The sequence below is a fragment of the Acidovorax sp. T1 genome (assembly GCF_002176815.1).
Classification (GTDB): Bacteria; Pseudomonadota; Gammaproteobacteria; order Burkholderiales; family Burkholderiaceae_C; genus Acidovorax.
Genome location: NZ_CP021648.1, coordinates 1,184,316 through 1,240,321, shown reverse-complemented (window position 1 = coordinate 1,240,321; position 56,006 = coordinate 1,184,316). Strand labels below are relative to the sequence as shown.

General features: G+C 65.3%; 51 protein-coding genes and 2 pseudogenes (2 of these 53 cut by a window edge). 28 read left to right on the top strand and 25 right to left on the bottom strand.

Features of this window, described 5'->3' with window-relative positions:
* The 4 genes from CCX87_RS05965 to CCX87_RS05950 form a co-directional block, all read right to left on the bottom strand.
* Positions 1 to 1,414: the 5' portion of a methyl-accepting chemotaxis protein gene (locus tag CCX87_RS05965; protein WP_198314766.1), read on the bottom strand. Its footprint begins 383 nt before the window's first position; 1,414 of the gene's 1,797 nt are visible here — the first part of the coding sequence; the start codon lies at positions 1,412 to 1,414; its stop codon lies beyond the left edge, outside the window.
* Between the two features lie 140 nt (positions 1,415 to 1,554).
* Positions 1,555 to 3,909, bottom strand: a complete 2,355-nt coding sequence (gene parC / locus CCX87_RS05960) for a DNA topoisomerase IV subunit A (protein WP_087744587.1) — start codon at positions 3,907 to 3,909, stop codon at positions 1,555 to 1,557.
* A gap of 15 nt (positions 3,910 to 3,924) precedes the next feature.
* Positions 3,925 to 4,731 carry a lytic transglycosylase domain-containing protein gene (locus tag CCX87_RS05955; RefSeq protein ID WP_087744585.1) on the bottom strand — a complete coding sequence of 269 codons (807 nt, stop codon included), beginning with the start codon at positions 4,729 to 4,731 and terminating at the stop codon, positions 3,925 to 3,927.
* 37 nt (positions 4,732 to 4,768) lie between these two features.
* The gene (locus tag CCX87_RS05950) at positions 4,769 to 6,751 is read right to left on the bottom strand and encodes a DNA topoisomerase IV subunit B (RefSeq protein ID WP_087748200.1); all 1,983 of its coding nucleotides are present in this window, start codon (positions 6,749 to 6,751) and stop codon (positions 4,769 to 4,771) included.
* A 122-nt stretch (positions 6,752 to 6,873) separates the two neighbouring features.
* Here CCX87_RS05950 and CCX87_RS05945 point away from each other — a divergent pair, with 122 nt between their 5' ends.
* From CCX87_RS05945 to bamC, 5 genes are all read left to right on the top strand, one after another.
* On the top strand, positions 6,874 to 8,091 hold the full coding sequence (locus CCX87_RS05945; protein WP_087744583.1) for an MFS transporter: 1,218 nt from the start codon (positions 6,874 to 6,876) through the stop codon (positions 8,089 to 8,091).
* A 29-nt stretch (positions 8,092 to 8,120) separates the two neighbouring features.
* A complete protein-coding gene (locus tag CCX87_RS21070) occupies positions 8,121 to 8,270 on the top strand; it encodes a hypothetical protein (RefSeq protein WP_198314765.1) in 150 nt (49 codons plus the stop codon).
* A gap of 76 nt (positions 8,271 to 8,346) precedes the next feature.
* Positions 8,347 to 8,898 (top strand): class I SAM-dependent methyltransferase, encoded by a 552-nt coding sequence (locus CCX87_RS05940; RefSeq protein WP_087744581.1) that lies wholly within the window; start codon positions 8,347 to 8,349, stop codon positions 8,896 to 8,898.
* A 34-nt stretch (positions 8,899 to 8,932) separates the two neighbouring features.
* A complete protein-coding gene (dapA, locus tag CCX87_RS05935; RefSeq protein ID WP_087744579.1) occupies positions 8,933 to 9,829 on the top strand; it encodes a 4-hydroxy-tetrahydrodipicolinate synthase in 897 nt (298 codons plus the stop codon).
* Between the two features lie 44 nt (positions 9,830 to 9,873).
* Positions 9,874 to 10,965 carry an outer membrane protein assembly factor BamC gene (gene bamC, locus CCX87_RS05930; protein WP_087744577.1) on the top strand — a complete coding sequence of 364 codons (1,092 nt, stop codon included), beginning with the start codon at positions 9,874 to 9,876 and terminating at the stop codon, positions 10,963 to 10,965.
* Between the two features lie 534 nt (positions 10,966 to 11,499).
* Here bamC and CCX87_RS05920 read toward each other — a convergent pair.
* From CCX87_RS05920 to CCX87_RS05910, 3 genes are all read right to left on the bottom strand, one after another.
* Positions 11,500 to 11,787: a hypothetical protein gene (locus CCX87_RS05920; RefSeq protein WP_087744575.1), complete on the bottom strand. Its 288-nt coding sequence runs from the start codon at positions 11,785 to 11,787 to the stop codon at positions 11,500 to 11,502.
* Positions 11,788 to 11,986: 199 nt separating this feature from the next.
* Positions 11,987 to 12,505 (bottom strand): hypothetical protein, encoded by a 519-nt coding sequence (locus CCX87_RS05915; RefSeq protein ID WP_087744573.1) that lies wholly within the window; start codon positions 12,503 to 12,505, stop codon positions 11,987 to 11,989.
* Positions 12,502 to 13,641 (bottom strand): cupin domain-containing protein, encoded by a 1,140-nt coding sequence (locus tag CCX87_RS05910; RefSeq protein WP_087748199.1) that lies wholly within the window; start codon positions 13,639 to 13,641, stop codon positions 12,502 to 12,504. The genes CCX87_RS05915 and CCX87_RS05910 overlap by 4 nt, the downstream gene beginning before the upstream one ends.
* A gap of 54 nt (positions 13,642 to 13,695) precedes the next feature.
* On the opposite strand from CCX87_RS05910, the gene CCX87_RS05905 reads away from it, so the two are divergent.
* Complete coding sequence (locus CCX87_RS05905) at positions 13,696 to 14,220, top strand: FKBP-type peptidyl-prolyl cis-trans isomerase (RefSeq protein ID WP_087744571.1); 525 nt, start codon at positions 13,696 to 13,698, stop codon at positions 14,218 to 14,220.
* A gap of 39 nt (positions 14,221 to 14,259) precedes the next feature.
* Here CCX87_RS05905 and CCX87_RS05900 read toward each other — a convergent pair whose 3' ends face one another.
* The 3 genes from CCX87_RS05900 to coaBC all read right to left on the bottom strand — a co-directional run bounded on the left by CCX87_RS05900 (position 14,260) and on the right by coaBC (position 16,793).
* On the bottom strand, positions 14,260 to 14,811 hold the full coding sequence (locus tag CCX87_RS05900) for a glycine zipper 2TM domain-containing protein (protein ID WP_087744570.1): 552 nt from the start codon (positions 14,809 to 14,811) through the stop codon (positions 14,260 to 14,262).
* Positions 14,812 to 15,015: 204 nt separating this feature from the next.
* Positions 15,016 to 15,462, bottom strand: coding sequence for a dUTP diphosphatase (dut, locus tag CCX87_RS05895; protein WP_087748198.1), 447 nt, complete (start codon positions 15,460 to 15,462; stop codon positions 15,016 to 15,018).
* Positions 15,463 to 15,569: 107 nt separating this feature from the next.
* Entirely contained in the window at positions 15,570 to 16,793 is a 1,224-nt protein-coding gene (coaBC, locus tag CCX87_RS05890) for a bifunctional phosphopantothenoylcysteine decarboxylase/phosphopantothenate--cysteine ligase CoaBC (RefSeq protein ID WP_087744568.1), read from the bottom strand.
* 92 nt (positions 16,794 to 16,885) lie between these two features.
* Between coaBC and CCX87_RS05885 the strand changes: the two genes are divergently transcribed.
* The 5 genes from CCX87_RS05885 (at position 16,886) to CCX87_RS05865 (ending at position 21,795) form a co-directional block, all read left to right on the top strand.
* Positions 16,886 to 18,544 carry a CTP synthase gene (locus tag CCX87_RS05885; protein ID WP_087744566.1) on the top strand — a complete coding sequence of 553 codons (1,659 nt, stop codon included), beginning with the start codon at positions 16,886 to 16,888 and terminating at the stop codon, positions 18,542 to 18,544.
* A 12-nt stretch (positions 18,545 to 18,556) separates the two neighbouring features.
* Positions 18,557 to 19,414: a 3-deoxy-8-phosphooctulonate synthase gene (kdsA, locus tag CCX87_RS05880; RefSeq protein ID WP_087744564.1), complete on the top strand. Its 858-nt coding sequence runs from the start codon at positions 18,557 to 18,559 to the stop codon at positions 19,412 to 19,414.
* Positions 19,415 to 19,511: 97 nt separating this feature from the next.
* Positions 19,512 to 20,798 carry a phosphopyruvate hydratase gene (gene eno, locus CCX87_RS05875; RefSeq protein WP_087744563.1) on the top strand — a complete coding sequence of 429 codons (1,287 nt, stop codon included), beginning with the start codon at positions 19,512 to 19,514 and terminating at the stop codon, positions 20,796 to 20,798.
* A 132-nt stretch (positions 20,799 to 20,930) separates the two neighbouring features.
* Positions 20,931 to 21,209 (top strand): septum formation initiator family protein, encoded by a 279-nt coding sequence (locus CCX87_RS05870; RefSeq protein ID WP_087744560.1) that lies wholly within the window; start codon positions 20,931 to 20,933, stop codon positions 21,207 to 21,209.
* 43 nt (positions 21,210 to 21,252) lie between these two features.
* Positions 21,253 to 21,795 (top strand): hypothetical protein, encoded by a 543-nt coding sequence (locus tag CCX87_RS05865; RefSeq protein WP_087744558.1) that lies wholly within the window; start codon positions 21,253 to 21,255, stop codon positions 21,793 to 21,795.
* On the opposite strand, the gene hslO is transcribed toward CCX87_RS05865, so the two are convergent.
* The gene (gene hslO, locus CCX87_RS05860; protein ID WP_087744556.1) at positions 21,785 to 22,777 is read right to left on the bottom strand and encodes an Hsp33 family molecular chaperone HslO; all 993 of its coding nucleotides are present in this window, start codon (positions 22,775 to 22,777) and stop codon (positions 21,785 to 21,787) included. The genes CCX87_RS05865 and hslO overlap by 11 nt on opposite strands.
* Before the next feature lie 38 nt (positions 22,778 to 22,815).
* Positions 22,816 to 23,340: a gamma carbonic anhydrase family protein gene (locus tag CCX87_RS05855; RefSeq protein ID WP_087744554.1), complete on the bottom strand. Its 525-nt coding sequence runs from the start codon at positions 23,338 to 23,340 to the stop codon at positions 22,816 to 22,818.
* Between the two features lie 95 nt (positions 23,341 to 23,435).
* Between CCX87_RS05855 and CCX87_RS05850 the strand changes: the two genes are divergently transcribed.
* The 3 genes from CCX87_RS05850 to CCX87_RS05840 all read left to right on the top strand — a co-directional run bounded on the left by CCX87_RS05850 (position 23,436) and on the right by CCX87_RS05840 (position 27,001).
* Positions 23,436 to 24,239, top strand: a complete 804-nt coding sequence (locus CCX87_RS05850; RefSeq protein WP_087744552.1) for a ferritin-like domain-containing protein — start codon at positions 23,436 to 23,438, stop codon at positions 24,237 to 24,239.
* A gap of 104 nt (positions 24,240 to 24,343) precedes the next feature.
* Entirely contained in the window at positions 24,344 to 25,609 is a 1,266-nt protein-coding gene (locus tag CCX87_RS05845) for an EAL and HDOD domain-containing protein (protein ID WP_087744550.1), read from the top strand.
* Positions 25,610 to 25,717: 108 nt separating this feature from the next.
* Complete coding sequence (locus CCX87_RS05840) at positions 25,718 to 27,001, top strand: EAL and HDOD domain-containing protein (RefSeq protein ID WP_087744548.1); 1,284 nt, start codon at positions 25,718 to 25,720, stop codon at positions 26,999 to 27,001.
* 11 nt (positions 27,002 to 27,012) lie between these two features.
* Here the strand turns inward: CCX87_RS05840 and xerD are convergent, their stop codons facing one another.
* Together xerD and CCX87_RS05830 are read right to left on the bottom strand one after the other, a co-directional pair.
* Positions 27,013 to 27,912, bottom strand: a complete 900-nt coding sequence (gene xerD / locus CCX87_RS05835; RefSeq protein WP_087744546.1) for a site-specific tyrosine recombinase XerD — start codon at positions 27,910 to 27,912, stop codon at positions 27,013 to 27,015.
* A gap of 65 nt (positions 27,913 to 27,977) precedes the next feature.
* Positions 27,978 to 28,940, bottom strand: a complete 963-nt coding sequence (locus CCX87_RS05830; protein WP_087744544.1) for a tripartite tricarboxylate transporter substrate binding protein BugE — start codon at positions 28,938 to 28,940, stop codon at positions 27,978 to 27,980.
* Between the two features lie 122 nt (positions 28,941 to 29,062).
* On the opposite strand from CCX87_RS05830, the gene CCX87_RS05825 reads away from it, so the two are divergent.
* Complete coding sequence (locus CCX87_RS05825; RefSeq protein WP_087744542.1) at positions 29,063 to 29,968, top strand: AEC family transporter; 906 nt, start codon at positions 29,063 to 29,065, stop codon at positions 29,966 to 29,968.
* A gap of 76 nt (positions 29,969 to 30,044) precedes the next feature.
* Here CCX87_RS05825 and queG read toward each other — a convergent pair whose 3' ends face one another.
* On the bottom strand, positions 30,045 to 31,106 hold the full coding sequence (gene queG / locus CCX87_RS05820) for a tRNA epoxyqueuosine(34) reductase QueG (protein ID WP_087744540.1): 1,062 nt from the start codon (positions 31,104 to 31,106) through the stop codon (positions 30,045 to 30,047).
* 12 nt (positions 31,107 to 31,118) lie between these two features.
* Between queG and tsaE the strand changes: the two genes are divergently transcribed.
* The 4 genes from tsaE (at position 31,119) to CCX87_RS05800 (ending at position 34,140) form a co-directional block, all read left to right on the top strand.
* Positions 31,119 to 31,661 (top strand): tRNA (adenosine(37)-N6)-threonylcarbamoyltransferase complex ATPase subunit type 1 TsaE, encoded by a 543-nt coding sequence (tsaE, locus tag CCX87_RS05815; RefSeq protein ID WP_087744538.1) that lies wholly within the window; start codon positions 31,119 to 31,121, stop codon positions 31,659 to 31,661.
* Positions 31,658 to 33,172, top strand: a complete 1,515-nt coding sequence (locus CCX87_RS05810; protein WP_087744536.1) for an N-acetylmuramoyl-L-alanine amidase — start codon at positions 31,658 to 31,660, stop codon at positions 33,170 to 33,172. Before tsaE ends, CCX87_RS05810 begins: the two co-directional genes overlap by 4 nt.
* A 35-nt stretch (positions 33,173 to 33,207) precedes the next feature.
* Positions 33,208 to 33,540 carry a cupin domain-containing protein gene (locus CCX87_RS05805; RefSeq protein ID WP_087744532.1) on the top strand — a complete coding sequence of 111 codons (333 nt, stop codon included), beginning with the start codon at positions 33,208 to 33,210 and terminating at the stop codon, positions 33,538 to 33,540.
* A gap of 360 nt (positions 33,541 to 33,900) precedes the next feature.
* Entirely contained in the window at positions 33,901 to 34,140 is a 240-nt protein-coding gene (locus tag CCX87_RS05800) for a glycine zipper 2TM domain-containing protein (RefSeq protein ID WP_087744530.1), read from the top strand.
* A gap of 73 nt (positions 34,141 to 34,213) precedes the next feature.
* On the opposite strand, the gene CCX87_RS05795 is transcribed toward CCX87_RS05800, so the two are convergent.
* Complete coding sequence (locus CCX87_RS05795) at positions 34,214 to 34,861, bottom strand: DedA family protein (RefSeq protein ID WP_087744527.1); 648 nt, start codon at positions 34,859 to 34,861, stop codon at positions 34,214 to 34,216.
* Between the two features lie 99 nt (positions 34,862 to 34,960).
* Between CCX87_RS05795 and mutL the strand changes: the two genes are divergently transcribed.
* The gene (gene mutL / locus CCX87_RS05790) at positions 34,961 to 37,033 is read left to right on the top strand and encodes a DNA mismatch repair endonuclease MutL (protein ID WP_087744525.1); all 2,073 of its coding nucleotides are present in this window, start codon (positions 34,961 to 34,963) and stop codon (positions 37,031 to 37,033) included.
* Positions 37,034 to 37,100: 67 nt separating this feature from the next.
* Here mutL and CCX87_RS05785 read toward each other — a convergent pair.
* A pseudogene (locus CCX87_RS05785) lies at positions 37,101 to 37,301 on the bottom strand (glycerophosphodiester phosphodiesterase family protein); the annotation flags it as partial.
* 174 nt (positions 37,302 to 37,475) lie between these two features.
* Here CCX87_RS05785 and gdhA point away from each other — a divergent pair.
* The 5 genes from gdhA (at position 37,476) to CCX87_RS05760 (ending at position 43,022) form a co-directional block, all read left to right on the top strand.
* Entirely contained in the window at positions 37,476 to 38,819 is a 1,344-nt protein-coding gene (gdhA, locus tag CCX87_RS05780) for an NADP-specific glutamate dehydrogenase (RefSeq protein WP_087744523.1), read from the top strand.
* A gap of 120 nt (positions 38,820 to 38,939) precedes the next feature.
* A complete protein-coding gene (locus CCX87_RS05775; RefSeq protein ID WP_143218432.1) occupies positions 38,940 to 40,073 on the top strand; it encodes a PilT/PilU family type 4a pilus ATPase in 1,134 nt (377 codons plus the stop codon).
* A 74-nt stretch (positions 40,074 to 40,147) separates the two neighbouring features.
* Entirely contained in the window at positions 40,148 to 41,383 is a 1,236-nt protein-coding gene (locus tag CCX87_RS05770) for a multidrug effflux MFS transporter (RefSeq protein ID WP_232476492.1), read from the top strand.
* Positions 41,380 to 42,372, top strand: coding sequence for a tRNA (adenosine(37)-N6)-dimethylallyltransferase MiaA (miaA, locus tag CCX87_RS05765; protein WP_087744519.1), 993 nt, complete (start codon positions 41,380 to 41,382; stop codon positions 42,370 to 42,372). The genes CCX87_RS05770 and miaA overlap by 4 nt, the downstream gene beginning before the upstream one ends.
* Positions 42,369 to 43,022 (top strand): ABC transporter ATP-binding protein, encoded by a 654-nt coding sequence (locus tag CCX87_RS05760; protein WP_087744517.1) that lies wholly within the window; start codon positions 42,369 to 42,371, stop codon positions 43,020 to 43,022. The genes miaA and CCX87_RS05760 overlap by 4 nt, the downstream gene beginning before the upstream one ends.
* Positions 43,023 to 43,049: 27 nt before the next feature.
* Here the strand turns inward: CCX87_RS05760 and CCX87_RS05755 are convergent, their stop codons facing one another.
* Positions 43,050 to 43,478, bottom strand: a complete 429-nt coding sequence (locus CCX87_RS05755; protein ID WP_087744515.1) for an Hsp20/alpha crystallin family protein — start codon at positions 43,476 to 43,478, stop codon at positions 43,050 to 43,052.
* A 165-nt stretch (positions 43,479 to 43,643) separates the two neighbouring features.
* Between CCX87_RS05755 and CCX87_RS05750 the strand changes: the two genes are divergently transcribed.
* Positions 43,644 to 46,286: an FtsX-like permease family protein gene (locus CCX87_RS05750; RefSeq protein ID WP_087744513.1), complete on the top strand. Its 2,643-nt coding sequence runs from the start codon at positions 43,644 to 43,646 to the stop codon at positions 46,284 to 46,286.
* Positions 46,287 to 46,360: 74 nt separating this feature from the next.
* The gene (locus CCX87_RS05745) at positions 46,361 to 47,560 is read left to right on the top strand and encodes a lipocalin-like domain-containing protein (protein WP_087744511.1); all 1,200 of its coding nucleotides are present in this window, start codon (positions 46,361 to 46,363) and stop codon (positions 47,558 to 47,560) included.
* Between the two features lie 39 nt (positions 47,561 to 47,599).
* Here CCX87_RS05745 and CCX87_RS05740 read toward each other — a convergent pair whose 3' ends face one another.
* From CCX87_RS05740 to istA, 7 genes and pseudogenes are all read right to left on the bottom strand, one after another.
* Complete coding sequence (locus CCX87_RS05740; RefSeq protein ID WP_087744509.1) at positions 47,600 to 48,595, bottom strand: branched-chain amino acid ABC transporter permease; 996 nt, start codon at positions 48,593 to 48,595, stop codon at positions 47,600 to 47,602.
* A gap of 12 nt (positions 48,596 to 48,607) precedes the next feature.
* On the bottom strand, positions 48,608 to 49,492 hold the full coding sequence (locus CCX87_RS05735) for a branched-chain amino acid ABC transporter permease (RefSeq protein ID WP_087744507.1): 885 nt from the start codon (positions 49,490 to 49,492) through the stop codon (positions 48,608 to 48,610).
* A gap of 35 nt (positions 49,493 to 49,527) precedes the next feature.
* The gene (locus CCX87_RS05730; protein WP_087744506.1) at positions 49,528 to 50,724 is read right to left on the bottom strand and encodes an ABC transporter substrate-binding protein; all 1,197 of its coding nucleotides are present in this window, start codon (positions 50,722 to 50,724) and stop codon (positions 49,528 to 49,530) included.
* A 60-nt stretch (positions 50,725 to 50,784) separates the two neighbouring features.
* Positions 50,785 to 51,510 (bottom strand): ABC transporter ATP-binding protein, encoded by a 726-nt coding sequence (locus CCX87_RS05725; protein ID WP_087744504.1) that lies wholly within the window; start codon positions 51,508 to 51,510, stop codon positions 50,785 to 50,787.
* 1 nt (position 51,511) lies between these two features.
* Complete coding sequence (locus CCX87_RS05720) at positions 51,512 to 52,282, bottom strand: ABC transporter ATP-binding protein (RefSeq protein ID WP_086912966.1); 771 nt, start codon at positions 52,280 to 52,282, stop codon at positions 51,512 to 51,514.
* A gap of 338 nt (positions 52,283 to 52,620) precedes the next feature.
* A pseudogene (gene istB, locus CCX87_RS21275) lies at positions 52,621 to 53,387 on the bottom strand (IS21-like element helper ATPase IstB).
* Positions 53,384 to 55,012 (bottom strand): IS21 family transposase, encoded by a 1,629-nt coding sequence (istA, locus tag CCX87_RS05710; protein WP_087744503.1) that lies wholly within the window; start codon positions 55,010 to 55,012, stop codon positions 53,384 to 53,386. The pseudogene istB and the gene istA overlap by 4 nt, the downstream one beginning before the upstream one ends.
* 32 nt (positions 55,013 to 55,044) lie before the next feature.
* Between istA and CCX87_RS05705 the strand changes: the two genes are divergently transcribed.
* Positions 55,045 to 56,006, top strand: the 5' portion of a protein-coding gene (locus CCX87_RS05705) for an ABC transporter transmembrane domain-containing protein (RefSeq protein WP_087744501.1). 940 nt of this gene lie beyond the right edge of the window; only the first 962 of its 1,902 coding nucleotides appear in the window; its start codon is at positions 55,045 to 55,047; the stop codon falls past the right edge of the window.

The following is a 56,006-nucleotide window of genomic DNA, read 5'->3' as shown; positions in this document are numbered from 1 at the left end:
CCGCCTGGTTGACCTGGGCAACACCCACACTTTGCTCGGTGGATGCGGCGGTGATCTCGCCAATCATGTCGGTCACGCGCTGGACGGACTGCACGATGTCGGCCATGGTGCCGCCGGCATCCGCCACGAGCCGGGAGCCGGTGTCCACCTTTTCCACCGAGGCATTGATCAGCTGCTTGATCTCCTTGGCGGCCTCGGCGCTGCGCTGCGCCAGGCTGCGCACTTCGCTGGCCACCACGGCAAAACCGCGCCCCTGCTCACCAGCGCGCGCGGCCTCCACTGCGGCATTGAGCGCCAAGATGTTGGTCTGGAAGGCAATGCCATCGATCACGCCGATGATGTCGGCGATTTTCTTGCTGCTGTGGTTGATCTCGTCCATGGTGGCGACCACTTGCGTCACCACCTCGCCGCCCCGGCGCGCCACGCCGGTGGCGCCCACGGCCAGGCTGCTGGCCTGCTGGGCGCTGCTGGCGCTTTGTTGGATGGTGCTGGTGAACTGCTCCATGGCGGCCGCGGTTTCCTGCAGGTTGCTCGACGTCTGCTCGGTGCGGGCAGACAGGTCGTGGTTACCGGTGGCGATTTCGGCGCTGGCCGTGGCAATGCTGTCGGTGCTTTGGCGCACCTGGTGCACCACACGGCCCAGGGCGTCGCTCATGGCGTATTGCGACCGCAGCAAGTCACCGAATTCATCGCCACGCGTGATGGTGGCCTGCATGCTCAGGTCGCCCGCGGCAATGCGGGCGGCGAGCTCATTGGCCTGGGCCAGGGGCTGCTGAATGCTGCGGATCAAAAAATAAGCCCCGCCAATGATGGCCAGCAGCAAGACGGCCACCGCCGTGGCGCCGATCTTCACGGTCAACATGCGAGAGGCGGCCATCTCAGCCAGGTTCGTTTGCGCTGTCTGCTGCTGCATTTGCACAAAGTCGCGCAATGTCTGCAGATAGGCGGTGACCGCAGGGTTGTAGGCTTGCTTGACCAGGGCCACCGCCTGCTCGGCCTGCCCATCGGCCTTGAGTTGACGGGCCTGCACCCGCAGGTCAGTCATGGTTTTTCGCGCCGCCGCAATCTTGGCCATCTGTGCCTTGTCCTGCTCCGACAAAGCCATGCCTTCCAGGGACTTCTGCACTTCGCTGATCTGCGCCGACGTGGCCGCGATGACGTCCTTGAACTCCAACTCCACCGCCGGATCGCTGCTGACGATCAGCGCCTGCGTGCGCGCAGCATTGGTCTCGGTCAGGCCCGCCCAGCGGATGGCCGAAGAGACCCGGGCCCCCATTTCCTTCGCCGCCGCGTCGGCCTGCACCTGCACCTTGGCGGAGCGGTACCCCGAAAAAACCACCACCGCGATCAGCATGACCACGATAAAGGCAACCGCCAGCCACAGCTTGTGGGCAATGCGAAGTTGGTTCAGCATCATTTGTCTCCCGTACTCAGATTGTTTGTCACCGATAGTGCGTGATATTTCATTTTTCTACAAATCCCGAGCATCCCCCAGGGACGCCCCACCTGCGCAGAGAATGCCGGCGAACGGCAGCGCGGATGCCGACACAGCAACTATTCGACGCGCGCCACGGATGACGGCTTGAACCCCAGGTCTGCGACCTTGCCCTTGCGGCCCCGGGCTGCACGGGCATTGTTGAGCGAGCGGATCTCCAGCGTTTCTTCGCGCGCCTTGCCGCCCCGGCCCACGCCCTCGATACGGATGCTGCGCGTGTAGGCGGCGGCACCCGCGAGCTGGTCCTTGGGCTCCAGGTCGATCAGCACCAGGCCGCGACCGCCGTTGGCCAGGGTCTTGAGCTCACTGATCTCGAACGTCAGGATGCGACCACCCGCCGAGGCACAGGCCACATGCGTGGCGGCAGGCAGCGGTTGCCCGCCGGTGCTGCCCGCCGCATGGGAAGGCGGGCACACGGTCTCGCCCTCGCCCAGGGTCAGGAAGGACTTGCCGCCCTTCTGGCGCGAGACCAGGTTGTCCACGCTGGCCAAAAAGCCATAGCCGCCCGAATTCGACAGCAGCAAGGTGGCGCTGGCCGGGCCCGCAAAGTAGTGCAGCAGCTGCGTGCCCGATTCCAGTTCGATCAAGGTGGTCACCGGCTGGCCGTCGCCGCGCCCGCCGGGCAGCAGCGCCACCGGCACCGAATAAACGCGGCCATTGCTGCCAAACGCGATGAGCTGGTCCACGGTGCGGCATTCAAACGTGGCATAGAGCCCATCGCCCGCCTTGAAGGCGAAGCTGGCCGCCTCGTGGCCGTGGCCGTTGCGGGCACGCACCCAGCCTTTTTGCGAAACCACCACCGTGACGGGCTCGTCCACCACCTTGACCTCGGCCACGGCCTTCTTTTCGGCCTGGATCAGCGTGCGGCGCGGGTCGGCAAAGGTCTTGGCGTCTGCCTCGATTTCCTTGACCATGGTGCGGCGCAGCGAGCCGGGGTTGTTCAGGATGTCTTCGAGCTTGCCCTGGCTTTCGCGCAGTTCTTTCAGTTCCTGCTCGATTTTGATGGCCTCCAACCGCGCCAATTGGCGCAGGCGGATTTCCAGAATGTCTTCGGCCTGCCGGTCGCTCAGCGCAAAGCGCGCAATCAGCGCCGCCTTGGGCTCGTCGGCCTGGCGGATGATGGCAATCACCTCGTCGATGTTGAGCAGCACGGTCTGCCGCCCTTCAAGGATGTGGATGCGATCGAGCACCTTGGCCAGGCGGTGCTGCGTGCGGCGCGTGATGGTGGTCTGGCGGAAGGCAATCCACTCTTCCAGCATCAGCCGCATGGATTTCTGCACCGGCTTGCCATCGAGCCCGACCATGGTGAGGTTGATGGGCGCGGACGTTTCCAGGCTGGTGTGCGCCAGCAGCGCGGTGATCAGCTCTTGTTGCGGCGTTTTGCCCGTCTTGGGCTCGAACACCAGGCGCACCGGGGCGTCTTTGCTGGATTCGTCGCGCACCACATCGAGCACGGCCAGCATGCTGGCCTTCAGTTGTGTCTGGTCCTGGCTCAACGCCTTTTTGCCGGCCTTGACCTTGGGGTTGGTGATTTCTTCGATTTCTTCGAGCACGCGCTGCGTGCTCACACCGGGCGGGAGCTCGTTGACCACCAGTTGCCACTGGCCGCGCGCCAGCTCTTCGATCTTCCAGCGCGCCCGCACCTTGAGGCTGCCACGGCCGGTGCGGTAGGCGTCGGCAATGTCGCCGGGGCTGCTGATGATCTGGCCGCCGCCGGGGTAGTCGGGCCCGGGCACCAGCGCGAGCAACTCCTCCTGGCTCAGCGACGGCGTCTTGATCAGCGCGATGCAGGCGTCGGCGATCTCGCGCAGGTTGTGGCTGGGGATTTCGGTGGCCAGGCCCACGGCAATGCCGCTGGCGCCATTGAGCAGCGCAAACGGCAGGCGCGCGGGCAGCTGGCGGGGCTCTTCGGTACTGCCGTCGTAGTTGGGCATGAAATCGACCGTGCCTTCGTCGATTTCGTCGAGCAGCAGGCTGGTGATGCGCGACAGGCGCGCCTCGGTGTAGCGCATGGCCGCAGCGCCGTCGCCGTCGCGGCTGCCGAAGTTGCCCTGGCCGTCGATCAGCGGGTAGCGCTGGGCAAAGTCTTGCGCCATGCGCACCAGCGCGTCGTAGGCCGACTGGTCACCGTGCGGGTGAAAGCGGCCCAGCACATCGCCCACCACGCGGGCGCTTTTGACGGGCTTGGCCGCCGTGCTGCGCGTGGGGCCGCTGTAGCCCAGGCCCATGCGGTCCATCGAATACAGAATGCGCCGCTGCACGGGCTTGAGGCCATCGCACACATCGGGCAGCGCGCGGCCCTTGACGACGGACAGCGCGTATTCCAGATAGGCGCGCTGGGCATAACCGGCCAGGTCCAGGGAGTCGCCGTCGTCGCCGGCGGTGGTGAAATCGAGAGTGGGTTGATCGCTCATTCGTTGGGGTTCGGTTCAGTCACGTTCTGGGGCAGTGCCCGAGAGTTCCATGCGCACGCGGCCGGGTGTGGCGCGCTGGGCCAGCGCTGATGCTGGCGGTTTGAGCTGGGCGTACAGGCCGAGCACGGTGCGCACATAGTTCTGGGTTTCCTTGTAGGCCGGAATCCGGTTGCCCGCCCGTTGCACCGCGCCCTCGCCCGCGTTGTAGGCGGCCAGGGCCAGGTCCAGGCGGCCGGGAAACAGATCGAGCAGATAGCGCAGATAGCGGGTGCCGGCAGACACATTCACCGCCGGGTCCACCAGCTTTTGCGCCACCGTCCGGCGGGCGTCCGCCGCCACGCCGAAGCGTCCTGCCGTGGCCGGCATCACCTGCATCAGGCCGATGGCCCCTTTGGGTGACACGGCGCTGGCGTCAAACCCCGACTCGGTGGCAATCAAGGCCTGCAGCAGTTCATAGTCCACCCCCTGGTGGCTGGCCGATGCGCGCAGGTGGTGCTTGACGCGCTTGTAGTCGGGCGAAATGTCAAAAAAAGCCAGCAAGCGCGCGCCGGCCACGGGCAGCGCCACCGGAGACGGCAGAGCCTGCTGCGAGGACTGCAACGCACCCTGCGCCCCATCGCGCGACGAATCAAACTGCGTGCCGCGAAAAAACAGCTGATAGCGCGCATCCGTCTGCTCTGCAGCGAAGTGGGTCACGCCGCGCTCGTCCACAAAAGCCCACAGGTCGGCATGCGCTGACTGCTGCGTTATCAATAGCAGCAGGGGCACAGCCAGCAAGCGCAAACGACCGAAAAGGCCTAAAAATCGAAGGATCGTGGACATGGCAGGCACCGGCAGTGGGTGGTCAGAATATCCGAGGTCAGATATCCACTTCCACCGCGTCGCCATGCAGCTCCATCAGCTCGCGGCGCGAAGCGGCCTCGCCCTTGCCCATGAGCTTGGTGATGAGCCCTTCGGTGGCGGCAAAGTCGGTGCCGCCCAGCTGCACGGGCAACAGGCGCCGGGTGTCGGGGTTGAGCGTGGTCTCCCACAGCTGCTCGGCGTTCATCTCGCCCAGGCCCTTGAAGCGGCTGATCTGGCATTTTTCGCGCGGCACGCCATCTTTCTCGCATTTGTCGAGGATGGCGGTGAGCTCGCCTTCGTCCAGCGCATACATCTTGGCCGCCGGCTTTTTGCCGCGCGCGGGCACGTCCACGCGAAACAGCGGCGGGCGCGCCACATAGATGTGGCCGGTCTCAATCAACTTGGGAAAGTGCCGGAAGAACAGTGTGAGCAGCAACACCTGGATGTGCGAGCCATCCACGTCGGCGTCACTCAAGATGCAGACCTTGCCATAGCGCAGGCCCGACAGGTCGGGCGAGTCATCAGGGCCGTGCGGGTCCACCCCCATGGCCACCGAGATGTCGTGGATTTCGTTGTTGGCAAACAGCCGGTCGCGGTCCACCTCCCAGGTGTTGAGCACCTTGCCGCGCAGTGGCAGCACGGCCTGGTTCTCCTTGTCGCGGCCCATCTTGGCGCTGCCGCCGGCCGAATCGCCCTCGACCAGAAACACTTCGTTGTAGGCAATATCGCGGCTCTCGCAATCGGTGAGCTTGCCTGGCAGCACGGCCACGCCCGAGCCCTTGCGCTTTTCGACCTTCTGGCCGGCCTTCTGGCGCGTCTGCGCGGCCTTGATGGCCAGCTCGGCCAGCTTCTTGCCGTATTCGACATGCTGGTTGAGCCAGAGCTCGAGCGCCGGGCGCACAAAGCCGCTCACCAGCCGCACCGCGTCGCGCGAGTTCAGGCGCTCCTTGATCTGGCCCTGGAACTGCGGGTCCAGCACCTTGGCTGAAAGAACATAGCTGGCCCGCGCAAACACGTCTTCGGGCATCAGCTTCACGCCCTTGGGCAACAGGCTGTGCAGCTCGATGAAGCTTTTGACGGCATTGAACAGGCCATCGCGCAGGCCGCTTTCGTGGGTGCCGCCGGCGCTGGTGGGGATCAGGTTGACATAGCTTTCGCGCACGGGCGGGCCGTCTTCGGTGAAGGCCACGCACCACGAGGCGCCCTCACCCTCGGCAAAGTTGTCGTTGCCACTGTCGGCAAAGCCATCGCCCTCGAACAGCGGGATCACCGGCTCGCCGTTGAGCGTCTGCTGCAGGTAGTCGCGCAGGCCGCCCTTGTATTGCCAGGTTTGCGTATCACGCGTCTTCTCGTTGACCAGCGAGACCTGCACGCCGGGCATCAGCACCGCCTTGCTGCGCAGCAGGTGGGTGAGCTCGCCCAGCGGCAAAGTGCTCGATTCAAAGTATTTGGCGTCGGGCCACACGCGCACCGTGGTGCCCTGCTTGCGCTCGCCCGCCTCCAGGGCGCGGGTGACCAGGGGCTCGACCACGTCACCACCAGAGAACACCAGGCGCGCCACTTGCCCTTCGCGGTGGCTGCTGGCCTCCAGGCGCGTGGCCAGCGCGTTGGTCACGCTCACGCCCACGCCATGCAGGCCGCCCGAGAAGCTGTAGGCGCCGCCCTTGCCTTTGTCGAACTTGCCGCCCGCGTGCAGGCGGGTGAAAACCAGCTCGATCACCGGCGCCTTTTCTTCGGGGTGCATGCCAAACGGAATGCCGCGCCCGTCGTCTTCGATGCCCACCGAGCCGTCGGCGTGCAGCGTGACCTTGATCTTTTTCCCGTAGCCGGCCAGCGCCTCGTCGGCGGCGTTGTCGAGCACTTCCTGGATGATGTGCAGGGGGTTGTCGGTGCGGGTGTACATGCCCGGGCGCTGCTTGACGGGCTCCAGGCCCTTGAGCACACGGATCGAACCCTCGGAATATTCGCTGGCGGACACAGAAGTCGGTTTGGCAGACATGGGGCGGATTGTAGTGCCGCAGCGCCGCAGGAACTGGATAAATACCCAGCCATCCTCCATGGCGCCATCCCGGGTCATGCAGGCGTCAGGCAACGGAGTGAAAGATTGGCTACATTTCCCGCATGCCTACGAACCCTCCCAAACTGTCGATGTTCCAGGTGCTGGCGTGCGGTGCCGCCATCGTGACGCTGTCCATGGGCATTCGCCATGGCTTCGGCCTGTGGCTGCAACCCATCACCCAGGAAATGGGCTGGACGCGGCAGTCGTTTGCCCTGGCGATTGCGATCCAGAACCTCTCGTGGGGAATCATCGGCATCTTTGCGGGCATGGCCGCAGACCGGTTTGGCGCCTTTCGCGTGCTGATGGGCGGGGCGGTACTGTATGGACTGGGCCTGGCCGGCATGGCGCTGTCGCCGACGCCCACCGTGTTTGCCCTCACCGCTGGCGTGCTGATCGGCGCGGCCCAGGCCGGCACCACCTATGCCGTGATCTACGGCGTGCTGGGCCGCCAGATTGCGCCCGAAAAGCGCTCGTGGGCCATGGGCGTGGCGGCGGCGGCCGGCTCGTTTGGCCAGTTCCTGATGGTGCCGGTGGAAGGCTGGCTGATTGCCGGGCTGGGCTGGCAGCAGGCGCTGCTGGCGCTGGCGCTGATGGTGCTGCTCATCATTCCACTGGCTTTTGGCCTGCGCGAGCCGGGGTTTCACGGATCGGCCCCTGCCCAGCGCGACCAGTCGATTGCGCAGGCGCTGGGTGAAGCGTTCCGCTACCCCAGCTTTCTGTTGCTGACGGCAGGGTATTTTGTCTGCGGCTTTCAGGTGGTGTTCATTGGCGTGCACTTGCCCAGCTACCTGCGCGACCACGGCCTTTCGCCCCAGGTGGCCAGCTATGCGCTGGCGCTGATCGGGCTGTTCAATGTGTTTGGCACCTACATTGCGGGCACGCTGGGCCAGCGCATCCCGAAGCGCAACATATTGGCCTTCATCTACTTTGCGCGGGCCGTGGTCATCACCGTTTTTCTGCTGGTGCCGCTGTCGCCGCTGTCGGTGTATGTGTTTTCGGCCGTAATGGGGGCGCTGTGGCTATCCACCGTGCCGCCCACCAATGCCACGATTGCGCAGATTTTTGGCGTGCAGCACCTGTCGATGCTGGGCGGCTTTGTCTTCTTCAGCCACCAGGTGGGCAGCTTCATGGGGGTGTGGCTGGGCGGCTATCTGTATGACCGCACCGGCAGCTACGATGTGGTGTGGTACATCGCGATCGGGCTCGGCATCTTTGCCGGGCTGGTGAATCTGCCCATCAAGGAAGCCCCCATCCAGCGCGCCACGCCGCAGCCCGCCTGACAGCCATCAACACCATTTTCGCAACGGCCATGCCCCCCCCCTCTGCGCGCTTCACATCCCGCCCTGCCCGGCTGCTGGGCTGGGTGGCCGCCGTGCTGATCTTGCTGGCGGTGTTTGCGCTGTACACGCAGTCAAGCTTCATGGTCATGCTGGCAGACCAGCTGTGGGCATGCTTCTGAGAAGTTCAAGCCTTTTTGGCCGTTAGCGCTTATACACAAAGCGCAAGCAGCTATTGTTTGTATAGCAACACACCCCATGCACGGCACTGAAGCCCCTTCCGACTGGGTTCGCCGCTGGTCACCCCTGGCACCACCGGGCAGCACGGTGCTGGATGTGGCCTGCGGCGCGGGCCGCCACCTGCGCTGGATGCACGAACACGGCCATCCCACCGTGGGCGTGGACCGCTCTACCGATGCCGTGGCGGCCTGCGCCGCCTGGGGCGACATCCACTGCGCCGACATTGAAGCAGGCCCCTGGCCTTTTGCTGGCCGCCAGTTTGGCGCAGTGATCGTCACCAACTACCTCTGGCGCCCGCTGCTGCCCACCTTGGTCAACAGCGTGGCCCCTGGCGGCGTGCTGATCTATGAAACCTTCGCCAGCGGCAACGAAACCGTGGGACGCCCCGCGCGCGCCGACTTTCTGCTGCAACCGGGCGAACTGCTCGCCGCCTGCGCGGGCCTGCGCACAGTGGCCTACGAAGACGGGTTTCTGGGGTCACCCGCACGTTTCGTGCAGCGCATTGCCGCCGTGCGCGAAACCCCGCACCCAAGCCAGCCCGTCCGATACCGCCTGGACCTTGCGGTCTAGTTAGAATGCCCTTTTACCGTTTTCACTTGCGGACATGACCTCTTCTTCCGTCCCCCTTACCGGCAGCATCGTCGCCCTTGTCACCCCCATGCACGAGGACGGTAGCGTGGACTACCCCACCCTGCGCAAACTGATCGACTGGCACATCGCCGAGGGCACCGACTGCATCGGCGTGGTGGGCACCACGGGCGAGTCGCCCACGGTCAATGTCGAGGAGCATTGCGAGATCATCCGCGTGGCCGTGGAACAGGCGGCCAAGCGCGTGCCCATCATGGCCGGCTGCGGCGCCAACTCCACCGCCGAGGCCATTGAACTCGCCAAGTTTGCCAAGAACGTGGGCGCCGACAGCCAGCTGCAGGTGGTGCCCTACTACAACAAGCCCACGCAAGAAGGCCAGTACCAGCACTTCAAGGCCATTGCCGAAGCCACGGGCGACCTGCCCATCGTGCTGTACAACGTGCCCGGCCGCTCGGTGGCAGACATGCTGCACGACACCGTGCTGCGCCTGGCCCAGGTGCCCGGCATCATTGGCGTCAAGGAAGCCACGGGCAACATCGAGCGTGCCCAATGGCTGATCCGCGATGTGCCAAAGGGCTTCGCCGTGTATTCGGGCGACGACCCCACCGCTGTGGCCCTGATGCTGTGCGGCGGCCATGGCAACATCAGCGTGACCGCCAACGTGGCGCCCCGCCTGATGCATGAATTGTGCGTGGCCGCACTGGCCGGCAACGTACAACGCGCGATGGAAATCCAGTTTCAGCTGATGCCGGTGCACAAAAACCTGTTCATCGAAGCCAACCCCATTCCCGTCAAATGGGCCATGGCCCGCATGGGCCTGTGCACAGGCACCATGCGCTTGCCCATGACCCCCCTGAGCCAGGGCCACGAAGCCACCGTGGAAGCCGCCCTGCGCGCCAGCGGTCTGCTGTAAGCCGACTGCCCTGCCACACCCCTAGACACTCTGAGGATTTCCGCGTGAATCACACTGCACGATTGGGCCTGCTGGGCCTTGCCATGGCCCTGTCCGCCTGCTCCGTACTGGAAAACGACAAGATCGACTACAAGAGCGCCACCCAGGGGGCCACGCTGGAAGTGCCCCCCGACCTGACGCAGCTATCGCGAGAAAATCGGTACGCAGTGCCCGGCACCGCGGTGTCTGCCGCAGCCTTCCAGGCGGGCCAGAACACGAAGACATCCACCACCTCCAGCGCAGCAGCCACCAAAATCGGCGATGTCCGCATCGAACGCAACGGCAACCAGCGCTGGCTGGTGATTGACCGGCCTGCCGACCAGTTGTGGGAGCCCGTGCGGGAATACTGGCTGGAGAACGGCTTCAACCTGGCCATCGATCAGCCCGATCTGGGCATCCTGGAGACCGACTGGGCGGAAAACCGCGCCAAGCTGCCCCAGGACATCATCCGCTCCACCATCGGCAAGGTGTTTGAATCGCTGTATTCCACCGGCGAGCGCGACAAGTTCCGCACGCGCCTGGAGCGCAATGCGGCCGGTGGCACCGAAATCTATATCACCCACCGAGGCATGGTCGAGGTCTACACCAGCACCGCCAAGGACAGCACCATCTGGCAGCCCCGCGCCGCCGATCCCGAACTGGAAACCGAATTCCTACGCCGGCTGATGGTCAAGCTGGGTGTGAGCAAAGAGCAATCGCAGGCCGTTGCAGCAGCACCGGCCTTGAAGGCTGCCACGGTGCGCATGACCTCGGCAAACAATGTGCCCGTGATGCAGATGGATGAAGGTTTTGATCGAGCATGGCGCCGCGTCGGCCTGGCCCTGGACCGCACCGGTTTCACCGTGGAAGACCGCAACCGCAATGACGGCCTGTATTTTGTGCGCTACGTGGCACCAGGAACCGACAAGAAGGAGCCCGGCTTCTTCAGCAAACTGCTGGGTGGCGGATCTGCCGCCACACCGCCTCTGAAGTACCGCGTGTTGGTGCGCAGCCAGGGTGAAGCCACCACGGTGTCCGTGCTGAACGAGGGCGGAGCTCCTGAGTCGTCTGCCAACGCCGAACGCATCCTGCGCGTGCTGGCCGACGACCTGAAATAAAGCCAGCCTACCAATGCTGCGCTTTCGCAGCTTGGGCAGCGGCAGCTCAGGCAATGCCACCGTGGTGGAGGCTGGCGACGGATTGCATGTCCGTCGCATGCTGGTGGACTGCTGCTTCGGCATCCCGCTCATGATCCGGACATGCTCAAGGCATCCGGCTACCCCGCTTTTCTGAAGCGACGCATTACGGGTAAGCATAGACATCTCGCCAACCACGCCGCCGGCATCCTGGCAGCCGTTCGGCACCCAGGACTGAACCGCGTGGTGACGGCCCACCTCAGCGCGCAGAACAATCAGCCCCGACTGGCATAAGAGGCACTTGCACATGCGATGGAATGGCCCAATCACGACGTAGACATTGCATTGGCCACCGTTGGCACAGACTGGATCAATGCGGCACAGCCGCTGTAGTTGGCGCCACATGCAAGCGGCGGCTGCGCCGCCAACAAAAAAGCCCCGCACCTGTGACAGGCCGGGGCTTTCAAACCTCAGGAACTCCAGCAAAGCTGGCAGCCCCTGAAATTCATGCGTGCTTTACTTGGCAGCAGAAGCAGCGGTGGCTGCAGCGGCAGCAGCAGCGTCCACAGCAGTCTTGGCTTCGGTTGCGGCGGTGGCAGCAGCGTCGACAGCAGTCTTGGCAGAGTCAGCAGCAGAAGCAGCTGCTTCAGCGGCAGGTGCTACTGCTTCAGCGGCAGGTGCAGCAGCAGCTGCAGGCGCTTCGACAGGAGCGGGGGCAGGAGCAGCAACAGGCTCTTCCTTCTTGCCGCAAGCGGCGAGGGCGGCAGCAGCGATCAGGGTAGCCAGAACGAGGGATTTCTTCATTTCAATTTTCCTAGTTGGACAGACAAAAAACCGGAATTGCCACCACGACCGGCTTCTGAGGCCATTGACGCGTTGGCGGAATGCATTTGCATGCGTTTCAGCGCAGTCAGCAATTATATTGGGGTTTCGTCAATCCCGACTAACGCTGACTTGTCGCACACACCGCATTTCATTTTTCATGCATTAAGCACTATCAACGTTACAACCCCAAAGTGGTTGACGGAAAACCCGGTGAACTTTTGCTTCGCAACCATTCATTGAGCGATTCCCGCAGCAAAACGCGCCGCTCCGGCTCAACGCCGGAAACCCCCACGCAACGCAAGGGATCAAGGCGGTGCAGCACCCAGGCGGGTGACCACAAAGCACTGAGAAGGTCCAGCGGGTCTGCCGACGGACTGCGCCGGCAGGTGATGATGTGATCCCATGTGCTGCGCCATCGAACAAAGCGCGCGTGCCGCCGAATGACTTCATCAAACGTGCAAGCCAGCATGGTGAATCGCCGGCCACTGTGCGCCCACTGCTGCAACGACTCGATCACGGCAAGTTCGCCCAGCGGCCAGTCATGGAAATTGGCGTCACTCACCACAATTTCCGACCAGCCATCGCGGGCCGCCGTGGCCAGGCCATCGCGCACCAGCTGCATGAACGCCTCCCGGCCACTGAACCGACCAGAAGGCAAGTCGGGCAGCGGTTGCGCTGCGGGTGGCGCATCGGTCATGGGGTTTCCTGGGAATCCTTGCGGGAATGGGCCCAGCCAGCGTCGCACCAGGCAGACAGCAACTCCAGGGCATCATCGCTTGCACGCGCCAGGTCGCGGCTGCGCAACCGGCGCTCATCCGCCAGGCGCCGCATCAGCGTCGCATCGCGGCCTGCCGCGCGGTAGCTTTCGCCATTGATGAAGACATGGTGTGCGTCGTACATCATGCGGGTGCGTCGATCGAGTTCCACCCCCTCCAGCATCACGCCCGCGCCATGGGGCTCAAACCACACGCTGGGCTTGGGCTCGGTCAGGTATTCACCCAGCGCCCGCTCCAGCACCAGCGGCTCGCTCAATGCGCGTTGCAATGCCTCACGGGCAAAGTCGTGCAGCCGCTCCGGGATGGCTGCGGGCTGCTCCACGGCGTCCTGGCCCGCGTCACGGTAGCGAACGGGCGCATCGTCCTCGCCCGCATCCTCTGCCACCCGCACCAGGAGTTCCTGCGCCAGCTCGGCGCGCGCCGGTGCCCGGAACCCGATCGAATAGGTCATGCATTCCCCTTCGGCCACGCCATCGTGGGCGTAGCGGGGCGGCAGGTACAGCATGTCACCGGGCTCCAGCACGAACTCTTCCTCGGGCTCGAACTGCGCCAGCACCTTCAGCGGAATATCGTCCCGCAAGCTCAGGTCTTTTTGCCGACCGATGCGCCAGCGGCGGCGGCCATGGGCCTGCAGCAAAAATACGTCGTAGCTATCAAAATGCGGGCCCACACCGCCACCATCACTGGCATAGCTGATCATCAGATCATCGAGCCGCGCCTCTGGAACAAACCGGAATTGCTGCAGGATGGCGTGCACCTGGTCGTTGTGCAGATCAACACCCTGCACCAGCAAGGTCCAGTCGGGCTGCTGCAGGGCCGGCAAGGCCCGGCGCGAAAAGGGGCCATGGCGCAGCTTCCAGACATCCTTGACCTGCTGCACCAGCCGGGATTCCACGCCCTCCTGGGCAGCCAGCGCAAACAGCCCGGCGCGCGACACGGGCGGCGTGAACCGGGGGATGGCCTGGCGCACCAGCAAGGGCTTTTTCTGCCAGTGCCGGCGCATGAACTGCGCAGGGGTCAGGCCGCCGAGCAGGGTGAGGGGTTGCTGGATATCCATGAAAACCTGTCCGCCCCATGACAGGGCCATTGATCAAACTGCGACAATTCTCCTATGGAAATTACCCAACAATGTGTGGTCGCACTGACCTGGACCCTGAAAGACACCCTTGGCGAAGAACTGGACGTGCTCGACGACCCGGTGGAATTCTTGGTGGGTGGCGACGATCTGCTGCACCGCATCGAGGAAGCCCTGCAAGGCCACGGCCCGGGCGCCACGCTGGCGTTGCACCTCGAGCCCGAGGATGCCTTTGGCGACTTCGACGACCAATTGCTGTTTCTGGAACCGCGCAACCTCTTCCCTGCGGAAATCGAGGAAGGCATGACGTTCGATGGCAGCGCGCTGCCCGAAGGCGTCAACCCCTCGGCGCCCCGCAGCGGGCTTTACACCGTCACGGAAATCTATCCCGAGCACCTGGTGCTGGACGGAAACCATCCGCTGGCCGGCATTGCCCTGCGGCTGCAACTGACAGTGCAGGGCGTGCGCGAAGCCACCGAAGACGAGATTGGCAAAGGCACGGCCGGCACCGGTTTCTTTCGCATTCAACCCCAGGCACCCGGCAACTCGCTGCTGCATTGAAAGGGCGGCCCTTGCAGGCCACCCATTGGCACGATCGGGTTACTGACGGGAAATCTGACCGTTGTACAGACGCACCCGGTCGCCTGGGCGCAGATCGCCCGGATTGCTCACGTCGTAGGAACGGTAGCCGCCCTGGTCGAGCTGGATCGAGATGCGGTACCCCTGCACCTCGCCGCCGCCGGTGTTGTTGCGCCCTTCAATGGCGTTACCCGCCAACGCGCCACCGATCACGCCGACCGCAGTGGCCGCAGTGCGGCCCGAGCCTCCACCCACCTGGTTGCCCAGCACGCCACCCACCACGGCGCCGAGCACGGCACCTGCGCCAGTGGTTTGCCCTTGGGTGCGTCCCTGCAGCACCTCGATATTGGCAACGCGGCCGTATTCGGTGCCCATGGGCTGGTTCGAATAGGCCGGCGCATTGCTTTGGTAGCCGCCGGAGGAATATCCGCCCGACGGATATTGCGCTGGGGACTGGGTTGGGGACTGGGTTGGGTATTGCGAGGGGTAGGGCTGCTGCGGCGCGCAGGCTGCCAGCGCTCCCAGCAAAAGGACAGAGCCCACCAGGGTGGCGGAACGTGTGATTTGGCGCATATCAGTTCTCCTTCAATATTTCAGTGGGTGCGGTGCCATGGCGCAGTCGCTCACTGCACCGCCGAATGAATCAATTGAAGCACGGGCCCGAGGCTCCCCAGGACGGCGAAGCACGAACGCACAGGTCGGCACCGGGCGCGCCGCCTTGTAGGAACGCGCCGACACGTTAGCGCAGAAACCCGCCCCCAAGCCCGGTGCCGTCGCCTACCCCTTGCCCGTGGAGCCGTAGCCGCCCTCGCCACGCTCGGTGGCCTCGAACTCAGCCACCACATTGAACTGCGCCTGCACCACCGGAACGATCACCAACTGGGCCAGTCGCTCCAGGGGCTCCAGCGTGAAAGGCACGGTGCTGCGATTCCAGGCACTGACCATGAGCTGCCCCTGGTAATCGCTGTCGATCAGGCCCACCAGATTGCCCAGCACGATGCCGTGCTTGTGTCCCAGACCCGAGCGCGGCAGGATGAGCGCAGCATAGCCTGGGTCTTTGATGAACACGGCAATGCCCGTGGGCACCAGGTGCCAGGCGTTGGGCGCCAGCACCAAGGGCGCATCGATGCAGGCCCGCAGGTCCAGGCCCGCACTGCCCGGCGTGGCATAGGTCGGCAACTGATCCGCCATGCGCGGATCAAGAATCTTCACGTCAATCTTCACTTTTTGCTTTCTCAATGCGCTGCATAGCGCGCGAAATCGCCATCGGGCGGCGTGCCGCACTCGGGCCGCGCCTGATGGAACATGCGGCGGCTCTTGAAATGCCTTGGTCAGTCGTGTTGACGCGGCAACCGCGCCGCGATCTCGGCAATCAGCTGGCGGGCCAGCACGCGCTTGGAGGCCCTGGGCAGCTCGCGATGCCCCTGCGCATCGACCAGCAACAGTGCGTTGTCGTCCTGCCCGAAGGTGGCGGGGCCAATATTGCCCACCAGCAAGGGCACGCCCTTGCGCTGGCGCTTGGCCGTGGCGTGCTGCAGCAGATCGTGGCTTTCGGCCGCGAAACCTACACAGAACAAATCGCCCACCAGCGCATGCGGCGACTGGGCCACGGTGGCAAGGATGTCGGGGTTTTCGACAAAGCCCATTACCGGCGTCTGGCCCGAGCCATCCTTCTTGATCTTCTGGGTGGACGGCGCGGCGGGCCGCCAATCGGCCACCGCCGCTGTTGCTATAAAAATGGAAGCTATCTGCGCACGCTGGTCAACGGCTGCAAGCATTTCCTGTGCCGATTTCACATCCACGCGGTGCACGCCACGCGGCGTTGGCAAATGCACCGGCCCGGCCACCAGGGTGACCTCGGCGCCGGCCTCGCGGGCTGCGCGCGCTATGGAAAAACCCATCTTGCCGCTGGACAGATTGGTGATGCCGCGCACCGGGTCGATGGCCTCGAAGGTCGGGCCGGCCGTGATCAACACCTTGCGGCCGGACAGCAGCTTGGGCGCAAAAAAAGCCACCAGCTCTTCCAGCAACTCCAGAGGTTCGAGCATGCGCCCGTCGCCCGTCTCGCCGCAGGCCTGGTCGCCGTTGCCCACGCCCAGCACCACAGCGCCATCCTGGGCCACCTGGGCCAGGTTGCGCTGCGTGGCCGGGTGGGCCCACATCTCGCGGTTCATGGCGGGCGCCAGCAGCAAGGGCACGCGCTCTTGTGGCCGCGCCAGGCACAGCAGGCTGAGCAGCTCATCGGCCCGCCCCTGCGCCAGCCGCGCCACAAAGTCGGCGCTGCAGGGCGCGATCAGAATGGCGTCGGCCTCGCGGCTCAGGTTGATGTGGGGCATGTTGTTGGGCTCGCGCGCATCCCATTGCGAGCCATGCACCGGCCGGCCCGACAGCGCCTGCATGGTGACTGGCGTGATGAACTGCGCGGCCGCCTCGGTCATCACCACCTGCACGGTGGCGCCCTCCTTGATGAGCTGGCGGCACAGATCGGCCGCCTTGTAGCAAGCCACGCCTCCGCTCAGACCCAGAACAATGTGTTTGCCAGCAAGCTCATTCATGGGCGCGAATTTAGCAGACGAAGAAAGCCCTGCCAGACAGGGCACTTGCGGGGGGCCATCTATAATCCCAATTTCCCACCACCAAAAAAGACATGACCAAATTTGTCTTCGTCACCGGCGGTGTGGTGTCTTCCCTCGGTAAGGGAATCGCCTCAGCCTCCCTTGCCGCGATCCTCGAATCGCGGGGACTCAAAGTCACCCTCATCAAGCTTGACCCCTACATCAACGTAGATCCGGGCACCATGTCGCCGTTCCAGCACGGCGAGGTTTTCGTGACCGACGACGGCGCAGAGACCGACCTGGATCTGGGCCACTATGAGCGTTTCATCGAAACGCGCATGAAGAAAACCAACAACTTCACCACGGGCAAGATTTACCAGTCCGTGCTGGAGAAAGAGCGCCGCGGCGACTACCTGGGCAAGACCGTGCAGGTCATCCCCCATGTCACCAACGAGATCCAGGAATTCATCCAACGCGGCGCCGGCGTAGGCACACCCGATGCCGTGGATGTGGCCATCGTCGAAATCGGCGGCACCGTGGGCGACATCGAATCGCTGCCGTTCCTCGAAGCCGTGCGCCAGATGAGCCTGCGCATGGGTCCCAACAACGCGGCTTTCGTGCACCTGACCTATGTGCCCTGGATTGCTGCAGCGGGCGAGCTCAAGACCAAGCCCACCCAGCACACCGTGCAAAAACTGCGCGAAATCGGCATCCAGGCCGACGCCCTGCTGTGCCGCGCAGACCGCCGCATTCCGGATGAAGAGCGCGCCAAGATCTCGCTGTTCACCAACGTGCCCGAATGGGGCGTGATCAGCATGTGGGACGTGGACACCATCTACAAGGTGCCCCGCATGCTGCACGAACAGGGCCTGGACGGCCTGATCTGCGACAAGCTGCGCCTGAACACCCCGCCCACCAGCCTCAAGCGCTGGGACGACCTGGTGTTTGAGACCGAGCACCCTCAAGGCGAGGTCACCATCGCCATGGTGGGCAAGTATGTGGACCTGTCCGACAGCTACAAGTCGGTCAACGAGGCCCTGCGCCACGCCGGCATGCGCAACCATGTGCGCGTGAAGATCGACCATGTCGACTCCGAAACCATCGAGGGTGCCGACGCCGCCGCCAAGCTCGCCAAGTACGACGCCATCCTGGTGCCCGGCGGCTTCGGCCAGCGTGGTGTGGAAGGCAAGATCGCCACGGCCCAGTTCGCCCGCGAGCAAAAAGTGCCCTACCTGGGCATCTGCCTCGGGATGCAGGTGGCCACCATTGAATACGCCCGCCATGTGGCGGGCCTGGCCCACGCCAACAGCACCGAGTTCAACCCCGCCACGCCCCACCCCGTGATCGCCCTGATCACCGAGTGGAAGGATGCGGACGGCACCATCAAAAAGCGCGATGAAAACTCGGATCTGGGCGGCACCATGCGCCTGGGCGCGCAAAGCTCGGATGTGGCGGCCGACACGCTGGCGCACAGCATCTATGGCGATGTGGTGACCGAGCGCCACCGCCACCGCTACGAAGCCAACGTGAACTACCTGGACCAGCTGCGCAAGGCAGGCCTGGTGATTTCGGCGCTGACGCAGCGCGAGCACCTGACCGAAATTGTCGAGCTGCCGCAAAGCGTGCACCCCTGGTTCATCGGCGTGCAGTTCCACCCCGAGTTCAAGTCCACGCCCTGGAACGGCCACCCGCTCTTCAACGCCTTCATCAAGGCAGCGGTCGAGCACCAGCAAGCCGCGAAAAACGCATAAGAGGACCCCACCATGCAGCTGTGCGGATTCAACGTTGGCCTCGACCAGCGCTTCTTCCTGATCGCGGGCACCTGCTCCATTGAAGGCCTGCAGATGTCGCTGGACGTCGCGGGCCAACTCAAGGAAGCCTGCACCGCTTTGGGCATTCCCCTGATCTACAAGGGCTCGTTCGACAAGGCCAACCGCTCGTCGGGCACCAGCCAGCGTGGCGTGGGGCTGGATGCGGGCCTGAAGATCCTGGACGAGGTGCGCCGCCAGCTGCAGCTGCCCATCCTGACCGACGTGCACGACGCATCCCAGGTCGCCGAGGTGGCCAGCGTGGTCGATGTGCTGCAAACCCCCGCCTTTCTGTGCCGCCAGACCGACTTCATCCGCGCCGTGGCGCAGTCCGGCAAACCGGTGAACATCAAGAAGGGCCAATTTCTGGCGCCCTGGGACATGAAGAACGTCATCGACAAGGCCCGCGCTGCAGCGGCCGAAGTCGGCCTGTCGGAAGACCGCTTCCTGGCCTGCGAGCGCGGAGTGAGCTTTGGCTACAACAACCTCGTGGCCGACATGACCAGCCTGGCCGAGATGCGCAACTCCGGCGCACCGGTGGTGTTCGACGTGACCCACTCGGTGCAAAAGCCCGGTGGCCTGGGTGCCGTGAGCGGCGGCGCCCGCGACATGGTGCCGGTGCTGGCCCGTGCCGGCGTGGCCGTCGGCGTGGCGGGCCTGTTCATGGAAACCCACCCCCGGCCCGCCGAGGCCTGGTCGGACGGGCCGAACGCCGTGCCGCTCAAGCACATGCGGGCCCTGCTCGAAACGCTGGTGGCGCTCGATGACGTCACCAAGCAAAGCGGGTTCCTGGAAAACAGCTTCAGCGCCTGATTCGCAGTATATTTTTGATAGCTAACAGCGCTTATTCCATAAGCGCTACAGGCCAAAATGGCTTGAAAAATTTAAAACTTCCCACCAAAGGAAAACCATGAGTGCGATTGTTGACATCGTAGGCCGTGAAGTGCTGGACAGCCGCGGCAACCCCACCGTTGAATGCGACGTGCTGCTTGAATCGGGCGTGATGGGCCGCGCGGCCGTGCCCTCGGGCGCCTCCACCGGCTCGCGCGAAGCCATCGAGCTGCGCGACGGCGACAAGAGCCGCTACCTGGGCAAAGGCGTGCTCAAGGCCGTGGAACACATCAACACCGAAATCAGTGAAGCCGTGCTGGGCCTCGATGCCTCCGAGCAGGGCTTTCTGGACAAGACCCTGATCGACCTCGACGGCACCGACAACAAGAGCCGCCTGGGCGCCAACGCCATGCTGGCCGTGTCGATGGCCGTGGCCCGCGCCGCGGCCGAAGAATCGGGCCTGCCCCTGTACCGCTACCTGGGCGGCATGGGCAGCGTGCAGTTGCCCGTGCCGATGATGAACGTCATCAATGGCGGCGCGCATGCCAACAACAGCCTCGATCTGCAAGAGTTCATGATCATCCCTGTGGGCGCGCCAAGCTTTCGCGAAGCCGTGCGCTGGGGCGCCGAGGTGTTCCACGCGCTGAAAAAAATCATCCACGACAAGGGCATGAGCACCGCCGTGGGTGACGAAGGCGGTTTTGCGCCCAGCGTCGAAAACCACGAAGCCGCCATCCAGCTGATCCTGCAGGCCATCGAAGCCGCTGGCTACACGGCCGGCGAGCAGATCGCCCTGGGGCTCGATTGCGCGGCCAGCGAGTTCTACAAGGATGGCATGTATGTGCTCGAAGGCGAAGGCGGCCTGAAGCTCACTGCCCAGCAATGGACCGACATGCTGGCATCGTGGTGCGACAAGTACCCCATCATCAGCATCGAAGACGGCATGCACGAAGGCGACTGGGACGGCTGGAAGATCCTGACCGAGCGCCTGGGCCACAACGTGCAGTTGGTGGGCGACGACCTGTTCGTCACCAACACCAAGATCCTGAAGGAAGGCATCGACAAGGGCATCGCCAACTCGATCCTCATCAAGATCAACCAGATTGGCACGCTGACCGAAACCTTCGCCGCCATCGAGATGGCCAAGCGCGCCGGCTACACCGCCGTGATCTCGCACCGCTCGGGCGAAACCGAAGACAGCACCATTGCCGACATCGCCGTGGGCACCAACGCCGGCCAGATCAAGACCGGCTCGCTGTCGCGCTCGGACCGCATCGCCAAGTACAACCAGCTGCTGCGCATCGAGGAAGACCTGGGCGAAATTGCCCACTACCCGGGCCGCGCCGCGTTCTACAACCTGCGCTGAGCCATGCCGTCATCCACCTGGCTTCGCTGCGCTTTCCTCACGCCTGCCTGGCGGCGTGGGGTGGCGCGCCAGCGGCTGGGTGGAACGCAAAACGCGCTTGCGTCTTGCGGGCGCAGCCGTACCATTTAGGCCATGGTGTCCCGTCTTGTGCCCGTTGTCCTGCTGGCTTTGCTGGCAGCCCTGCACGCCCAGCTCTGGCTGGGCCGGGGCAGCATTCCCCGCGTGCAGGAAATGCAGCGCCAGCTGGCCGCGCAAACGGCGGCCAACGACCAGGCCCGCCAGGCCAACGAGCGCCTGAACTCCGAGGTGCACGACCTCAAGGAGGGGCTGGACATGGTGGAAGAAAAGGCACGCAGCGAGCTGGGCATGGTCAAGCCCAACGAGGTTTACGTGCAATACACGCCCCGCTGACCCGCCGGGCCTGGCCTCTACCCATCTACCCACGCTCCCCACCGTGCCTGCGCAGCAGACCATTGCCCTGCTGGGAGCGCCCGGCACCGGCGCCCCCGAGCTGGCCGAAGCCATCAACCGACGGCTAGAAAACTTCGCGATGACGGCGCAGGTGATTGCCGTGACTGCAGTGACTGCAGTGACTGCAGTGACAAACGCCACGCAGCTGCCCACCGAAATCCGCGACACCCTGCACCGCGCCGCCACCACCTTGCTGATGGGGCTGGATACGCCCTGCCCCGCGCCCGAACAAGCCCGGCGCGAGGCCTTTGACACACAACTGCGCACCATGCTGGCACATGCCGGCGTGCGCTATCTGGTGGTGTACGGCCAAGGCGCCAAACGGATCGCAAACGCCTTGAAAGCTATTGAATCAATAGCTAAACCCGCATTACCGGCAAGCGCTTGCGACCTGCTGGAGCAAAAACCCCTGCGCCTGCGCGCCTGGGATTGCGAGAAATGCAGCGACCCCGAATGCGAGCATCGCCTGTTCAGCGCCCTCACCGGCCGGGGCGCGGCCAGCCGGGTCGGCCGGCTTACTGGATGACAGGGGGCACCGGCGGCTGGCTGACAGTGGGCGAGACAAAAATCTGCGCCGCATCCACCGCGTCAAAGCGGTATTGCTGGCCACAGAACTCGCAACCCACCTCGACGTCATCGCGCTCGGCCAGGATGCTTTCGATCTCGTCCCGGCCCAGGCTGCGCAACATGTTGCCCACGCGCTCGCGGTTGCAGCTGCAGGCAAAGTGCGGGCCGGTGGCACCCACCTGCGGCTCGAACCGCAGCAGTTTTTCTTCCCAGAAGAGGCGGCGCAGGATGGTGTCCACATCCAGGGTCAGCAACTCTTCGCGGGTCAGGCTCGATGCCAGGTGGGCAATGCGGTTGTAGTCCTCGTTCCGGCCGATCTGGTCTTCGTTTTCGCGGTGCGTCAGACCCCCAGCCAGGTTGCCCTCGCCCTTGAGGGGCATGCGCTGGATCAGCAGGCCGGCCGCCACGGTGTCGTTGGCGGCCAGCACCAGCACGGTGTCAAGCTGCTCGGATTGCAGCATGTAGTGCTGCAGCACGTCCGACAGGCGCTCCAGCTTTTCGTGGTGGTCGCCATGCAGCGGCACCACGCCCTGGTAGGGCTGCTGGCCCGGGTGCCGGTCCTTGGGGTCGAGCGTGATGGCGCAGCGCCCGCCGCCGGCCACATTGAGCATCTGGCTCAGGCGCGCATCGTCGGCCACGGGGCCGTTCACCGTGGCGGTGGCGCGCAGGCTCAGGTCAGACTGCACCTCGGCCACCGCCAGCTTGACCGGGCCGTCGCCAAACACCTGCAGCACCAGCGCGCCGTTGAACTTGATGTTGGACTGCATCAGCACGCCGGCCGCCGCCATTTCACCCAGCAGCTCGCGCACGGGCGCGGGATAGGGGCCGGTGGTGGTGTTGCTGGCGCGGCGGTGCAGGATGTCGGTCCAGGCCTCTGTCAGGCGCACGAGCATGCCGCGCACGGGCATGCCATCGAAAAGAAACTTGTGGAGTTCAGACACGCAGGGGTTCCAGAAGAAATAAGGGGCCGTAGCGGCGTTCAGCCGATTTTGCGCAGGCCGGATTGGAAGCGGCGCGCGTTGTCGATGTAGTGCTGCGCGCTCTGGCGCAGGCCTTCGATCTGCTCGGGGGTCAGTTCGCGCACGGCCTTGGCGGGGCTGCCGATGATCATGGAGCCATCCGGAAACTCCTTGCCCTCGGTCACCAGCGCGCCGGCGCCCACCAGACAGTTCTTGCCGATTTTGGCGCCATTGAGCACGATGGCGCCGATGCCGATCAGCGTCTCGTCGCCAATGGTGCAGCCGTGCAGCATGACCTGGTGGCCCACGGTCACGCGCTCACCCACCACCAGCGGCTTGCCGAAGTCGGCATGCAGCACGCTGGCGTCCTGGATGTTGCTGCCCGCGCCGATGGTGATGGCCTCCGTATCGCCGCGCACCACGGTGCCAAACCACACGCTGGCATCCTCGCCCAGCGCCACATTGCCAATCACCTGCGCGCTGTCGGCCACCCAGGCCGAGACCGCCACGCGCGGGGCCGCGCCATCGAGTTCGTAAATCGCCATGCACCACACTCCGTAAAAAAGGGATCTGCCTGTTGGTTACAACGCCGATGCTCTGGCCTTCAGCCCAACCCCACGCAGGGCCTAGAATTGTAAGGATGGAGCTTCGCCAACGTGCACTGCAGGTCTTGTGCCTCACAGACCCTGAACAAAAAGCCGCTGCAGCGCTTTCCCTTCAAGCGCAAGCAGCTACGCTTTCAATAGCAGAACAAGCCCCCACAATCCCGCCGGATGTCGGCGCCCTGCCCGGCCACCCCGAGCGACCCACCCTGCTGCGCCACACCGAGGTCGCCCGCCGCTCCCCGGCCACCGCCGAAGGGCGCGCCGTTCTCATCCATGCCATCGCGCACATCGAGTTCAACGCCATCAACCTGGCCCTGGATGCAGTCTGGCGCTTTGATGGCATGCCGCAGGCCTATTACCTCGACTGGCTGCGCGTGGCGGCCGAAGAGGCCCAGCACTTTGGGCTGCTGCGCGAGCACCTGCGCCACCAGGGGCATGACTACGGCGACTTCCCGGCCCACCAGGGCCTGTGGACCATGTGCGAGAAAACGCAGCACGACATCGTGGCCCGCATGGCCCTGGTGCCGCGCACCATGGAAGCGCGCGGGCTGGACGCCACGCCGCAAATACAGCGCAAGCTGCGCCAGGTGGGCACGCCCGATGCGCTGGCGGCGGCCGCCATTCTCGACACCATCCTGCACGACGAGGTGGGCCATGTGGCCATTGGCAACCACTGGTACCGCTGGCTGTGCGCGCGCCAGGGACTGGACCCCGAAACCCTGTACGGCCAGCTGGTGCGCCAGTACGAGGCGCCGCGGCTCAAGCCCCCGTTCAACGAAGCCGCCCGCCGCAGCGCGGGTTTTACCGAAGCCGAATTGCGGTGGCTGCAGCAGGGCTGATGCTGAGCACTGGTTCACGATCTGACACCCGCACTGCCCGATTTTTCTACAATCAATCCATGCCGTCATGGCTTTTTGGCACGCCGAAAATAGACCCACCATTCATGCCCACACACCCTGACAGCAGCGCCTCCTCGCCCCCACCGCCCCAAAGCCAATCGTCCGTCGCCATGATTGCGCGGCAGGCGATCGTGAACGCCCAGCACGTAGTGGTGGGCTATGAGCTGTTCAACCGGTCTCGCAGCGGCACTGGGCACACGGCCGCCACCGATGTCATTTTGGTGTTTACCGCCCTGTCCCATGCGGGCACCGAAGAGCTGGTGGGCAAGAAGCTCATCTTCGTCAATTGCACCCATGAAAGCCTGGCGGGCGGGCACCTCGAATTGGTGGAACCGGACAAGGTTGTCCTCGAAATTCCGCCGCTGGGCCACACCGCCGGCGCCGAGGTGGTGGCCCGCCTGCCCATTCTGGCGGCGCTGCGCGAGCGCGGCTTTCACCTGGCGTTCAACCACACGGTGCTGGAATCGGCCTACGCCCCCTGGCTGCCGCTGGCCGACTACATCAAGCTCGATCTGTCGGTGCTCGCCCTCGACCAGCTGGCCGTGCTGATCAACTATGCCGGCCGCCACTCGCAGGCCGAACTCATTGCCGAGAAGGTTGAAACCGCGCAGCAGTACGACATGGTTTCCAGCCAGGGCATCGAGCTGTTCCAGGGTTACTGGTTCGCCCGCCCCGCGCTCATCGAGGCCAAGCTGCTTCCCGCCGCGCAGGCCAGCATCATCCAGCTCATCAATCTGGTGCGCAAGCAGGCCAGCACCGATGACATTGAGGAAGTGTTCAAGAAAGACGCAGGGCTGGCATTCAACCTCATGCGGCTCATCAACTCGTCAGGCTTTGGCCTGAACCGCGAGATCACATCCTTCCGCCAGGCCGTGATGCTCATGGGCCTGAAAAAGCTTTTCCGCTGGGCGGCCCTGCTGCTCACCACATCACGCACAAGTGGCACGCCTTCATCGGTGGGCCAAACGGCCGTGGTGCGAGGACGGCTGATGGAACTGCTGGCACTGGAAACCCTGCCCCCCGAAGAGGCCGACCTGGCCTTCGTGGCGGGCATCTTCTCGCTGCTGGACGTGATGCTGAACATGCCCATGGCGTCGGCGCTCGGCCTGCTGAGCGTGCCCGATGAGGTTTCGGATGCCCTGCTGCACCGCACAGGTTTTCTGGGTGATCTGCTCACGCTCGCCGAGGCCTGCGAATCCAGCGACGACTCGGTGTTTGACCGCGCAGCCGGCACCCTGCACCTGTCCAGCCAGCAAATCAACTTCGCCCATCTGCAGGCACTGGCCTGGGCTGACCAGATCACGGACTGAGAAGGCGTGAAAACCCCGACATGCCCGCGCATCCCGCCAAAGCGCTCCCGTGCGCAGGCACGGGTCTAAAATGACCCGGAGCCCCCCAACACCCTTCACAGCGAATTCATGTCGAGCACACCAGAACCAGACACCCCGGAAGCCTGCGTCGCGGCCCCCGAGAGCATGGAGGCCGACAATCTGGCCATCATCGCGCGCCAGGCCATCGTGGATGCGAACCGCACTGTCTATGGCTACGAGCTGTTCGACCGATCCACAGCAACCGACTCCCACACCGCCGCCAGCGATGCCGCCCTGCTGTTCAATGCCTTGTCGTATGCCGGCACCGAAGCTTTGGTGGGCAAGAAGACGGTTTTCATCAACTGCACGCATGAAAGCCTGGCAGGCGGCCACCTGGAACTCATCCACCCCGACAAGGTGGTGCTGGAAGTGCCCCCGCTCGCCGACGGCGCCACGGTCGAAGACATTGAGGCCCGGGTTGCCACGCTGGATGCCTTGCGCACGCGCGGTTTCCGGCTGGCGTTCGACCAGAACGTGCTCAAGCGCAGCTATGTGTCGTGGTTGCCACTGGCAGGTTTCATCAAGCTCGACATGCAGGCCTTCAAGCCCGAACTGGCGAGCCCGCTGGTCCAATTTGCCGGCACCAACAGCCAGGCCACGCTGATTGCGGAGAAGGTGGAAACCCACGAGCAATACCAGCTGATGGCGGACCTGGGGGTCAAGCTGTTCCAGGGCTACTGGTTCGCCAAGCCCGCGCTGGTCAAGGCCACCACCATCCGCCCGTCGCAAGCCACCATCATCCAGTTGATCAACCTGGTGCGCAAACAAGCCAGCACGGCCGAGATCGAAGAGTTGCTCAAGAAAGACCCCACGCTGTCTTTCAACCTGCTGCGCTTCATCAATTCCTCGGGCTTTGGCCTGTCGTGCGAGGTCACCTCGTTCCGCCATGCCGTGATGATCCTGGGCCTCAAGAAACTGTTCCGCTGGGCCGCCTTGCTCATGACCACCTCGCGGGCCGGCGGCGCCCCGCCAGCGGCGGGAACCACTGCGGTGGTGCGGGGCCGCCTGATGGAATTGCTGGCGGCTGAACTGCTCCCCCCCGAGGAATGCGACAACGCCTTTGTGGTGGGCGTTTTCTCGCTGCTCGATGTGATGCTGGGCGTGCCGCTGGAAAAAGCCCTGGCATCGGTGGCACTGCCCCAAACGGTGACGGACGCACTGCTGCATGGCACCGGTGTATTTGCACCGTTTCTCGAACTCACACGCGCTTGCGAAAGCGGCGACGAAGTGGCCTTTGCCAAGGCAGCAGAGGCGCTGCACCTGTCCAACCGCCAGGTCAACTGGGCCCACCTGCAGGCCCTGACCTGGGCCGAGAGCCTGGGCGAGGCTTAACCCGGGCCCACTCACCCCCGCGGATGGTGGCTTGCGTGCAGCGCCTTCAGGCGTTCGCGCGCCACATGGGTGTAGATGGTGGTGGTGGAAATATCCACATGGCCCAGCAGCAGCTGCACCACCCGCAGATCGGCACCATGGTTGAGCAGGTGGGTGGCAAAGGCATGGCGCAGCGTGTGCGGCGACAGGGGCACGGTAATGCCCGCCACCGCCGCCCACTTCTTGACGATCATCCAGAACATGACGCGCGTCATGCCCGCTCCGCGCTGGGTGACAAACAGGTCCTCGGTCTGCTGGCCGCCCAGAATCACGCCGCGCGATTCGTGCAGGTAGCGATCGATCCACAGCCGCGCTTCCTCACCAAACGGCACCAGGCGCTCCTTGCTGCCCTTGCCCATCACCCGCAGCACGCCTTCATTCAGGCCAAGCTGAAAGGTCTTGAGCGTGACCAGCTCGGTCACCCGCAGCCCGCTGGCATACATCAGCTCCAGCATGGTGCGGTCGCGCAGGCCCAGCGGGGTGCCCACATCGGGGGCGTTCAGCAGCGCCTCCACCTGTGCCTGAGACAGGGTTTTGGGCACGCGCAGCGGCTGGCGTGCCGCCTGCAGCCGCACCGTGGGATCGGCGCTGATGCGCCCCTCGCGCAGGGCCCAGTGAAAGTAGCGCCGCAGCACCGTCAGGCGCCGGTTGGCCGACGTGGCCCGCGTCTGGGCATGGCGCTCGGCAAAGTAGGCCTGCAGGTGGTGCTCGGCCGTGTCATCCAGTGCCAGCCCAGGCTGCTGGCCGGCCAGCCAGGTGGCATACAGCGTGAGGTCGCGCCGGTAGGCGGCCAGCGTGTTGCGTGCCAGGCCGTCCTCCAGCCACAGGGCGTCCACAAAGGTATCGATGGCGGTCAAACTGGCAGCAAGCATCTAAAAACGATAGCACGTAAAAAAGCCGCCCAGATTGCGGGCGGCTGGCGTGGCAAGGCGTGCAGTTAATCCAGCGTGAGCTTTTGCTTCGCCACCACATCCTTGTAGACCGCGTATTCGGCTTTGATCTGCGCGGCAAACTGGTCGGGGGTGTTGCCCACAATGAGCGAGCCCGTGTCTTCAATGCGTTTTTTCACGGCCGGATCTTCCAGGGCCTTGCGCACGGCGGCGTTGACCTTGTCGACGATGTCCTTGGGCAAGCCCTTGGGGCCCACGATGCCGTAGTAGGCCATGCGGTTCACCGGCTCCAGGCCCAGCTCCTTGAAAGTGGGCACATTGGGCAGGGACGGCACGCGCTGGGATGCTGCCACCACGATGGGCACCAGGCGGCTTTCCTTGATGAAGGGCAGCGCCGAAGGCAGGTTGTCAAAAATCATGGGCACCTGGCCGGCCACGGTGTCGTTCAGGGCGGGGCCTGCGCCCCGGTAGGGAATGTGCGTCACAAAGGTGCCCGAGAGGTTCTTGTACAGCTCCATCTGCAGGTGGCCAATGCCGCCGGTGCCCGAGGACGAGTACGAGTACTTGCCGGGCGACTTCTTCAGCTCGGCCACGAAGGCCTTGTAATCCTTGGCCGGGAAGCTGGGATGCACCGCAATGATGTTGGGCGTGGCGGCGATGTTGATGATGGGCGTGAAATCGGTCAGCGGGTTGTACGGCGTCTTGGGGTTGATGGCCGGATTGGCTGCCGTGGTGGACACCGTGGCAATGCCAAGCGTGTAGCCATCGGGGGCCGACTTGGCCGTTTCATTGGCGCCCACGATGCCGCCGCCGCCCGATTTGTTTTCCACGATCACGCTCTGGCCGAGCGCGCGGCCCAGCGGGTCTGCAATGACGCGGGCGATGATGTCGGTGGTGCCGCCAGGTGCAAACGGCACCTGCAGCTTGATGACCTTGGTGGGATAGCCCTGGGCCGCGGCGGCGCCCGTAGCGGCCGCAAGGGTGAGAGCGAGCCATTGACGACGGTGCATTCGATTCTCCTTTTTGGGGGTTACAAGTCTCCATGTTATGCGCATTCACCAGCCGTCCTGTCCAAAGATTCCCCATAGGGGCTAACCCGCAGAAAGCAGCGCCGTCAGGTATTCTCGGCTCCGTGAATTACGCCCAACTCCTCCTCCCCGACTTCACCCTCATCCTCTTCGGCTACCTGGTCTGCCGCTACACCGCCCTCAACCGCTCCGTCTGGCAGCCCGTGGAGAGCCTGGTGTACTACCTGCTGTTTCCCGTGCTGCTGTTCCAGTCCATCGTGAAAAGCCCGGTGGACATCCGCGCAGCGTCGGGCCTGATCAGCGCAGGCGTGCTGTCGGGCCTGGCCGGCATTGCACTGGCCTACAGCCTGCCGCACTGGCCCTGGCTGGGCCAGCGCATCGACGCCCGCGACCACGCCGCCAGCGCGCAGGTGGCATTTCGCTTCAACTCCTTCATCGGCCTGGCTCTGGCCGAGCGCCTGGCCGGCGCGCAGGGCCTGCTGATGATTGCCGTGCTGATCGGTGTGTGCGTGCCGCTGTTCAACGTGGCCGCCGTGTGGCCCATGGCGCGCCACGGCCAGCACGGCTTTGCGCGCGAACTGCTGCGCAACCCCCTGATCGTTGCCACCGCCTCGGGGCTGGTGGCCAACCTGCTGGGCTTTCGCATTCCCGATTGGCTGGAACCCACGGTAAGCCGCATCAGCGCGGCCTCGCTGGCGCTGGGCCTGATGGCGGCGGGCGCGGGCATGCAGTTCGGCCTGCTCACGCGCAGCAAGACGCTGAGCATCGCCGTGCTGTCGATTCGCCACCTGGTGCAGCCGCTCATCGCCTTTGCCATGGCCCAGCTGTTCGCGCTCAACCCGGTGCAGACCACCGTGCTGCTGGCGTTTTCGGCCCTGCCCACCGCGTCCACCTGCTATGTGCTGGCGGCGCGCATGGGCTACAACGGGCCGTATGTGGCGGGGCTGGTCACGCTGTCCACGCTGCTGGGCGTGGTGAGCCTGCCTTTTGCGCTGGGGTTCTTGCGCTGACGCCTGCCGCCAGCGACGCAAGCACTATCAATTAAATAGCTACCAGCGCTTATACACAAAGCGCCAGAGGTACTTTTCACTCCAAATCAAGCGCCCACGTCACATGCTCGCGCACCAGCGCACTGGCGTCCTCGGCGCGGGACTGCAGCGCCGCGCGCACCCCGGCATCGCCCGTGGCACGCAGCGCATTGCCCAGCGCCACCGCGACGTTGCGCAGCCAGCGTTCATGCCCGATGCGGCGGATGGGGCCGCCCTCGGTCATGCGCAAAAAGGTGGCCTCGTCCCAGGCAAACAGGTGCACCAGCTGCTGGCCCGCCAGCCCCTTGCGCTCGTCAAAATCCGGCAGGCGGCTGACCTGCGCAAACTTGTTCCAGGGGCAGATCAGCTGGCAATCGTCGCAGCCATAGATGCGGTTGCCCATCAGCGGGCGCAGCTCCAGCGGAATCGGCCCGGCGTGCTCGATGGTCAGGTACGAGATGCAGCGCCGCGCATCCAGCCGGTGCGGCGCAATGATGGCCTGCGTGGGGCACACGTCCATGCAGGCGCTGCAGCTGCCGCAGTGCGCCGTGACGGGCTCGCTGGGCGGCAAGGCCATGTCCACGTAGATCTCGCCCAGAAAGAACATCGAGCCCGCTTCGCGGTGGAGCACCAGCGTGTGCTTGCCGCGCCAGCCCTGCCCGCTGCGCGCGGCCAGTTCGGCCTCCAGCACCGGCGCCGAATCGGTGAACACGCGGTGGCCAAAAGGCCCCACGGCCTCGCCAATGCGGTCGCTGAGCTTTTGCAGGCGCGCGCGCAGCACCTTGTGGTAGTCGCGCCCCCGCGCATAGACCGACACAATGCCCTCTTGCGGGCGCGAAAGGCGGGCCAACTCGACGGCCTGCCAGCCGCCTTGTGCCTGCTGGGGCGCTGGTGTGAAAGTGTCGCGCGGCAAATAATCCATGCGCGCGGTGATCACGCTCACGGTGCCCGGCACCAGCTCGGCCGGGCGGGCGCGCTTGAGGCCATGCGCAGCCATGTAATGCATGTCGCCATGGAACCCTTGGGCCAGCCACTGCATCAACCCCGGCTCGGCGGCAGACAAATCCACCCCCGCCACGCCAATTTGGGAAAATCCCAGTTCACGGGCCCACTCCCGCATTTGAGGAACGAGTTGACTGTTGCACCACATATCGGCCGGATTGTAGAAACCTCCGCCCCACAAGCGCCTGCCGACGGCGCCCGCGTGCTGACCTGGCACAGCGAGGACGACACTGCGGCGTTTGCCAGCGCCTTGGCCGCACAGCCCCTGCTGGCCAATGCCTTCCTCACGCTGCATGGCGATCTGGGCGCCGGCAAGACCACGTTGGTGCGCCACCTGCTGCGTGCACTGGGCGTGCAGGGCCGCATCAAAAGCCCCACTTATGCCGTGGTCGAGCCGCACGAGGCGCCGGGCCTGCCCCCCCACGCCACGACGGTGTGGCACTTCGACTTCTACCGCTTCGACGACCCGCGCGAATGGGAAGACGCGGGTTTCAGGGATATTTTTGCCAGCCCGGGCCTCAAGCTGGCAGAATGGCCCGAGAAGGCTGCAGCGCTTACCCCGCCTGCCGACCTTGCTATACACATTGAAGCAATTGACGAAACCGAAAGGCAAGTCACGCTGCTTGCCCACACGCCCCTGGGCCGCAGCCTGCTGCAAGGAATGACCGCATGACACCCGCCCCAGACCGGCCACGGCACGCAACACCGTCCGCAACGCCGTCCGCACCCTCGCGCCGCACCCTGCTGCAGGCCGGCAGCCTGGTGCTGCTGCTGGGCGCGCAGCAGATTGCGCGGGGTGCCACCATTCTGGCGGTGCGCGTGTGGCCGGCGCCCGAGTATTCGCGCGTCACCATCGAATCCGACGGGCAACTCACCACCAAGCCATTTTTTGTCACCACCCCGCCGCGCCTGGCGGTGGACATCGAAGGCATCGACCTCAGCCCCGAGCTGCGCGAACTGGTGGCCAAGGTCAAGGCCGATGACCCCAACATTGCGGGCATCCGCGTCGGCCAGAACACGCCGGGCGTGGTGCGCCTGGTGATCGATCTCAAACAGGCCGCCAAGCCCCAGGTGTTCACGCTGGCGCCCGTGGCCGCCTATGGCCACCGGCTGGTGCTCGACCTGTACCCCGCCGAGCCCGTGGACCCGCTGGAAGCCCTGATTGCCGAGCGCCTGCGTGATGCGCCCGCCGCCGCCACCACCACCGCCCCCCCTTCACCCACCGTGGCCCCAACGCCTGCCAGCACCGTGGCGGGCGCGCCGCCAACGGCCACGGCCGCCCTGCCACCCGCCGACAAAGACCCGCTGGGCGAGCTGATGGCCCAGCGCGCCACACGCGCGCTGCCGCCCGAGGCCCCGCAGGCCGTACCCGCCCCGGCAGCAGTCGCCACCGCCGCCGCGGCACAGGCACAGCCCCCCGCACGCAGCCCGGCCAGCCCCCGGGCCACAGCCACCCAAACCGACCGCATCATCATCGTGGCGCTGGACCCGGGCCATGGCGGCGAAGACCCCGGCGCCATCGGCCCCGGTGGCACCCGCGAGAAAGACGTGGTGCTGCGCGTGGCCCACCTGCTGCGCGACCGCATCAACGCCACCACCGTGGGCGGCAACCCCATGCGCGCCTACCTCACGCGCGATGGCGATTTTTTCGTGCCGCTGGGCACCCGCGTCGAGAAGGCGCGGCGCGTGCAGGCCGACCTGTTTGTCAGCATCCATGCCGACGCCTTCACCACACCCGCCGCGCGCGGCGCCAGCGTGTTTGCGCTCAGTCAAAGTGGCGCCTCCAGCACGGCGGCGCGCTGGCTGGCAAACAAGGAGAACCAGGCCGATCTGGTGGGCGGCATCAACGTGCAGTCAAAAGACCAGCATGTGCAGCGCGCCCTGCTCGACATGAGCACCACCGCGCAGATCAACGACAGCCTGAAACTCGGCACGGTGCTGCTCGGCGAAATCGGCAATGTGGGCAAGCTGCACAAGCCGCGCGTGGAGCAGGCCGGTTTTGCCGTGCTCAAGGCCCCCGACATCCCCAGCGTGCTGGTCGAAACCGCCTTCATCAGCAACCCCGAGGAAGAAGCGCGCCTGCGCAGCACCGCCTACCAGGTGCAACTGGCGGATGCGCTGATGCGCGGCATCACACGCTATTTCGCCAAGAACCCGCCGCTGGCGCGCAGCCGGTCGGTGTAGGGATGATCCGTTGACCAGGCTGCACAGGAGACCCCATGGCACTTACCCACACCCCTTCTGGTCAGGTCGTCAGTGTGCTGCCCCTTGGCGACCGCCTGGCACAAGCCACCACCAGCGCCCTCCTCAAGGCGGGCCAGCTGGAAGTCATGCGCGTGGTGCTGCCCGCCGGCAAGCGCATGCGCGAGCACCAGACCCCCGGTGAGGTGACCGTGCAATGCATTGAAGGCACGGTGGAGTTCAAGGCCGGCGGGGCCACGCACCTGCTGCATGCGGGCGACCTGGTGCACCTGCAGCCACGGGCATTGCACGCGCTGACGGCCGTGGAAGACGCCTCGCTGCTGGTCACCATCTGCCTGGCGCCGGGCTGAGAGGCTGAGAGTCTTTCATCCATGCCCGCCTTGCACGCCAAAACACACCGGCTCGTCGTTGCAAATACTCGCCATAGCCCGAGCTATGGCTGTGTTTTGCGCCTAGACCCGGCGCGTTTTGACGCGCCTTTCGGGCACGGCCGAAAAACGCTCAGCCTCTGAGCGCCAACGCGCCCCACGGGCCCCTGTGCCGGGCGCGCCCTGCTCGCCTCTCTGCCTTCTGTCCTACGCCGGCTGGCCGGTGCTTCCTACAGCGCCCCATGCGATAGCGCGCGATAGTGGACCTGTGCCCCGTGGCGGCCCTGACTGCGTTGCCAGTCCCGGTCGTGCCACACACCATCCAGCCAAAGGACCCCTACCATGAACATCCGTCTTACCGTTATCGCCTCTGTCATTTGCGCCGCCACCCTGGCCCTGGGCGGCTGCGCCTCCAATCCTTCCAATGCCCAGATCGGGACCGGCGTGGGCGCCGTGGTGGGCGGGGTTGCCGGCAATGCCGTGCTCGGCGGCACGCTGGGCACCGTGGGGGGCGCCGCAGCCGGCGCCCTTATCGGCAATGAAATCGGCAAAGACCGCGATCAAAGCCAGCCCCGCCGTTAAGCCATCGGCTTGAAAAGAAAAAAGCGTGCCTGGCGCGGAATCACTCCGCGCCAGGCACGCTTTTTTTTACTGTTCAGGCCGCGTTGGCCTTGCGGCTGGCGCGCCAGGCGCCAAACGCCGCGATCAGGCCGGGAATCAAGACCAGCGCCAAAATGATCTGGCCCAGGTTTTCCTTCACCCAGGCAAAGTTGCCAAAGAAATACCCGGTGGAGCAGAGCCCCAGCACCCACAGCAAGGCCCCGCCCACATTGAAGGCAGTGAACTTGCCCCGCCCCATTTGCGCCACACCGGCCACGAACGGCGCAAAGGTGCGAATGAACGGCATGAAGCGCGCAATCACGACGGTAATGCCGCCATAGCGCTCGTAAAAATCATGGGCCTGGTTGAACGCACGGCGGTTGAACCAGCGCGAGTCTTCCCACTGGAACACCTTGGGGCCGAAATACCGGCCAATCGAGTAGTTGCACTGGTCGCCCAGGATCGCCGCCGCAATCAGCACGGCGCAGGCCAGCGGAAAACTCATCATCCCGGCCCCGCACAGCGCGCCCACGATGAACAGCAGCGAGTCGCCCGGCAAAAACGGCATAACCACCACGCCAGTTTCCACAAACACAATCAAAAACAACAGGGCATACACCCAGGCCCCATAGCTGGCGACAAAGGCTTCGAGGTATTTGTCGACATGCAGGATGAAGTCGATCAGAAAGGTCACTAATTCCATGGGGGGGGTTCCGGCAAGACAAAGGCAGCGTGCATTATCCCCACCGGCCCGCGTCGGCCCGCGCGATGCCCCTTCTCGCCCCCGCCCTAAAATCGCCCGGTGAACGACGCCTTGACCTCCCCACCGCCCCGCCGACCCATCCGCGACCTGCCCGACGAGCTCATCAGCCAGATCGCCGCCGGCGAAGTGGTGGAACGCCCCGCCTCCGTGGTGCGCGAACTGGTGGACAACGCGCTCGACTCGGGCGCCACACAGATCACCGTGCGCCTGCTGGCCGGCGGCGTGCGGCTGATCGCCGTGGAAGACGACGGCTGCGGCATTCCGCACGATGAGCTGCCCATTGCCCTGCGCCGCCACGCCACCAGCAAGATCACCAGCCTGAACGACCTGGAAACCGTGGCCACCATGGGTTTTCGGGGCGAGGCGCTGGCGGCCATTGGCTCGGTGTCGGAGATGGCGCTGCTGTCACGCCCCGCGCACCAGACTGGCGCCTTCCTGCTGGATGCCCGCAGCGGCGAGCTGCGCCCGGCGGCGCGCGGCACCGGCACCACGGTGGAGGTGAAAGAGCTGTTTTTTTTCACCCCGGCGCGCCGCAAGTTCTTGAAGACCGACGCCACCGAGCTGGCCCACTGCATTGAATCGGTGCGCCGCCATGCGCTGGCGCGGCCCGATGTGGGCTTTGCCATCTGGCACGAGGGCAAGCTGGTCGAGCAATGGCGCGCCACCTTTGTGCCCGGCGATGCCAACATGCAGGACGCCCTGGCGCGCCGCCTGGCCGATGTGCTGGGCGAAGATTTTGTGGCGCAATCCGTGGCCGTGCAGCACCGCGCCGGGCCCGTCACCGTGACCGGCCGTGCGGGCCTGCCCGACGCCGCCCGCTCGCGCGCCGACCAGCAATACTGCTATGTCAACGGCCGCTTCGTGCGCGACAAGGTGCTCACGCACGCGGCGCGCAGCGCCTACGAAGACGTGCTGCACGGCCACAAGCAGCCCGTGTATGCGCTGTATGTCGAGATTGACCCGGCGCGCGTGGACGTGAACGTGCACCCCACCAAGATCGAGGTGCGCTTTCGCGACAGCCGCGAGGTGCACCAGGCCGTGCGCCACGCGGTCGAAAACGCGCTGGCCGCGCCGCGCGCCGCAGCACTGGCCGCCGCCGCTGCCCCCCCTGTGCAGACCGAGTTAGGCACAAAAGATTTCAAGCAAAAACAGCCTCCAGCCCAAGCGTGGCAAGCGCAGGCAGCTATCAAATTTGAAGAGCGCGGCCACCATGTGGCGGACCTTCAGGCACTGTGGGGCCACACGGCAATGCCTGCAACGCCGCCGACAGAGCCCCAGTGGGCACCCCATGCGCCCGCAGCGGCGTGGATGCACGCAGCGGCATCCACCGCCCCGCCTGCAAACACTGGCGGCCCAGACGGCACCCCGGCGAGCGCCGCAGCAACCCAGGCGACAGGCAGCCACACCGAGGCCACCTGGCCCTTGGGCCGCGATGGCAATGCAACCGCTTGGCCCCTGGGCCGCGATGGCAATGCAACCGCTTGGCCCCTGGGCCGCGATGGCAACGAAACCGCTTGGCCCCTGGGCCGCGCGGTGGCCCAGCTGCATGGCGTGTACATCCTGGCCGAAAACGCGCAGGGGCTGGTGATCGTGGACATGCATGCCGCCCACGAGCGGATCGTCTACGAGCGCCTCAAGGCCCAGGTGGACAGCGGCGCGCGCATTGCCAGCCAGCCGCTGCTGATACCCGCCACGTTTGCCGCCACGCCCGAAGAAGTGGCCACCGCCGAAGAATCCGCCGAGGTGCTGGCCACGCTGGGCCTGGAAGTGGTGCCCTTCTCGCCCAAGACCCTGGCGGTGCGCGCCGTGCCCACCACACTGGCCACAGCGTCAGGTTTTGGCGACGCCGTGGAACTGGCCCGCAGCGTGCTGGCCGAGCTGGCCGCCCACGACGCCAGCACCGTGGTGCAGCGCGCGCGCAATGAGATTTTGGGCACCATGGCCTGCCACGGCGCGGTGCGCGCCAACCGCAAGCTCACCATCGACGAGATGAACGCTCTGCTGCGGCAGATGGAAACCACCGATCGCTCAGACCAGTGCAACCACGGCCGCCCCACCTGGCGCCAGCTCTCGATGAAAGAGCTGGACGCGCTGTTCCTGCGCGGACGATAGTCGGCCACGACACAAAGAGAAAGGCCCGCAATGCGGGCCTTTCTCTTGATCTTCCACCGAAAACAGCTCAGTTGTCGCGCGCGGCCTTGGCGTTGTCCGGGAAATCGCTGAACACTCCATCCACACCCAGGTTGTAGAACAGCTTGTATTCGGCCTTGGGGTCGCCCTTGAAGTCCGATGCCAGGCGCTTGGCCTCGCTGCGGAAGGTGTAGGGGTGCACCATCAGGCCGGCGGCGTGGGCGTCTTTGACCACGTTGGTGGGCGCCATCGCGCAACATGCACGCGCACCAAAACAGATCACCAACACGCACCAAAAACTGGCATTTCGCATGAACAATGCCCCACCATCGTGCGCAGTTATGCATGAGCACATGTCTTTTTGACATAATTCGGGGCCGCAACGCCGCATTCTTCGTTTTTTTGCACAGAAAGTCTCTTTTCCATGAAGTACGAGTCCGTCGACAGCTTCCTCGCGCAGGTCGCACAGCGCAACCCTGGCCAACCTGAGTTTCTGCAGGCTGTCACCGAAGTCATGGAAAGCCTGTGGCCCTTCATCGAAAAGCACCCCCGCTACGCCGAGCACGGCCTGCTGGAGCGGCTGGTGGAGCCCGAGCGCGTGGTGATGTTCCGCGTGTCGTGGGTGGACGACCATGGCGCCGTGCAAGTCAACCGCGGCTATCGCATCCAGCACAGCATGGCCATTGGCCCCTACAAGGGCGGCCTGCGCTTTCACCCCTCGGTGAACCTGTCGGTGCTCAAGTTCCTGGGGTTCGAACAGACCTTCAAGAACGCGCTGACCACGCTGCCCATGGGCGGCGGCAAGGGCGGCTCCGATTTCGACCCCAAGGGCAAGAGCCCCGGCGAAGTCATGCGCTTTTGCCAGGCCTTTGTGTCGGAGCTGTTCCGCCATGTGGGCGCCGACACCGATGTGCCAGCCGGTGACATTGGCGTGGGTGGCCGCGAGGTGGGCTACATGGCCGGCATGTACAAGAAGCTCAGCAACCGCGCCGACTGCGTGTTCACGGGCAAGGGCCTGTCGTTTGGCGGCTCGCTGATCCGCCCTGAGGCCACCGGCTACGGCACGGTGTACTTTGCGCAAGAGATGCTCAAGACCCGCGGCCAGTCGTTTGATGGCAAGACGGTGTCGGTGTCCGGTTCGGGCAACGTGGCGCAATACGCCGTGGAAAAGGCCATGTCCCTGGGTGCCAAGGTGGTGTCGGTGTCCGACTCCAGTGGCACGGTGTACGACAAGGACGGTTTCACGCCCGAAAAGCTGGCCATCCTGATGGAAGTGAAGAACCACAAATATGGCCGTGTCAACGACTACGCCCAGCTGGTGGGCGCAGAGTTCCAGGCCGGCAAGACGCCATGGCATATCCCCGCGGACGTGGCCCTGCCCTGCGCCACGCAAAACGAGCTCAACGCCGCAGATGCCGCCACCCTGATCAAGAACGGCGTGCTGTGCGTGGCCGAAGGCGCCAACATGCCTTCCACCATCGAAGCGGCCAAGGCGTTTGAAGCCGCTGGCGTGCTGTACGCACCCGGCAAGGCATCGAATGCCGGTGGCGTGGCCACCTCGGGCCTGGAAATGAGCCAGAACGCGGCCCGCCTGTGCTGGCCCGCCGAAGAAGTGGACGCCCGCCTGCTGCAGATCATGCAAGGCATCCATGCCGCCTGCCTGAAATACGGGCAGCGCGCCGACGGCACGGTCAGCTACATCGACGGCGCCAACATCGCCGGCTTTGTGAAGGTGGCCGACGCCATGCTGGCACAGGGCGTGGTGTAAGCCACCCACGCGCATTCGCGCACCCAACCCAAGGGGCTTCGGCCCCTTTTTTATTGCTCGGGGGTGATGGCAGGCTATGCTCCCATTCGATACAAATTGCCACAAGTCACGGGATTCACAGTGGAAATATTCAGCTTTCTGAACGCCATGGTCGAAAAGGGCGGTTCCGACCTGTTCTTCAGCGTGGGTGCGCCCGTCAACCTCAAGATTGAGGGCGTCACGCATCCGCTGAAAATGCCTGCGCTGCACCCCGGGCAGGTCAAGCAGCTGGCCTATTCGGTCATGAACGAAAAGCAGATCAGCGAGTTCGAGGCCAGGATGGAGATGAACCTCTCCATCTCGGCCGAAAACCTGGGGCGCTTTCGGGTGAATGTGTTTGTGCAGCGTGGCGAAACCGGCATGGTGATTCGCTACATCAAGAACAAGATTCCGCCGCTGGCCGCGCTGGGCCTGCCGCCGATCCTTGAAAAACTCGTGCTGCGCAAGCGCGGGCTGGTGCTGGTGACCGGGGCCACCGGTTCGGGCAAGTCCACCACACTGGCCTCGATGATCAACTACCGCAATGAAAACGTGACGGGGCACATTCTCACCATCGAAGACCCGCTGGAGTTTCTGCATGCCCACAAGCGTTCGGTGGTGGACCAGCGCGAAGTCGGCATCGACACCCTGTCGTACGAAGAGGCGCTCAAGAATGCGCTGCGCGAGGCGCCCGACGTGATCATGATCGGCGAGATCCGCGACCGCAACACCATGAAGCAGGCCATTGCCTATGCGGAAACCGGCCACCTGTGCCTGTCCACGCTGCACGCCAACAATGCCAACCAGGCGATGGAACGCGTCATCAACTTCTTCCCCGAAGACGCCCACCACCAGCTGCTCATCGACCTGAGCCTGAACCTGGCGGGCGTGGTGTCGCAGCGGCTCATTCCGGGGCTGCACGAAAAGCTGGTGCCCGCGGTCGAGGTGATGCTCAACTCGCCCTACATCTCCGACCTGATTGCCAAGGGCGAGTTCTCGGGCATCAAGGAGACCATGGGGCGCAGCACCGAAATCGGCATGTGCACCTTCGACCAGGCGCTGTATGCGCTCTACACGGATGGACGGATTTCGCTGGAAGAGGCCCTGCACAATGCCGATTCGCGCACCGACCTGGCGCTGCGGGTGCGGCTGGCTGCTGGCGTAAACACATCGGACGCGGGGGAGTTGTCCATCGACACGTCCACACCCTTCCAGTCGGCGTCGCGCCTGTCCTGAGCACGCCATCCGGCGGTGTGCGCCGGGGCCTGGCAAGGCTCTGGCCCGCCCTGGCATCTGATACCCTCCCGCGCATGTCTGACGCTTCCACTGCCCCGGCACGCACGGGCGCTGCGGCCATGCCGGCCTGGCTGGTCATTGCGCTGCTGGCGCTGCTGCTGGGCCTGCAGCCGGTCACCACCGATCTGTATCTGCCCGCGCTGCCTACCCTCAAGGCGCAACTGCAGGCCAGCATGGCGCAATCGCAGCTCACGCTCACGGCGTTGCTGCTGGCGTTTGGCTGCTCGCAACTGGTGTGGGGGCCGCTGTCGGACCGCTGGGGGCGCCGCCCCATCCTGCTGGCGGGGCTGGTGGCCTATGTGCTGGCGGCGCTGGGCTGTGCCCTGGCGCAATCGATGGAAGCGCTGATCTTCTGGCGCGCCGTGCAGGGCGCCGCCATGGGCGCCGGCGTGATGGGCGCGCGCGCCGTGGTGCGCGACCTGTATGCCCCGGCGGAAGGAGCGCATGCCATGTCGCGCGCCCTCACGGGCCTGGGCATCATTGCCTGCCTGAGCCCACCGCTGGGCGGCCTGCTGGCGGGCCACCTGGGCTGGCGCGCCACCATGGCGGCGCTGGGCTGCTTTGGCGGTGTGGCGCTGCTGCTGATTTTGCTGCGCTTTGAAGAAACCCTGGCCCGCCCCAACCCGCTGGCGCTGCGCCCCGCGCACCTGCTGCGCACCTGGGCGCAGATCCTGCGCCACCCCACATTTCTGGCTTTTTCGGCCATCACCACCTTCACCTATGCGGGCCTGTTCACCTACCTGGCGGCCTCGTCGTTCACTTTCATCCAGGTGCTGGGCTGGAGCCCCACGGCCTATGGCTTGCTGCTGTCGGGCAATGCGGCGATGTACATCACCGGCACCTTTTTGTGCCGGCGGCTGCTGGTGCGCTGGGGCCTGCGCCGCAGCATGGCGCTGGCCGGCCTGCTGAGCGCCACGGGCGGCACGCTGATGGGCGTGGCGGCACTCGCCGGCGTGCAAAGCGGCTGGGCCTATGCCCTGCCCTTTCTGCTGTTCCAGATGGCGCACGGCATCCACATGCCCTGCGGCCAGAGCGGTGCCGTGGGCCCGTTCCCCCAGGCGGCCGGAACCGCCGCTGCGCTGAACGGCTTTGTCATGATGCTGGTGGCGTTTGGCATGGGCCAATGGCTGGGCCAGCGCATGGACGGCACGGTGCTGCCACTCGCCCTGGGCGTGTGGTTCTGGAGCCTGTGCCTCGCCCTCGCCGCCTGGACGCTGGTGCAAAAATTCGGGGGGCCCGCCAAGGCATGAACACCCCCCTGCCCACCATCGCCATCGCGGGGCCCACGGCCTCGGGCAAGACAGCCGGCGCCCTGGCATTGGCCGCCGTGCTGGCGCCGCGCCTGCCGGTCGAGATCATCAGCGTGGATTCGGCCCTGGTGTACCGGGGCATGGACATTGGCACGGCCAAGCCCACGCGCGCCGAGCTGGCCGCCGTGCCGCACCACCTGATCGACATCCGCGACCCGCTGCAGGCCTACAGCGCCGCCGAGTTCGTGCAGGATGCCGAGCGGCTCATTGGCGAGATCCGCGCGCGCGGCGCCCTGCCGCTGCTGGTGGGCGGCACCATGCTGTATTTCAAGGCACTGTTCGACGGCATCGACGACATGCCCCCCGCCGACCCCGCCGTGCGCGAGCGTCTGGAAGCCCAGGCCGCGCAGATCGGCTGGCCCGCGATGCACGCCGAGCTGGCCCGCGTGGACCCCGCCACCGCCGCCCGCCTGGCGCCCGCCGACAGCCAGCGCATCCAGCGCGCGCTGGAGGTGTGGCACGTCTCCGGCCAGCCCATCTCGCACTTTCACACGTCAAAAAAGAGAGCAACCAGCGCTTTCCCCATCAGCGCTACCGCCCTTTTTTCCTTGGAACCCGACGACCGCGCCTGGCTGCACGAGCGCATCGCCCTGCGCTTTGACGCCATGCTGGCGCAAGGCTTTGTAGACGAAGTGCGCCAGTTGCGCGCGCGCGGCGACCTGCACCCCGATCTGCCCTCGATGCGCTGCGTGGGCTACCGCCAAGCCTGGGAAGCGCTCGATGCCCAGGCGGCGGCCGGCCCCGGGGCGCCGCTCGACCTGGCCGGCCTGCGCGAGCGCGGCATGGCCGCCACCCGCCAGTTGGCCAAGCGCCAGATCACCTGGCTGCGCAGCATGCCCCAGCGCCACGCTATTGCCTGCGACCCGCCCGATGCCACCGCGCGCCTGGTGCAGGCGGTGCTGCAGCGCCTGGAGGGCACCGCGCCATGAGCGGCCCGCTGCGCGTCGAGGCGCTGGCCAAGCACTACGGCGGCACGCCGGTGTTTGCCAACGTGCAGTTCACGGTGCAGCCGGGCGAATTCGTGGCCATCGTGGGCGACTCGGGCGTGGGCAAATCCACCCTGCTCAACTGCATGGCGGGGCTGGACCGGTGGGATGCCGGGCGCATCGTGCACGGCGACACCGATCTGGCGCCGCTCAATGAAACGCAGCGCGCCCTGTGGCGGCGCGCCCATGTGGGGTTTGTGTTCCAGGCCTTCCATGTGCTGCCCCACCTCGATGTAGCCCAAAACGTGGCCTTGCCGCTGATGCTGCTGGGCCGCACCGAGCCCGATCGGGTGCAGCACATGCTGGCGGCCGTGGGCCTGGCCGACCTGGGCGAGCGCCTGCCGCAGCAACTGAGCGGCGGCCAGCTGCAGCGCGTGGCCATTGCCCGCGCCCTGGTGCACCGCCCCGCCCTGCTGCTGGCCGACGAGCCCACCGGCAACCTCGACCCCGGCACGGCCGCGCGCGTGCTGGACCTGTTGCTGGCGCAAACGCGCGAGCACGGCGCCTCGCTGGTGCTGGTCACGCACTCCGACGCCGCCGCCGCGCGCGCCGACCGGCGGTTGCGGCTCACGGCCGAGGGCATCGCCGGCTGAGCACGCGGCCGGGCCGGCCACAGTCAGCTATTCAATGCTGAGCCGCTGCGCGCTGCCGCCCTGCTTCTTGGGCAGCGTGAGCGTCAGCACGCCGTTGTCGTATTTGGCCTTGGCCTGGGCGGCGTCCACATCGACGGGCAACTGGAAGCTGCGCGCCACCGAGCCAAAATAGCGCTCGGAGCGCAGCACCTTCTCGCCCTCGGTCTTCTGGTCATGCTGGCGCACCTCGGCGCGCAGGCTGACCACATTGCCTTCGATCGAGACCTGGATGTCTTCCTTGGGCACGCCCGGCACCTCGGCATGCACGGTGTAGCCGCCATCGGTTTCCTTCACGTCCACCTTGATCTGCGCGGGCGATGGAACGCCTTCGCCATGCAGTGGGCGCACATAAAAACCGGGGGCGATGTCCTTGAAGAAGTCATCGAACAAACTGCCACGGGTAACCAGAGAATTCATGGTGAAGCTCCTGAACGTGAGGGTTGGACAACCGGGCCGGCAAGGAAGCGCTGGCCCCATCATCAAGATACGAACAGCCCCGTCCCATTTCAAGGGCAGTGGTGGCGGCGGTTGATCTGCATCAACCGCCGAGCCTGCGGGCGCCGCCCCCCCCACAATCGGGCCATGCTTGCTCTGCTTCGCACCTTCTCCTGGCAGGAGCTGCGCCACCACCCCTGGCGCAGCGCCGCGGCGGTGGCCGCCGTGATGCTGGGCGTTGCGCTGGCGTTTGCCGTGCAGGTGATCAACAGCTCGGCCCTGGACGAGTTTTCGCAGGCCGTGCGCGCGGTCAACGGCCAGCCCGATCTGGAGCTGCGCGCCATGCAGGGCCCGCTGCCCGAAGCGCTGTACGGGCACCTGGCCAACCACGCGCAGGTGCTGCGCGCCAGCCCGTGGCTGGAGCTTTCCACGCTGGCCCAGGTGGCTGCTCCAACGACCACATCACCAGGCGCTGCACCAGTCCGCGTGGTGCTGCGGGTGGTGGGCGCGGATGCGCTGCTGCTGCCGGCCGTGGCGCCCGCGCTCATGCCACGCGCTTTTGCATCCAGCGAGCGGCTGGCCATGCTGGCGCCGGCTACGGTGTTTCTCAACGCGGCGGCCTTGCAGGCCCTGGGCCTGGCGAGTGATGGCAGTGGCGCGGCAACGCTGTTGCTGCACACTGGCCTGCAAAGTTCGACATCGACTTCGCACATGGTGCGCGTGGCCGGCACCGTGGCCGCGGGCGGCGCCCCCCTGGCCGTGATGGACATCGGCGCAGCGCAAGACCTGTGGGGCAAGGCGGGCCAACTCAGTCGCATCGATCTGCAGTTGCAACCGGGCACCGACCGTGCCGTGTTCCGGCAAGCGCTGCAATCACTGCCTGGCTGGCCCGCCAACGCCATGCTGGCCGAGCCCGGCGATGCGGTGCAGCGCATCGGCAACCTGTCGCGCGCCTACCGCGTCAACCTCACGGTGCTGGCGCTGGTGGCGCTGTTCACGGGGGCATTTCTGGTGTTTTCGGTGCTGGCCCTCAGCGTGGCGCAGCGCGCGCCCCAGTTTGCTTTGCTGGCGGTGCTGGGCGCCACGCCACGCCAGCGCCTGGCACTGGTGCTGACCGAGTCGGCCCTGCTGGGTCTGGTCGGCAGCGCCGCCGGCATTGCGCTGGGCACGGCGCTGGCGGCCACGGCGTTGCAACTGCTGGGGGGCGACCTGGGCGGTGGCTACTTTGCCGGCGTGCAGCCAGCGCTGCAATGGAGCGCCCCGGCAGCGCTGCTCTATTGCGCGCTGGGCGTGGCCGCCGCGCTGGTGGGCGGCTGGTGGCCGGCCCAGTCGGCCCGCCATCTGCCGCCAGCGCAAACGCTCAAGGGCCTGGGTGCCGCGGCCGGCCGGGGCCCGGGTGCCACGGTCGGTATTATTTTGATAGCTGCTGGCGCTTTACTGGCAAGCGCTCCACCCATTTTTGGCATTGCATTGGCTGCCTACTTCGCCATTGGCCTGCTGCTGGTGGGTGGCATTGCCCTGCTGCCCTGGGGCATGGCCTGGCTGCTGCAGCGCCTGCACCCGCTGGTGGCCGGCCGCCTGCTGCTGGTGCTGCCCCTGGAGCGCGCGCGCCGCATGCGCGGCACGGCCGCCATTGCCGTAGGCGGCGTGGTGGCCAGCCTGAGCCTGGCCGTGGCGCTGACAGTAATGGTGGCCAGCTTTCGCGGCTCGGTCACCGAGTGGCTGGATACGGTGCTGCCGTCCCCGCTGTATGTGCGCTCGGCCCTGAGCGCGGCCGGGGGCGAGGCGGCCCTGTTGCCGCCCGGGTTCGACGAGGCCGTGGCGCAACTGCCCGCTGTGGCCCGCGTGCAGCCCCTGCGCGCCAGCCCGCTGCAGCTCGATGCCAAGCGCCCCGCCCTCACGCTGCTGAGCCGCCCGCTGGCCAGCGACCCGGCCCGCGCGCTGCCCCTGGTGGGCGCGGCGCTGCCGGTGCCCGCAGGCCGCACGGGCATCTACATCAGCGAAGCGGTGGTGGACCTGTATGGCCTGCAGCCCGGCATGGACTGGCCTGCGCTTTCAAAGTCTTTTAGCCCGCTAGCGCAGGAAGGACAAGCGCAACCAGCTATATTTTTTATAGCGGGCGTATGGCGCGACTATGTGCGCCAGTCGGGCGCCGTGGCGATGGACCGCGCCGACTACCTGCGCCTGACGGGCGACACACGCGCCAGCGACCTGGCGCTGTGGCCGCGCGATGGCGCCGATCTGGCGCAGCTGCAGCAGGCGATTCGTGCGCTGGCCGAGCCCGGTGCGGCAACCGATACAGCAACAGGTGCGGGCGCAGCCGGGCTGGAGTTTGTGTCGTCCGGCGCCATCCGCGAGCGCTCATTGCGCATCTTCGACCGCAGTTTTGCCGTCACCTACTGGCTGCAGGCCGTGGCCATTGGCATCGGCCTGTTCGGCGTGGCAGCCAGCTTCAGCGCGCAGGTGCTGGCGCGGCGCAAAGAGTTCGGCCTGCTGGCGCACCTGGGCCTGACCCGCCGGCAGATCCTGGCCGTGGTGGCCGGCGAAGGCGCGGCATGGACCGGCGTGGGCGCGGCGGTGGGCGTGCTGCTGGGCCTGGCCGTGGCCTGGGTGCTGGTGCATGTGGTCAATCCGCAGAGCTTTCACTGGACCATGGAGCTGCGCGTGCCCGCCGCCCGCCTGCTGGCACTGTGCGCCGCCGTGGTGGCCTCGGGCACCCTCACCGCCTGGCTGGCGGGCCGGGCGGCAGCGGGGCAGGATGCGGTACTGGCGGTGAAGGAAGACTGGTAGCGGCAGCCCGGAGGCCCCCTCAGCCCCTCGGCCCGGTCCGTCGGCGACGCAGCCATTGGGACACAATCGGCGCCATGACTGCGCAGCCACCCTCTTTCGCCCCCCACGGTGCGGCCTGCGGCCTGGCCCTCTGCACCCGCCGCCAATGGCTGGCGCTGACGCTGGGAGCGGGGGCGACGCTGGCGCAGGCGCTGCCCGCGCGGGCGCTCGACTTTCCGCGCGACCATGGCAGCCACCCCGATCTGCACACCGAATGGTGGTACCTCACGGGCCATGCGCAGGCCGCGGGCCGCCTGTGGGGGTTTCAGGTGACGTTCTTTCGTTCGCGCGTGGACGCCACGCAAGGCCTGCGGTCGGCCTTTGCGGCCAAGCAGTTGCTGTTCGCCCACGCGGCCCTGACCGACGTCAAAGGCCAGCGCCTGCACCACGACCAGCGCATTGCCCGCTCCGGCTTTGGCGTGGTGCAGGCCAGCGAGGCCGACACGGCCGTCCGGCTGCGCGACTGGTCGCTCACCAGGACCGCGCTGCCCACCAGCACCCGGCGTGCCGCACCCGACAGCAGCGCCGGTCCAGGCCCGGCCACTACGGGCAGCCGATACGCCGCGCGGGTCGAGGGCGATGGCTTCGGGCTCGACCTGCAATGCGATACCGCCCAGCCACCGCTGCTGCAGGGCCGCCAGGGCCTGTCCCGCAAAGGCCCCGAAACCAGCCAGGCGAGCTACTACTACAGCCAGCCGCAACTGGCGGTGAGCGGCAGCATTGTGCTGAATGGACGGCGCATGGCCATCGAAAGCGGCAGCACCGCAAGCGGCAGCACGGCCAACCGCGCCTGGCTGGACCATGAATGGAGCGACGCGCTGATGCACCCCGACGCCGTAGGCTGGGACTGGATTGGCATGAACCTCCACGATGGCGGCGCGCTCACGGCGTTTCGCTTGCGGCGCGCCGATGGCTCAACGCTGTGGACGGGTGGCTCGTTCCGCCCGGCGCGCCAGCAGACCCAGGTATTTGCCGACAACACCGTGGTGTTTGCCGCACAACGCCACTGGAGCAGCCCCTTGAGCGGCGCCCGCTATCCGGTGCAGTGGCAGGTGACAACCTCCGCTGGCCAGTTTGGTGTGCATGCGCTGCTGGACGACCAGGAGCTCGACAGCAGCAGCTCTACCGGGGCGATTTACTGGGAAGGCCTGTCCGAGTTGCGCAATGGCGCGGGCGAAACAGTTGGCCGGGGCTATCTGGAAATGACGGGATACAAAAAGCCGCTGCGCCTGTGACGCAGCGGCCTTTACAAAGCGCGCAAGAAAACGTGAAACTCAGCCCTTGCTGCCGGCCTTGCGGCGGGCCAGCCAGGCAATGATTTCACCCATGATGCCGCGGCGGAATGCCAGCACGCAGACCACAAAAATCAGGCCTGTCACCATGGTCACCGACTCACCCAGAGTGTTGAACCACTCCACGCTGGTCAGCGTGGCCAGAAAACCGCCAATCTCGCCCAGCTTGTTCTCCAGCAACACCACCACGGCCGAACCCACCAGCGGGCCCGACAAGGTGCCCAGGCCGCCCACCAGCGTCATCAGCACGACGTGGCCCGATGCCGACCAGTGCACATCGCTGAGTGTGGCAAACCCCAGCACCAAGGTTTTAAGCGAGCCGGCCAGCCCCGACAGCGCAGCCGACAGCACGAAAGCCAGCAGCTTGAAGCGATTGGTGTCGTAGCCCAGCGAAATGGCACGCGGCTCGTTTTCCTTGATGGCCTTGAGCACCTGGCCATAGGGCGAGTGCACGGTGCGCACGATCAGCAAAAACGCCGCCACCACCACGATAAACACCACGTAGTACATGGCCATGTCGTTCTGCAGATCCAAAACGCCAAACAGCTTGCCGCGGGGTACGCCTTGCAGCCCGTCTTCACCGCCAGTAAAGGGCATCTGCAGGCAGATGAAAAACAGCATCTGTGCCAGGGCCAGCGTGATCATCGTGGAGTAGATGCCGGTGCGGCGGATGGCAAAGAAACCCACCACCAGACCCAGCAAGGCGCCGCTGGCCGTGCCCAGCAGCAGGCCTATTTCGGGCGTAAAGCCCCACACCTTCATGGACTGGCCCGCCACGTAGGCCGAGCCCCCCAAAAAGGCAGCATGGCCGAAAGACAACATGCCGGTGTAGCCCAGCAGCAGGTTGAAGGCCGCAGCGAACAGCGCGAAGCACATCAGCTTCATCACGAATACCGGGTAGGCACCCAGCAACGGCGCCACCAGCAGGCCAATGAACAACAGGCCGTAGCCAAAAGCAGTAAGGTTCTTGGAATTCATGTGAGCAGCCCCTTATTTTTCTTTGCCGAACAGGCCGGCGGGGCGAATCAGGAGAACGATGACCATGATGACGAACACCACGGTCGAGGATGCTTCGGGATAGAACACCTTGGTGAATCCTTCGACGATGCCCAGGCCCAGCCCGGTCAGGATGGAACCCATGATGGAACCCATGCCACCGATCACCACCACGGCAAACACGACGATGATGAGGTTCTGACCCATCAGCGGGGACACCTGGTACACCGGCGCGGCCAGCACACCGGCAAAGGCCGCCAGACCGGCACCAAACGCATAGGTCAGCGTGATCATCAGCGGCACGTTGACGCCAAACGCCTCCACCAGGCGCGGGTTCTCGGTGCCCGCACGCAGGTAGGCGCCCAGCTTGGTCTTCTCGATCACGTACCAGGTGGCAATGCACACCGTGATGGAAGCCACCACCACCCAGGCACGGTAGTTGGGCATGATCATGAAGCCCAGGTTGGTGGCCCCTTCGAGCAGCTCGGGCGTGTCATAACCCAGGCCCGAAACGCCATAGATCGAGCGAAAGATCCCCTCGATCAGCAGCGTCAGGCCCAGTGTCAGCAGCAGGCCATACAGATGGTCCAGCTTGTAGATCCAGCGCAGCAGCAGCCTCTCGATCAAAACCCCGAACACCCCCACCACCAGCGGCGCCAGCACCAGCATCAACCAGTAGTTGATGCCAAAGTAGTTCATGGCCATCCAGGTAATCACGGCCCCCATCATGAACAGCGCACCGTGCGCAAAGTTGATGACGTTGAGCAGGCCGAAGATCACGGCCAGCCCGAGGCTGAGGATTGCGTAAAACGAGCCATTGACCAGCCCCAACAGGAGCTGGCTCAAAAGGCCCGGCAATGAGACACCAAAAATTTCCATGGCAGGCGGCAGAGGGTGAGGGTCAGGTCAGGAGCTTATTTCCACAGAGCGCACTTGCTCTCGGCCTTGGTCGTGAAGATCTGGTCGCCCGGAATCTTTTTGACGACCTTGAAGTAATCCCAAGGCTTGGTCGACTCCGAGGGCTTCTTCACTTGCAGCAGGTACATGTCGTGCACATAGCGGCCATCCGGGCGCAGCGTGCCGGAGGCGTAGAAGTCATTCATCGGCATGGCGCGCCACGCGGCCATGACCTTGTCGGCGTCCACACTCTTGGCTGCCTGAACGGCCTTGAGGTAATTCATGGTGGCCGAGTAATCAGCCGCCTGAATCGAAGTGGGCATGCGCTTGGTCTTGTCGAAGAAACGCTTGCCGAACTTGCGGGTCTCGTCGTTCAGGTCCCAATACCAGCTGCTGGTGAATTGCAGGCCTTCGGTGTTCTTGAGACCCAGGCTGTGGATGTCGGTAATGAACAGCAGCAGGCCCGCCATCTTCATGGTCTTGTCAATGCCGAACTCCTTGGCGGCCTTGATGGCGTTGATGGTGTCGCCACCCGCATTGGCCAGACCGAGAATTTGTGCCTTGGAGTTTTGTGCCTGCAACAGGAACGACGAAAAATCTGATGCATTGAGCGGGTGACGGACAGAGCCCGCAACCGTTCCGCCCTTGGCCTTGACGGCGGCAGAGGTGTCCGCTTCGAGTGCCTGACCAAAGGCATAGTCAGCTGTCAGGAAAAACCAGCTCTTGCCGCCCGCATCCACAATGGCCGAGCCGGTGCCGCGGGCCAGCGCCACGGTGTCGTAGGCGTAGTGCACGGTGTAGGGGGTGCATTGCTCATTGGTCAGGGCCGATGAGCCGGCGCCACTGTTGACATAGACACGCTTCTTTTCCGCAGCCACCTTGGCGGCAGCCAGCGCCGTGCCCGAGTTGGTGCCACCGAACAGCATGGTCACGCCCTGTGTGTCGATCCATTCGCGCGCCTTGGAGGCGGCGATGTCGGCCTTGTTCTGGTGGTCCGCGCTGATCAATTCGACCGGCATGCCCAGCACCTTGCCGCCAAAGTCGTCGATGGCCATCTGAATCGCCACGGCACCGTTCTTGCCCTCCACGTCGGCATACAGGCTGGACATGTCGGTGATGAAACCGATCTTGACTTTGTCCTGCGCGTGGACGGCCGAAGTGGTCAGGCCGGCTGCGCCGAGCATCAGTGCGAGTGCCTTGAGCTTGTTTTTCATGAATGTCTCCTGTTGTGGTGATAAATGTTGCAAAAACACGGGACGTGGTCGTCCGCCCGCTCAGACGCCGAGAAGGTTGTTGAGCACCGGCATCTTTTCTTCCAGCTCGCTGGCGCCGAATTTTTCGACGATGCGGCCATGCTCCATCACATAAAAACGGTCAGCCAGTGGCGCAGCAAAGCGGAAGTTTTGCTCGACCATGACCACCGTGTAGCCGCGTTCGCGCAGCATGACGATCATGCGGGCCAGCGCCTGCACGATGACGGGCGCCAGGCCCTCGGAGATTTCATCGAGCAGCAGAAGCTTGGCACCAGTGCGCAGGATGCGCGCCACGGCCAGCATCTGTTGCTCGCCACCCGACAGGCGCGTGCCCTGGCTGTTGCGGCGCTCGGCCAGGTTGGGAAACATGGCGTAAATTTCGTCGATCGACATGCCCTGCGTTCCCGTCTTGAGGGCCGGCGGCAACAGCAGGTTTTCTTCGCACGACAGGCTGGAAAAAATGCCCCGCTCCTCAGGGCAGTAGCCCACGCCCAGATGGGCGATGCGGTGCGTCGGCATGTGGATGGTCTCCACACCGTTGATCTTCACGGATCCCTTGCGGGCGCCCGTGAGGCCCATGACGGCACGCATGGTGGTGGTGCGCCCGGCGCCATTGCGCCCGAGCAAGGTCACCACTTCGCCGGGCTGCACCACGATATCCACGCCATGCAGCACATGCGACTCGCCGTACCAGGCTTCCAGGTTGCGAATTTCCAGCGCGGGGGTATTGGAGGCAGAGGTAGCCATGTCAGTGGGCTCCCTGCAGTTGGCCGTCGGTCGTGCCCATGTAGGCTTCCATCACTTGGGGGTTGTTCGATACTTCGGCGTAAGGCCCTTCGGCCAGCACGGCGCCACGCTGCAGCACGGTGATGCAATCGGCAATGGTGGATACCACTTTCATGTTGTGCTCCACCATCAGGATGGTCCGGCCGGCCGACACTTTCTTGATGAGCTGCGTGACACGGTCCACGTCCTCGTGGCCCATGCCCTGTGTAGGTTCGTCGAGCAGCATGAGCTCGGGCTCCATGGCCAGCGTGGTGGCAATTTCGAGGGCGCGCTTGCGGCCATAGGGCAGATTCACTGTGAGCTCGTCAGCCAGGTCTTCCAGACCCACTTCGGTGAGCAGCTCCATGGCCCGTGCATCGAGCTGGCGCAGGCTACGCTCGCTGCGCCAGAAGTGAAACGCCGTGCCCAGCTTGCGCTGCAGCCCGATGCGCACGTTTTCCAGCAGCGTCAGGTGCGGAAACACCGCCGAAATCTGGAACGAGCGGATCACGCCACGTCGTGCGATTTCTGCGGGCTTCTCGCGGGTGATGTCCTGGCCGTTGAAACGGATCGACCCCGAGGTCGGCTCCAAAAACTTGGTCAGCAAGTTGAAGCAAGTGGTTTTGCCGGCGCCATTGGGCCCGATCAGGGCGTGGATAGAGCCGCGGCGCACCGACAAGGTCACATTGCTGACCGCGGTGAAGCCTTTGAACTCTTTGGTCAGGCTTTGGGTTTCAAGAATGACGTCGCTCATTGCGCCTTGATCGCTCCATGGGGATGCTGAGGAAAGAGCCTTGCCACAAGGTCTCGGTGGGTGCGTTTTGTTGCAATGCATCGTAAGTGCCGCGATAGGGGCCAGATACTGGGACAAATGCCTATGTATAAATGCCTACGTAAGAACGATTCCTTTCTCGCTGCGCCACTGCGTCCGGCAAGTCGGAATGCGCGCAAGCCGACGGTGCATGCACTTCAGTGGACGCCTACACTGCCCTGATGACAAAAAACCACTCCCAGGCCGCGCAGGGCCCCGATGGCCAGGTCAAATTCCCCCACCCTTGGCCACCCCAAATTCCCCCAGGCAGGACGGTCGGATTATGACGACTCGGGTGTGATGGCGATGCGTGCAGCGGCCTCCTTGAGGCGGTAGCTCTTGCCCTCGAACTCCAGCATCGCGCAGCGGTGCATGAGGCGATCCAGGATGGTGCTGGCCATGGTGGCGTCGCCGAGGTATTTGCCCCAGTCCTGCACCACGCGGTTGGACGTGATGAGAACAGCGCGGCGCAGCTTGTAGCGCTGGTGCACGATGGCCTGTAGGACTTCAGCGGCATGCTCGCTGATGCGTCTGGCCAGGAACAGGTCATCGAGGACGAGCAGGTCCGGCGCGACCCAGTCCTTGAGCAGCTCGGTGCGCTCTGCCGTAGTGGCCAGCGCGTAACGGGCGAACTCGGTGTCGGCTTCCAGGTAACGCACGTCATAGCCCTGCAGCGTGGCCTGGTAGGCCACGGCCTTGGCCACATGGCTCTTGCCGGTGCCCGGCTTGCCGATGATCAGCGCGTTGGCCCCCTCGCCGATGAACTTCAGGGTGTGCAACTCGAAGCAGGCGCTGCGCGGCAGCTTCGGGTTGAAACGCCAGTCGAAGTCAGCCAGCGAGGGGCGCTCATCCAGACCCGAGCGCTTGAAGCGGCGCTCGGTCAGGCGAGAGCGCCGGCGGTCCAGCTCGTCTTGCAGCATGGCGGCGAAGGTCTCCAGGAAAGGCTGCTGGGCGGCCTGGGCCTGCATCACGCGGGTGGACAGGGTCTCGGCGATGCCGGACAGGCGCAGCTCGCGCAGCGCGCGCGTTCGATCTCGATCATGTTCATGGCTGAACTCCCGGTGCGTTGGTGGTGTTGTTGGTGGTGGTGGTGGTGGTGGTGGTGGTGTTTGCCGTGGCGGCGGCGAGCGCGAAGAGATCGCTGTACTCCTCAGCGTCTCGGATGAGCTCATGCTGCTGCGTCAGCGCGTGGGCACCGGCGGCGGGTGCTTCGCCGCAGGTAGCCTCGATGGCCGCCATCGCCTGGGCAAAGAGGGCTTCGGTCAGCGCCAGCACGCGCTTGTAGCTGTAGACCCCTTGCTCCAGGGCCTGGGCGCAGGCGGCATTGATGCAGTGCGCCGGGTAACGGCGCATGAGTCCCACAATGCCCCAGAGCTTGCGCTGCCCGACACGACCCTCGATGGCAAAGAGCAGCTCACACAGCCGGCTGGCGTGCTCACCAATCTCGCCGGCCTGACGCAGGATCAGGCGGGTCTCGCGAGACGGATTGAACACCCGCTCCTCCATGGGCAGAATCACCGTGCCGGGACGCTCGGCCTTGGCGTGGGTGCGCAGCAAGGCACGGGTGTGCATGTCACGAATCTCGATGCGCTGGGCGTAGATGCGCACCAACACCTTGGAGCCGATGTTCGCCGGGCGAGCGGCGTAGCTGCTGTGATCCACCCGCACACAGCTGTCGTCGCAGACGGTGCGCACCGCCTCGTCGAAATACTGCATTCCCAGCACTGGCAGGGGTTTGAGGTGGCTGCGCTCTTCCTCGAACATGGCCTGCACCTGGCGTCGCTCGGTGCCGTGGATGCGCTTGGATGCCCAGCTCTTCTCCCAGTGCGCCAGGAACTCGTTCTGGGCCTCGATGGACTCAAAGCGCCGGCCCTTCAAGGCCGTGGCCTGGGTATGGCCGATGGCATGCTCCACCGTGCCCTTGCGGTTGGGGTCTCGCACCCGCGCCGGGTCGGCCACCACGCCGTAGTGCGCCAGGGCGGCGGCGTACACCGGGTTGAGATCGGGCTCGTACAGGTCGGGCTTGAGGACGCCTTCCTTCAGATTGTCCAGCACCACGTACTGGGGGCAGCCCCCGAAGTACCGCAGGGCCCGCTCGTGCAGCTCGGCCCAGATCTGCTGGCTGGACTTCCAGACCACGCACCGGAAACTGGCACGGGAATACCGCAAGGTGGCCACGAACAGGCGGGGCTTGCGGTACCGGTCGCTGCCGGGCACGCGGGTGGGCGCGCCCTCGCCGTAGTCCACCTGCATCTCCTCGCCGGGCAGGAAGGACAGGCGATCGAACTGCTCGGGCTCCTTGTGCCGCAACTTTGCACAGAAGCGTTTGACCGAGTTGTACTGGCCATCAAAGCCGTGCTGGTCGACCAGGTCCTGGTAGATGGCCGTGGCGTTTCGCTTCAGCCGCAGCTGGGCTTCGATGAACTCGCGCCAGGGTTCGCACAGGGAGGTGGCCACCGGCCCAGGAGCCGGTGGCCAGGGTGGGGGAATTTGACCTGCCGAGCCGGTGGCCACCCCGGGGGAATTTGACTGCAGTTGCTCCAGCCAGCGCTGGTGGTAGCTCCTGACCGTCTTGCGGTCGATGCCCGTGATGCGGGCGATCTCGCGTTGCGATGTGTTGCGCTCCAGCAGTGTCTCTATGGTGGCGCGTTGGTTGGACTTCAAGACATTCACTCCTTGGCCTTCCCTCGGGGAAGACTGGATCAATGTCCTGCCAACAGGTGCCGACGACGCCGGCGTTAAACCCCTATCCCCGATCAGTTCAGGTGGGGGAGTTTGAGGTGGCCATAGACGGGGGAATTTGGGTGGCCATCAGGGCGCAGGGCTCACCCCACTCGCTGACCGGTCTGCTTCTTTTTCTCAGGCCCTACCGCGCCCGCATTGCCTTGTCTGTTGTCTTTCTGGTGCTGGCCGCTGCGGCCACGCTGGCCTTTCCCCTGGCGTTACGCAATCTGATCGATGCTGGTCTGATGGCGTCCAATCAAGGTAGCCAGGCGATGGCACTGCGCGGGCATTTTCAGGCGCTGTTTGCCGTCGCCATTGCACTCGGGGGTTTTTCGGCAGCACGCTTTTATATGGTGAGCTGGCTGGGAGAGCGCGTTACTGCCGACCTGCGCAACGCCGTGTACTGCCATGTGCTGCAGCAAAGTCCGCAGTTTTTTGAAACCACGCAGACCGGCGAGGTTTTGTCACGCCTCACGGCAGACACCACCCTGGTACAGACGGTGGTGGGCTCATCGTTCTCCATGGGGCTGCGCAATGCGGTCATGGGCATCGGTGCCCTGGCCATGCTGGTGTGGACCAACCCCTATGTCATGGCGGTGGTGCTGCTTGCAGTGGTACTGGTGGTGGTGCCCACGATGTGGATTGGACGGCGCGTGCGGCGCCTCTCGCGCGACAGCCAGGACCGCGTGGCTGACTCGAGTGCCATTGCCGCCGAGGTGCTGAATGCCGTTCCAGTGGTGCAGAGCTATACGGCAGAGAAGCGGGAATCCCTGCGTTTCGCCCAGGCCACCGAAAGCGCTTTTCAGACCGCCGTGCGCCGCACGCGAGCGCGCGCGTTTCTCGTGGCGTTCATCATCAGTGCCAACGCCGGTTTGCTGCTGTGGGGGCTTTACCGGGGCACACAGGCGGTTCTGGCGGGCCAAATGACGGCGGGCCACCTGGG

Excerpts from the sequence above, each read along its gene's own strand:
- parC (WP_087744587.1), bottom strand. The coding sequence starts at position 3,909 with ATGAGCGATCAACCCACTCTCGATTTCACCACCGCCGGCGACGACGGC.
- CCX87_RS05955 (WP_087744585.1), bottom strand. The coding sequence starts at position 4,731 with ATGTCCACGATCCTTCGATTTTTAGGCCTTTTCGGTCGTTTGCGCTTG.
- CCX87_RS05950 (WP_087748200.1), bottom strand. The coding sequence starts at position 6,751 with ATGTCTGCCAAACCGACTTCTGTGTCCGCCAGCGAATATTCCGAGGGT.
- CCX87_RS05945 (WP_087744583.1), top strand. The coding sequence starts at position 6,874 with ATGCCTACGAACCCTCCCAAACTGTCGATGTTCCAGGTGCTGGCGTGC.
- CCX87_RS21070 (WP_198314765.1), top strand. The coding sequence starts at position 8,121 with ATGCCCCCCCCCTCTGCGCGCTTCACATCCCGCCCTGCCCGGCTGCTG.
- CCX87_RS05940 (WP_087744581.1), top strand. The coding sequence starts at position 8,347 with ATGCACGGCACTGAAGCCCCTTCCGACTGGGTTCGCCGCTGGTCACCC.
- dapA (WP_087744579.1), top strand. The coding sequence starts at position 8,933 with ATGACCTCTTCTTCCGTCCCCCTTACCGGCAGCATCGTCGCCCTTGTC.
- CCX87_RS05920 (WP_087744575.1), bottom strand. The coding sequence starts at position 11,787 with ATGAAGAAATCCCTCGTTCTGGCTACCCTGATCGCTGCTGCCGCCCTC.
- CCX87_RS05915 (WP_087744573.1), bottom strand. The coding sequence starts at position 12,505 with ATGACCGATGCGCCACCCGCAGCGCAACCGCTGCCCGACTTGCCTTCT.
- CCX87_RS05910 (WP_087748199.1), bottom strand. The coding sequence starts at position 13,641 with ATGGATATCCAGCAACCCCTCACCCTGCTCGGCGGCCTGACCCCTGCG.
- CCX87_RS05905 (WP_087744571.1), top strand. The coding sequence starts at position 13,696 with ATGGAAATTACCCAACAATGTGTGGTCGCACTGACCTGGACCCTGAAA.
- CCX87_RS05900 (WP_087744570.1), bottom strand. The coding sequence starts at position 14,811 with ATGCGCCAAATCACACGTTCCGCCACCCTGGTGGGCTCTGTCCTTTTG.
- coaBC (WP_087744568.1), bottom strand. The coding sequence starts at position 16,793 with ATGAATGAGCTTGCTGGCAAACACATTGTTCTGGGTCTGAGCGGAGGC.
- CCX87_RS05885 (WP_087744566.1), top strand. The coding sequence starts at position 16,886 with ATGACCAAATTTGTCTTCGTCACCGGCGGTGTGGTGTCTTCCCTCGGT.
- kdsA (WP_087744564.1), top strand. The coding sequence starts at position 18,557 with ATGCAGCTGTGCGGATTCAACGTTGGCCTCGACCAGCGCTTCTTCCTG.
- eno (WP_087744563.1), top strand. The coding sequence starts at position 19,512 with ATGAGTGCGATTGTTGACATCGTAGGCCGTGAAGTGCTGGACAGCCGC.
- CCX87_RS05870 (WP_087744560.1), top strand. The coding sequence starts at position 20,931 with ATGGTGTCCCGTCTTGTGCCCGTTGTCCTGCTGGCTTTGCTGGCAGCC.
- CCX87_RS05855 (WP_087744554.1), bottom strand. The coding sequence starts at position 23,340 with ATGGCGATTTACGAACTCGATGGCGCGGCCCCGCGCGTGGCGGTCTCG.
- CCX87_RS05850 (WP_087744552.1), top strand. The coding sequence starts at position 23,436 with ATGGAGCTTCGCCAACGTGCACTGCAGGTCTTGTGCCTCACAGACCCT.
- CCX87_RS05845 (WP_087744550.1), top strand. The coding sequence starts at position 24,344 with ATGCCCACACACCCTGACAGCAGCGCCTCCTCGCCCCCACCGCCCCAA.
- CCX87_RS05840 (WP_087744548.1), top strand. The coding sequence starts at position 25,718 with ATGTCGAGCACACCAGAACCAGACACCCCGGAAGCCTGCGTCGCGGCC.
- xerD (WP_087744546.1), bottom strand. The coding sequence starts at position 27,912 with ATGCTTGCTGCCAGTTTGACCGCCATCGATACCTTTGTGGACGCCCTG.
- CCX87_RS05830 (WP_087744544.1), bottom strand. The coding sequence starts at position 28,940 with ATGCACCGTCGTCAATGGCTCGCTCTCACCCTTGCGGCCGCTACGGGC.
- queG (WP_087744540.1), bottom strand. The coding sequence starts at position 31,106 with ATGCGGGAGTGGGCCCGTGAACTGGGATTTTCCCAAATTGGCGTGGCG.
- CCX87_RS05810 (WP_087744536.1), top strand. The coding sequence starts at position 31,658 with ATGACACCCGCCCCAGACCGGCCACGGCACGCAACACCGTCCGCAACG.
- CCX87_RS05805 (WP_087744532.1), top strand. The coding sequence starts at position 33,208 with ATGGCACTTACCCACACCCCTTCTGGTCAGGTCGTCAGTGTGCTGCCC.
- CCX87_RS05800 (WP_087744530.1), top strand. The coding sequence starts at position 33,901 with ATGAACATCCGTCTTACCGTTATCGCCTCTGTCATTTGCGCCGCCACC.
- CCX87_RS05795 (WP_087744527.1), bottom strand. The coding sequence starts at position 34,861 with ATGGAATTAGTGACCTTTCTGATCGACTTCATCCTGCATGTCGACAAA.
- gdhA (WP_087744523.1), top strand. The coding sequence starts at position 37,476 with ATGAAGTACGAGTCCGTCGACAGCTTCCTCGCGCAGGTCGCACAGCGC.
- CCX87_RS05770 (WP_232476492.1), top strand. The coding sequence starts at position 40,148 with ATGTCTGACGCTTCCACTGCCCCGGCACGCACGGGCGCTGCGGCCATG.
- miaA (WP_087744519.1), top strand. The coding sequence starts at position 41,380 with ATGAACACCCCCCTGCCCACCATCGCCATCGCGGGGCCCACGGCCTCG.
- CCX87_RS05760 (WP_087744517.1), top strand. The coding sequence starts at position 42,369 with ATGAGCGGCCCGCTGCGCGTCGAGGCGCTGGCCAAGCACTACGGCGGC.
- CCX87_RS05755 (WP_087744515.1), bottom strand. The coding sequence starts at position 43,478 with ATGAATTCTCTGGTTACCCGTGGCAGTTTGTTCGATGACTTCTTCAAG.
- CCX87_RS05750 (WP_087744513.1), top strand. The coding sequence starts at position 43,644 with ATGCTTGCTCTGCTTCGCACCTTCTCCTGGCAGGAGCTGCGCCACCAC.
- CCX87_RS05745 (WP_087744511.1), top strand. The coding sequence starts at position 46,361 with ATGACTGCGCAGCCACCCTCTTTCGCCCCCCACGGTGCGGCCTGCGGC.
- CCX87_RS05740 (WP_087744509.1), bottom strand. The coding sequence starts at position 48,595 with ATGAATTCCAAGAACCTTACTGCTTTTGGCTACGGCCTGTTGTTCATT.
- CCX87_RS05735 (WP_087744507.1), bottom strand. The coding sequence starts at position 49,492 with ATGGAAATTTTTGGTGTCTCATTGCCGGGCCTTTTGAGCCAGCTCCTG.
- CCX87_RS05730 (WP_087744506.1), bottom strand. The coding sequence starts at position 50,724 with ATGAAAAACAAGCTCAAGGCACTCGCACTGATGCTCGGCGCAGCCGGC.
- CCX87_RS05725 (WP_087744504.1), bottom strand. The coding sequence starts at position 51,510 with ATGGCTACCTCTGCCTCCAATACCCCCGCGCTGGAAATTCGCAACCTG.
- CCX87_RS05720 (WP_086912966.1), bottom strand. The coding sequence starts at position 52,282 with ATGAGCGACGTCATTCTTGAAACCCAAAGCCTGACCAAAGAGTTCAAA.